Source organism: Pseudomonas sp. IT-232MI5 (assembly GCF_949767845.1).
GTDB lineage: Bacteria > Pseudomonadota > Gammaproteobacteria > Pseudomonadales > Pseudomonadaceae > Aquipseudomonas.
On sequence record NZ_CATKQE010000061.1, the window covers coordinates 284,259 to 337,326 of the forward strand.

Annotated in this window: 62 protein-coding genes and 4 tRNA genes (1 of these 66 running past the window's edge); 11 read left to right on the forward strand and 55 right to left on the reverse strand. The window is 56.2% G+C overall.

What is annotated here, in order from left to right:
* The 3 genes in view from ACM6JQ_RS29220 to ACM6JQ_RS29230 are tightly spaced (each overlapping or abutting the next) and all read left to right on the forward strand, a layout consistent with a single transcriptional unit that may run on beyond the window.
* Positions 1–419 carry the 3' portion of an endonuclease/exonuclease/phosphatase family protein gene (locus ACM6JQ_RS29220; protein WP_007917196.1) on the forward strand. Its footprint begins 379 nt before the window's first position, so 419 of the gene's 798 nt are visible here — the last part of the coding sequence; its start codon lies off the left edge, out of view; it ends in the stop codon at positions 417–419.
* Positions 416–1,690, forward strand: coding sequence for a cardiolipin synthase ClsB (clsB, locus tag ACM6JQ_RS29225; protein ID WP_414895104.1), 1,275 nt, complete (start codon positions 416–418; stop codon positions 1,688–1,690). Before ACM6JQ_RS29220 ends, clsB begins: the two co-directional genes overlap by 4 nt.
* The gene (locus tag ACM6JQ_RS29230) at positions 1,687–2,673 is read left to right on the forward strand and encodes a lysylphosphatidylglycerol synthase domain-containing protein (RefSeq protein WP_007917199.1); all 987 of its coding nucleotides are present in this window, start codon (positions 1,687–1,689) and stop codon (positions 2,671–2,673) included. Before clsB ends, ACM6JQ_RS29230 begins: the two co-directional genes overlap by 4 nt.
* 115 nt (positions 2,674–2,788) lie before the next feature.
* On the opposite strand, the gene ACM6JQ_RS29235 is transcribed toward ACM6JQ_RS29230, so the two are convergent.
* The 3 genes from ACM6JQ_RS29235 to ACM6JQ_RS29245 form a co-directional block, all read right to left on the reverse strand.
* A complete protein-coding gene (locus ACM6JQ_RS29235) occupies positions 2,789–3,547 on the reverse strand; it encodes an alpha/beta hydrolase family protein (RefSeq protein ID WP_007917206.1) in 759 nt (252 codons plus the stop codon).
* Positions 3,537–4,646 carry a DUF3182 family protein gene (locus tag ACM6JQ_RS29240; protein ID WP_007917207.1) on the reverse strand — a complete coding sequence of 370 codons (1,110 nt, stop codon included), beginning with the start codon at positions 4,644–4,646 and terminating at the stop codon, positions 3,537–3,539. Before ACM6JQ_RS29240 ends, ACM6JQ_RS29235 begins: the two co-directional genes overlap by 11 nt.
* A 281-nt stretch (positions 4,647–4,927) precedes the next feature.
* On the reverse strand, positions 4,928–5,929 hold the full coding sequence (locus tag ACM6JQ_RS29245; protein ID WP_414895105.1) for a GlxA family transcriptional regulator: 1,002 nt from the start codon (positions 5,927–5,929) through the stop codon (positions 4,928–4,930).
* A gap of 101 nt (positions 5,930–6,030) precedes the next feature.
* Here ACM6JQ_RS29245 and ACM6JQ_RS29250 point away from each other — a divergent pair, with 101 nt between their 5' ends.
* The 7 genes from ACM6JQ_RS29250 (at position 6,031) to ACM6JQ_RS29280 (ending at position 11,282) form a co-directional block, all read left to right on the forward strand.
* Positions 6,031–6,585 (forward strand): cysteine hydrolase family protein, encoded by a 555-nt coding sequence (locus tag ACM6JQ_RS29250; RefSeq protein WP_123375841.1) that lies wholly within the window; start codon positions 6,031–6,033, stop codon positions 6,583–6,585.
* Positions 6,586–6,730: 145 nt separating this feature from the next.
* Positions 6,731–7,399 (forward strand): YjfI family protein, encoded by a 669-nt coding sequence (locus tag ACM6JQ_RS29255; protein ID WP_007917215.1) that lies wholly within the window; start codon positions 6,731–6,733, stop codon positions 7,397–7,399.
* Positions 7,400–7,416: 17 nt separating this feature from the next.
* Positions 7,417–8,115 (forward strand): PspA/IM30 family protein, encoded by a 699-nt coding sequence (locus ACM6JQ_RS29260; RefSeq protein ID WP_123375840.1) that lies wholly within the window; start codon positions 7,417–7,419, stop codon positions 8,113–8,115.
* Between the two features lie 199 nt (positions 8,116–8,314).
* Positions 8,315–8,965, forward strand: coding sequence for a DUF2491 family protein (locus ACM6JQ_RS29265; RefSeq protein ID WP_007917219.1), 651 nt, complete (start codon positions 8,315–8,317; stop codon positions 8,963–8,965).
* Positions 8,966–8,980: 15 nt separating this feature from the next.
* Positions 8,981–9,406 (forward strand): DUF350 domain-containing protein, encoded by a 426-nt coding sequence (locus ACM6JQ_RS29270; protein ID WP_007917221.1) that lies wholly within the window; start codon positions 8,981–8,983, stop codon positions 9,404–9,406.
* A gap of 17 nt (positions 9,407–9,423) precedes the next feature.
* Positions 9,424–10,122 (forward strand): DUF1190 domain-containing protein, encoded by a 699-nt coding sequence (locus tag ACM6JQ_RS29275; protein ID WP_095114417.1) that lies wholly within the window; start codon positions 9,424–9,426, stop codon positions 10,120–10,122.
* A gap of 2 nt (positions 10,123–10,124) precedes the next feature.
* Entirely contained in the window at positions 10,125–11,282 is a 1,158-nt protein-coding gene (locus ACM6JQ_RS29280) for a glutathionylspermidine synthase family protein (protein ID WP_007917223.1), read from the forward strand.
* Between the two features lie 113 nt (positions 11,283–11,395).
* Here the strand turns inward: ACM6JQ_RS29280 and ACM6JQ_RS29285 are convergent, their stop codons facing one another.
* Both ACM6JQ_RS29285 and ACM6JQ_RS29290 read right to left on the reverse strand, forming a co-directional pair.
* Complete coding sequence (locus ACM6JQ_RS29285) at positions 11,396–11,920, reverse strand: single-stranded DNA-binding protein (protein WP_008081898.1); 525 nt, start codon at positions 11,918–11,920, stop codon at positions 11,396–11,398.
* A 9-nt stretch (positions 11,921–11,929) separates the two neighbouring features.
* Positions 11,930–13,327: an MFS transporter gene (locus ACM6JQ_RS29290; RefSeq protein ID WP_007950096.1), complete on the reverse strand. Its 1,398-nt coding sequence runs from the start codon at positions 13,325–13,327 to the stop codon at positions 11,930–11,932.
* Between the two features lie 191 nt (positions 13,328–13,518).
* Here ACM6JQ_RS29290 and uvrA point away from each other — a divergent pair, with 191 nt between their 5' ends.
* On the forward strand, positions 13,519–16,353 hold the full coding sequence (uvrA, locus tag ACM6JQ_RS29295) for an excinuclease ABC subunit UvrA (RefSeq protein ID WP_007918441.1): 2,835 nt from the start codon (positions 13,519–13,521) through the stop codon (positions 16,351–16,353).
* Between the two features lie 65 nt (positions 16,354–16,418).
* On the opposite strand, the gene bfr is transcribed toward uvrA, so the two are convergent.
* The 50 genes from bfr to birA all read right to left on the reverse strand — a co-directional run bounded on the left by bfr (position 16,419) and on the right by birA (position 52,994).
* Complete coding sequence (bfr, locus tag ACM6JQ_RS29300; protein ID WP_007918444.1) at positions 16,419–16,886, reverse strand: bacterioferritin; 468 nt, start codon at positions 16,884–16,886, stop codon at positions 16,419–16,421.
* A 149-nt stretch (positions 16,887–17,035) separates the two neighbouring features.
* Positions 17,036–18,490, reverse strand: a complete 1,455-nt coding sequence (locus ACM6JQ_RS29305) for a catalase (RefSeq protein ID WP_007918446.1) — start codon at positions 18,488–18,490, stop codon at positions 17,036–17,038.
* 240 nt (positions 18,491–18,730) lie between these two features.
* Complete coding sequence (gene rplQ / locus ACM6JQ_RS29310; protein WP_007918448.1) at positions 18,731–19,117, reverse strand: 50S ribosomal protein L17; 387 nt, start codon at positions 19,115–19,117, stop codon at positions 18,731–18,733.
* Positions 19,118–19,159: 42 nt separating this feature from the next.
* Complete coding sequence (locus ACM6JQ_RS29315) at positions 19,160–20,161, reverse strand: DNA-directed RNA polymerase subunit alpha (protein WP_003186012.1); 1,002 nt, start codon at positions 20,159–20,161, stop codon at positions 19,160–19,162.
* Between the two features lie 22 nt (positions 20,162–20,183).
* Positions 20,184–20,804 (reverse strand): 30S ribosomal protein S4, encoded by a 621-nt coding sequence (rpsD, locus tag ACM6JQ_RS29320; protein ID WP_003176404.1) that lies wholly within the window; start codon positions 20,802–20,804, stop codon positions 20,184–20,186.
* A gap of 18 nt (positions 20,805–20,822) precedes the next feature.
* A complete protein-coding gene (rpsK, locus tag ACM6JQ_RS29325; RefSeq protein WP_002555466.1) occupies positions 20,823–21,212 on the reverse strand; it encodes a 30S ribosomal protein S11 in 390 nt (129 codons plus the stop codon).
* A 30-nt stretch (positions 21,213–21,242) separates the two neighbouring features.
* Complete coding sequence (gene rpsM, locus ACM6JQ_RS29330; RefSeq protein WP_009045849.1) at positions 21,243–21,599, reverse strand: 30S ribosomal protein S13; 357 nt, start codon at positions 21,597–21,599, stop codon at positions 21,243–21,245.
* 129 nt (positions 21,600–21,728) lie between these two features.
* Positions 21,729–21,845: a 50S ribosomal protein L36 gene (gene rpmJ / locus ACM6JQ_RS29335; RefSeq protein ID WP_002555468.1), complete on the reverse strand. Its 117-nt coding sequence runs from the start codon at positions 21,843–21,845 to the stop codon at positions 21,729–21,731.
* Between the two features lie 27 nt (positions 21,846–21,872).
* Complete coding sequence (secY, locus tag ACM6JQ_RS29340; protein ID WP_003228718.1) at positions 21,873–23,201, reverse strand: preprotein translocase subunit SecY; 1,329 nt, start codon at positions 23,199–23,201, stop codon at positions 21,873–21,875.
* Positions 23,202–23,639: a 50S ribosomal protein L15 gene (gene rplO, locus ACM6JQ_RS29345; protein ID WP_003228720.1), complete on the reverse strand. Its 438-nt coding sequence runs from the start codon at positions 23,637–23,639 to the stop codon at positions 23,202–23,204. It abuts the gene before it with no gap.
* Between the two features lie 3 nt (positions 23,640–23,642).
* Entirely contained in the window at positions 23,643–23,819 is a 177-nt protein-coding gene (gene rpmD, locus ACM6JQ_RS29350) for a 50S ribosomal protein L30 (RefSeq protein WP_003176408.1), read from the reverse strand.
* 2 nt (positions 23,820–23,821) lie between these two features.
* Entirely contained in the window at positions 23,822–24,322 is a 501-nt protein-coding gene (rpsE, locus tag ACM6JQ_RS29355; protein ID WP_003186035.1) for a 30S ribosomal protein S5, read from the reverse strand.
* Between the two features lie 3 nt (positions 24,323–24,325).
* Positions 24,326–24,676 carry a 50S ribosomal protein L18 gene (gene rplR, locus ACM6JQ_RS29360; protein WP_003186037.1) on the reverse strand — a complete coding sequence of 117 codons (351 nt, stop codon included), beginning with the start codon at positions 24,674–24,676 and terminating at the stop codon, positions 24,326–24,328.
* A gap of 10 nt (positions 24,677–24,686) precedes the next feature.
* Positions 24,687–25,220 carry a 50S ribosomal protein L6 gene (rplF, locus tag ACM6JQ_RS29365; RefSeq protein WP_003176412.1) on the reverse strand — a complete coding sequence of 178 codons (534 nt, stop codon included), beginning with the start codon at positions 25,218–25,220 and terminating at the stop codon, positions 24,687–24,689.
* Positions 25,221–25,232: 12 nt separating this feature from the next.
* On the reverse strand, positions 25,233–25,625 hold the full coding sequence (gene rpsH / locus ACM6JQ_RS29370; protein WP_007918458.1) for a 30S ribosomal protein S8: 393 nt from the start codon (positions 25,623–25,625) through the stop codon (positions 25,233–25,235).
* A 209-nt stretch (positions 25,626–25,834) separates the two neighbouring features.
* Complete coding sequence (gene rpsN / locus ACM6JQ_RS29375) at positions 25,835–26,140, reverse strand: 30S ribosomal protein S14 (RefSeq protein WP_007918460.1); 306 nt, start codon at positions 26,138–26,140, stop codon at positions 25,835–25,837.
* Between the two features lie 13 nt (positions 26,141–26,153).
* The gene (rplE, locus tag ACM6JQ_RS29380) at positions 26,154–26,693 is read right to left on the reverse strand and encodes a 50S ribosomal protein L5 (protein WP_003176415.1); all 540 of its coding nucleotides are present in this window, start codon (positions 26,691–26,693) and stop codon (positions 26,154–26,156) included.
* 20 nt (positions 26,694–26,713) lie between these two features.
* Positions 26,714–27,028 (reverse strand): 50S ribosomal protein L24, encoded by a 315-nt coding sequence (gene rplX, locus ACM6JQ_RS29385; protein ID WP_003176416.1) that lies wholly within the window; start codon positions 27,026–27,028, stop codon positions 26,714–26,716.
* A gap of 11 nt (positions 27,029–27,039) precedes the next feature.
* The gene (rplN, locus tag ACM6JQ_RS29390) at positions 27,040–27,408 is read right to left on the reverse strand and encodes a 50S ribosomal protein L14 (RefSeq protein ID WP_002555479.1); all 369 of its coding nucleotides are present in this window, start codon (positions 27,406–27,408) and stop codon (positions 27,040–27,042) included.
* 23 nt (positions 27,409–27,431) lie between these two features.
* The gene (gene rpsQ / locus ACM6JQ_RS29395; RefSeq protein ID WP_003176419.1) at positions 27,432–27,698 is read right to left on the reverse strand and encodes a 30S ribosomal protein S17; all 267 of its coding nucleotides are present in this window, start codon (positions 27,696–27,698) and stop codon (positions 27,432–27,434) included.
* 2 nt (positions 27,699–27,700) lie between these two features.
* Positions 27,701–27,892: a 50S ribosomal protein L29 gene (gene rpmC / locus ACM6JQ_RS29400; RefSeq protein ID WP_002555481.1), complete on the reverse strand. Its 192-nt coding sequence runs from the start codon at positions 27,890–27,892 to the stop codon at positions 27,701–27,703.
* On the reverse strand, positions 27,892–28,305 hold the full coding sequence (gene rplP / locus ACM6JQ_RS29405; RefSeq protein WP_007896757.1) for a 50S ribosomal protein L16: 414 nt from the start codon (positions 28,303–28,305) through the stop codon (positions 27,892–27,894). Before rplP ends, rpmC begins: the two co-directional genes overlap by 1 nt.
* Positions 28,306–28,317: 12 nt before the next feature.
* Complete coding sequence (rpsC, locus tag ACM6JQ_RS29410) at positions 28,318–29,004, reverse strand: 30S ribosomal protein S3 (RefSeq protein WP_003176422.1); 687 nt, start codon at positions 29,002–29,004, stop codon at positions 28,318–28,320.
* Positions 29,005–29,017: 13 nt separating this feature from the next.
* Positions 29,018–29,350, reverse strand: coding sequence for a 50S ribosomal protein L22 (gene rplV / locus ACM6JQ_RS29415; RefSeq protein ID WP_003103908.1), 333 nt, complete (start codon positions 29,348–29,350; stop codon positions 29,018–29,020).
* Between the two features lie 11 nt (positions 29,351–29,361).
* Positions 29,362–29,637 carry a 30S ribosomal protein S19 gene (gene rpsS, locus ACM6JQ_RS29420; RefSeq protein ID WP_003228731.1) on the reverse strand — a complete coding sequence of 92 codons (276 nt, stop codon included), beginning with the start codon at positions 29,635–29,637 and terminating at the stop codon, positions 29,362–29,364.
* A gap of 16 nt (positions 29,638–29,653) precedes the next feature.
* Complete coding sequence (gene rplB, locus ACM6JQ_RS29425; protein WP_003228734.1) at positions 29,654–30,478, reverse strand: 50S ribosomal protein L2; 825 nt, start codon at positions 30,476–30,478, stop codon at positions 29,654–29,656.
* A 14-nt stretch (positions 30,479–30,492) separates the two neighbouring features.
* On the reverse strand, positions 30,493–30,792 hold the full coding sequence (gene rplW, locus ACM6JQ_RS29430; RefSeq protein ID WP_002555488.1) for a 50S ribosomal protein L23: 300 nt from the start codon (positions 30,790–30,792) through the stop codon (positions 30,493–30,495).
* Positions 30,789–31,391: a 50S ribosomal protein L4 gene (gene rplD / locus ACM6JQ_RS29435; protein ID WP_007918468.1), complete on the reverse strand. Its 603-nt coding sequence runs from the start codon at positions 31,389–31,391 to the stop codon at positions 30,789–30,791. Before rplD ends, rplW begins: the two co-directional genes overlap by 4 nt.
* A 12-nt stretch (positions 31,392–31,403) precedes the next feature.
* Positions 31,404–32,039 (reverse strand): 50S ribosomal protein L3, encoded by a 636-nt coding sequence (rplC, locus tag ACM6JQ_RS29440; protein WP_003228738.1) that lies wholly within the window; start codon positions 32,037–32,039, stop codon positions 31,404–31,406.
* Positions 32,040–32,119: 80 nt separating this feature from the next.
* Positions 32,120–32,431: a 30S ribosomal protein S10 gene (gene rpsJ / locus ACM6JQ_RS29445; protein WP_003186070.1), complete on the reverse strand. Its 312-nt coding sequence runs from the start codon at positions 32,429–32,431 to the stop codon at positions 32,120–32,122.
* 158 nt (positions 32,432–32,589) lie between these two features.
* On the reverse strand, positions 32,590–33,783 hold the full coding sequence (gene tuf / locus ACM6JQ_RS29450) for an elongation factor Tu (protein ID WP_007918472.1): 1,194 nt from the start codon (positions 33,781–33,783) through the stop codon (positions 32,590–32,592).
* Between the two features lie 31 nt (positions 33,784–33,814).
* The gene (gene fusA / locus ACM6JQ_RS29455) at positions 33,815–35,920 is read right to left on the reverse strand and encodes an elongation factor G (protein ID WP_007950179.1); all 2,106 of its coding nucleotides are present in this window, start codon (positions 35,918–35,920) and stop codon (positions 33,815–33,817) included.
* Positions 35,921–35,950: 30 nt separating this feature from the next.
* Positions 35,951–36,424 carry a 30S ribosomal protein S7 gene (gene rpsG / locus ACM6JQ_RS29460; RefSeq protein ID WP_007916467.1) on the reverse strand — a complete coding sequence of 158 codons (474 nt, stop codon included), beginning with the start codon at positions 36,422–36,424 and terminating at the stop codon, positions 35,951–35,953.
* 107 nt (positions 36,425–36,531) lie between these two features.
* Positions 36,532–36,903, reverse strand: coding sequence for a 30S ribosomal protein S12 (gene rpsL, locus ACM6JQ_RS29465; protein WP_003186084.1), 372 nt, complete (start codon positions 36,901–36,903; stop codon positions 36,532–36,534).
* Between the two features lie 216 nt (positions 36,904–37,119).
* Positions 37,120–41,319 (reverse strand): DNA-directed RNA polymerase subunit beta', encoded by a 4,200-nt coding sequence (gene rpoC, locus ACM6JQ_RS29470; RefSeq protein ID WP_007916472.1) that lies wholly within the window; start codon positions 41,317–41,319, stop codon positions 37,120–37,122.
* Between the two features lie 64 nt (positions 41,320–41,383).
* On the reverse strand, positions 41,384–45,457 hold the full coding sequence (gene rpoB / locus ACM6JQ_RS29475) for a DNA-directed RNA polymerase subunit beta (protein ID WP_007950180.1): 4,074 nt from the start codon (positions 45,455–45,457) through the stop codon (positions 41,384–41,386).
* 221 nt (positions 45,458–45,678) lie between these two features.
* The gene (gene rplL, locus ACM6JQ_RS29480; RefSeq protein ID WP_007916477.1) at positions 45,679–46,044 is read right to left on the reverse strand and encodes a 50S ribosomal protein L7/L12; all 366 of its coding nucleotides are present in this window, start codon (positions 46,042–46,044) and stop codon (positions 45,679–45,681) included.
* 78 nt (positions 46,045–46,122) lie between these two features.
* Positions 46,123–46,623 (reverse strand): 50S ribosomal protein L10, encoded by a 501-nt coding sequence (gene rplJ / locus ACM6JQ_RS29485; protein ID WP_007916479.1) that lies wholly within the window; start codon positions 46,621–46,623, stop codon positions 46,123–46,125.
* Between the two features lie 198 nt (positions 46,624–46,821).
* A complete protein-coding gene (rplA, locus tag ACM6JQ_RS29490) occupies positions 46,822–47,517 on the reverse strand; it encodes a 50S ribosomal protein L1 (protein ID WP_007916481.1) in 696 nt (231 codons plus the stop codon).
* The gene (gene rplK / locus ACM6JQ_RS29495) at positions 47,517–47,948 is read right to left on the reverse strand and encodes a 50S ribosomal protein L11 (protein ID WP_003228756.1); all 432 of its coding nucleotides are present in this window, start codon (positions 47,946–47,948) and stop codon (positions 47,517–47,519) included. Before rplK ends, rplA begins: the two co-directional genes overlap by 1 nt.
* A 117-nt stretch (positions 47,949–48,065) precedes the next feature.
* Positions 48,066–48,599, reverse strand: coding sequence for a transcription termination/antitermination protein NusG (gene nusG, locus ACM6JQ_RS29500; RefSeq protein ID WP_007916492.1), 534 nt, complete (start codon positions 48,597–48,599; stop codon positions 48,066–48,068).
* Between the two features lie 9 nt (positions 48,600–48,608).
* Complete coding sequence (gene secE / locus ACM6JQ_RS29505; protein ID WP_007916493.1) at positions 48,609–48,977, reverse strand: preprotein translocase subunit SecE; 369 nt, start codon at positions 48,975–48,977, stop codon at positions 48,609–48,611.
* A 45-nt stretch (positions 48,978–49,022) separates the two neighbouring features.
* A tRNA-Trp gene (locus ACM6JQ_RS29510) sits at positions 49,023–49,098 on the reverse strand.
* A 53-nt stretch (positions 49,099–49,151) separates the two neighbouring features.
* Positions 49,152–50,345, reverse strand: coding sequence for an elongation factor Tu (tuf, locus tag ACM6JQ_RS29515; RefSeq protein WP_053124324.1), 1,194 nt, complete (start codon positions 50,343–50,345; stop codon positions 49,152–49,154).
* An 85-nt stretch (positions 50,346–50,430) separates the two neighbouring features.
* Positions 50,431–50,506: transfer RNA gene (locus ACM6JQ_RS29520), tRNA-Thr, on the reverse strand.
* 26 nt (positions 50,507–50,532) lie between these two features.
* A tRNA-Gly gene (locus ACM6JQ_RS29525) sits at positions 50,533–50,606 on the reverse strand.
* Positions 50,607–50,631: 25 nt separating this feature from the next.
* Positions 50,632–50,716, reverse strand: a tRNA-Tyr gene (locus ACM6JQ_RS29530).
* A gap of 143 nt (positions 50,717–50,859) precedes the next feature.
* Positions 50,860–51,291: a hypothetical protein gene (locus tag ACM6JQ_RS29535; RefSeq protein WP_007918473.1), complete on the reverse strand. Its 432-nt coding sequence runs from the start codon at positions 51,289–51,291 to the stop codon at positions 50,860–50,862.
* Between the two features lie 7 nt (positions 51,292–51,298).
* The gene (locus ACM6JQ_RS29540; protein ID WP_095114414.1) at positions 51,299–52,051 is read right to left on the reverse strand and encodes a pantothenate kinase; all 753 of its coding nucleotides are present in this window, start codon (positions 52,049–52,051) and stop codon (positions 51,299–51,301) included.
* Positions 52,041–52,994 carry a bifunctional biotin--[acetyl-CoA-carboxylase] ligase/biotin operon repressor BirA gene (birA, locus tag ACM6JQ_RS29545; RefSeq protein ID WP_123375836.1) on the reverse strand — a complete coding sequence of 318 codons (954 nt, stop codon included), beginning with the start codon at positions 52,992–52,994 and terminating at the stop codon, positions 52,041–52,043. Before birA ends, ACM6JQ_RS29540 begins: the two co-directional genes overlap by 11 nt.
* Between the last annotated feature and the right edge of the window lie 74 nt (positions 52,995–53,068).

Below are 53,068 nucleotides of genomic sequence, written 5' to 3' on the forward strand. Positions count from 1 at the left end.
TCAGCGGCCACGAAAACCGTGGACTGCTGCATTGCGTGTTGCGCCTGCCCGGTGATGGCACCGAAGTGCATGCGATCTGCGTGCATCTGGGCCTGCGCGAAAGTCATCGCAACGCGCAACTGGATTTGCTCATGCAACGCCTGGCGGAGTTGCCCAACGACGCGCCAGTAATCGTCGCCGGCGACTTCAACGACTGGCGCCAGCGCGCCGATGCACAACTCAAACCCTGCGGCTTGCGCGAAGTATTCGCCGAGCACCAGGGCAAACCGGCGCGCAGTTTTCCGGCACGTTTGCCGGCGCTGCGGCTCGATCGTATTTACGTACGCAACCTCAAGGCCAGCCAACCGAAGGTCCTGGCCAACCGTCCCTGGTCGCACCTTTCCGACCATGTCCCGTTATCGGTGGAGATCGAACTATGAGCAGCGCGCCGCTGGAGAAATCCGCCGTGGAACCGATCGCCATCAACCCGCCGATCCGTGAGCCCGGCCATGTTGATGTCGAGTACAGCTGGCAGGGCAACAACCGTGTGCAATTACTGGAAAACGGCGAGGAGTATTTCCCTCGTGTGTTCGAGGCGATGCGCGCGGCGAAGAGTGAAATCCTCCTCGAGACCTTTATCGTTTTCGAAGACAAGGTCGGTGCCGAGTTACAGGAGATTCTGATCGACGCTGCCCGGCGTGGCGTGCGCACCACGGTCAGCCTCGACGGCTTTGGTTGCGGCGAGTTGAGCACCGGTTATCTGACCGCGCTGAGCGAGGCCGGCGTGCATCTGCAAATCTTCGATCCGGCACCGAAACGCCTGGGCATTCGCACCAACTGGTTCCGGCGTTTGCACCGCAAGATTGTGGTGGTCGACGGCCTGATCGCGTTTATTGGCGGGATCAACTTTTCCGGCGATCACCTGGCCGATTTCGGCCCCGAAGCCAAGCAGGATTATTCGGTGGAAATTCAGGGCCCGGCGGTCGCCGACATCCATCATTTCGCCCTGCTGCAAAGTGGTCGGCCGGGCCGTGCGCGGTTCTGGTGGCAACGTCGGCGTCAACGTCGCGCGGAGATGGCTTTCGATGACCACAACGGTCAGGTGCGCCTGGTATTCCGCGACAACGACCAGCACCACTCCGATATCGAAGATGTGTATTTGCAGGTACTGCGCCGGGCCAAGCGCCGCGTGGTGATCGCCAACGCCTACTTCTTCCCCGGTTACCGTTTGCTGCGGGAAATCCGCAACGCGGCACGTCGCGGGGTCGAGGTGCGCCTGATTCTGCAGGGTCAACCGGACATGCTGGTGGCCAAACTGGCGGCGCGCATGACCTACGACTACTTGCTCAAGGCCGGCGTGCAAATCCACGAATATTGCCAGCGCCCGCTGCACGGCAAAGTGGCGCTGGTCGACGAAGAATGGAGCACGGTCGGCTCGAGCAATCTCGACCCGCTGAGCCTGTCGCTGAATCTGGAAGCCAATGTGCTGATCCGCGACCGCGCTTTCAATCAGCATTTGTTCGAACGCCTCGACGACCTCAGCCAGAACCACTGCAAAGCCATGGACGCCAGCAAGTCCCCGCGTGGGCGCATCTGGCACATGACCGTAGGGTTTCTGGTGTTCCACTTTCTGCGGCATTTCCCGGCGATGGCCGGATGGTTGCCAGCACATAAACCACGGCTCAAGCCATTTCGAGGGAACACGCCATGAGCCACTCCGAAGCGCACCCGAGCGGCCATGCGGCGCCAGCCACCCATTCGAAATGGAGTCGCTGGAAGCGCCCGTTGACCCTGCTGTTTTTCCTCGCGCTGATTGTCTTGCTGACGATGTTCGCCACGCGCATCGAATGGGCCGAAGTCCTGCAAACCCTGGCCGACTTCAAGGTGCGCACGTTGATCATCGCCGCTGGCGTGACTTTGCTGAGCTTTCTCACCTACGCCAGTTTTGACCTGATCGGCCGCACTTACATTCGTCAGGACCTGACCTGGAAACAGATTCTGCCGGTGGGGATCATCAGCTATGCGTTCAACTTGAATCTGAGCGCGTGGGTGGGCGGCATCGCCATGCGTTATCGGCTGTATTCGCGTCTTGGCGTGAGCAAAAGCAACATCGCCAAGATCCTCGGTTTGAGCCTGGCGACCAATTGGTTTGGCTACATGACCATTGCCGGCGTGGTGTTCAGCAGTGGATTGGTGACAATGCCACCGGGCTGGAAAATCAGCAGCAGTGCGCTGCAAGGCATCGGCGTTCTGCTGCTGTTGATCAGCGTCGGCTATCTGGCCGCTTGTCAGTTTTCCAAACGCCGCGAGTGGTCGATCCGCGGCGTGGAAATCAACCTGCCGTCATTGCGCATGGCGGTCTTGCAACTACTGCTGGGCGCGTTGAACTGGTCGCTGATGGCGGCGGTGATTTTCACCTTGCTGCCGAGCAAACTGGATTATCCGTTGGTGCTGGGCGTGTTGTTGATCAGCGCGATTGCCGGGGTCATTACGCATATTCCGGCGGGCCTTGGGGTGCTGGAGGCGGTGTTTGTGGCGTTGCTGCAACACGAGGCTTCACGCGGCAGTCTGGTGGCGGGATTGCTGGCGTATCGGGCAATTTATTTTCTGTTGCCGTTGTTGATCACGGTGGTGATGTATCTGGTGGTTGAGGCCAAGGCGAAGGCGCTTCGGATCGAGAAAAACCCCTCTTGAGTTAGTTTTTGAATTCGAAATCGCTATCGCGAGCAGGCTCACTCCTACAAGTGAACGCATTCCAAAATGTAGGAGTGAGCCTGCTCGCGATAGCGTTCGAAAGAACACTAAAAAATCATGCTGATTGAATAATGCTCAACCGCTCGCCCACAACCATCTCGGTAATCCAGTCCACCAGAATCGAGGTGTAAGCCTGCTGCGACACCGGCTCGCTCAACGCATGATCGGCGCCGTCGATAATCCGGTGCGTCAACGAATGCGTCTGCTGGCACGCCGCGCGGTAACTCATGATCGCCGCGTGGGGCACGTAGTCATCGGTTTCCGACTCCACCAGCAACACATCCCCGGTGAATTGCGAACACGCATGCAGCGCCCGATTGGTGTCCGCGCGCACCAGCGTGCTGCGGTAATCACGCAAATCGGCCTTGTCCAGCTCACGCTTGGGCGTATGCCATTGCTCGTCGCGATACAGCGCCGGAACGCGCAACGCCAGCCAGCGCACCGGGCGCAGCGAGGTGAGGATCGCCGCCAGGTAACCGCCATAACTGGTGCCGACCACGGCGATCGCCGAGGTATCGAGTGCTGGATGCGCGAGCAAGCGGTCATAGGCCGCGAGCAAATCACGCAGGTTATCTTCGCGGGTAACGCGGGTCAGCGGAATCCCGGTGCCGCCGGTATGCCCGCGCAAGTCGAAGGTCAGGCACACACAACCTAGACCGGCAATGCCTTTGGCGCGCTCAAGGTCGCGCTCCTGACTACCGCCCCAACCATGTACAAACAACACCCCCGGCACTTTCGATTTGGGACTGAGAAAGGTCCCGCTCATCTGTTCATCATCAATGTCGATTTGAATGCTTTCGCTTCTAGCCGTCATAGGATTTGACCGTTACGTATTTGAGGAGAAATTCGCTGTTCTCAGCCGGGCCGCGATAGACCTCGATGGCGTCCGCCGGCAGCGGCTGATCGATATAGGTTTCCACCGATGACACGCGAATCGCACGCATCCCCGGATCGTTGACGAAGCTTTGCAACGCCGCGACTTCAGCACTGCTGGCGCCGCCCATGCGCCAGGATTGTTCGAGCACGCCGCTGCGGGATTTACCGTTGCTGTCCAGGCCCTGGGCGATGTCATAGTTGCGTCGTGAGGCGTAGAAACGCGGGTAAGCCTCATCGGCGGCAGCGTCGAAAACCTGCGCCTGCTCAATGGCCAGACGCACATCGTCGGGCAGGTTCAACTTCAGCAGTTCGTCATAATCACCCTGCACCACCAGCAGATTCGAGCCGCCGTAGACCTCTTCGCCGTGGGCATCCTTGGTCAAGTATTGATCACCGCAGTAACTCAGCACCTTATCGCCGATGAATGACTGGCCGACGCTGTGGGTGACCACGTCGCTCAAGTCCTGTTCCAGCACCACACCCTCACTGAACTGTTTTTCAATGTCAGGGCGGGCAAGAATGTCGTCGAAGGCATCAAGGCTCTTGATCACTTCCTGGCCACGACCGGCGCAGGCGTGAACCGGCTTCAAGCGGATCGGGCCGTTGTACAGTAAGTGCTCGGCAGCGGGCCGCGCGTCTTCCAGCGCAAAAACGCTGAGGCCATCAAGGACCACGTTACGCACGCGCTCGGAAAACAATGGCGACCAGCCTTGCGGCGCGTGCGCCAGATGACTGCGCAGGCCGTGGCTGATGGCTTTGGTGCAGATGAAGTCGTGCTCGACGAACCCGCCCCACAGATCCTCCGGTCCCTTGATACCGAGTGCGTGAGCGCTGGCCGGGCCGACAATGGTTTGCGTCGGCAGTAAATACAGATCACGACCCTGGTGTTTTTCAGCGTCATAGCTGCCGCCGAACTTGCACCCGAGAATCTGCGCCAGCCAGCGGGCCAGCGCTTTGTTGGTCTGTACTTCATGTTGTGGCGCGTCGGGGCGCACCGAGTGGGCGACGACGATTTTCCTGCGGGGTGTCGGGGTCATGCGTTCCCCTTCCATCGGTTCGATGACTGTAGCGGTGAGAGGTGCAGAGATCAGGCCAATGACCGATCTCCGAAAATTCTAGGCCAATCAGAAACTTGCCAGAATCGTGCTGGCACCACGCCTGTTTCAATCTGCACGACCGCGCGCAAAACCCCGGCAATTTGCACGATCTATAGTCCTGTGGAGTTCAATGTGGGAGCTAGCCTGCTCGCGAAGGCGTCGTGTCAGTCGACATCAAACTTACAGCCCCCACCGCTTGCGCGAGCAGGCTCGCTCCCACATTAGGTGTTCGCCGGTTTAGGGTTTGGGGTCACACCAAACCGCGCCCGGTAATCACTTGGCGCCAGTCCGGTAATCTTCTTGAATATCGCGCGAAACGCCCCCGGATCCTGATACCCGACTGTCCAGGCAATGTGATCGATCGTGCCATTGCTGAACTCGAGCATTTCCCGTGCCTTGCCCACCCGCAAATGCTGGCAGTACTCGGTCGGTTTCAACCCGCTCGCCGCGCGGAACCGCCGTAGAAATGTGCGCTCTTCCAACCCCGCCCGCTCCGCCATTGCCGCCAGGGAAACATCCGTCGCACCGGTGCTTTGCAGCCAATGTTGAACCTTGAGAATCGCCGCATCGCCATGACCGAGAATCGGCGCGAAATTGCTGCCGCATTCACTGGCGCTGTCACTGTGTTCCACCACCAGAAAGCGCGCGGTGCTGGTGGCGATGCTCGGTCCGAGCAACCTGTCGACCAGGCGTAATCCCAGTTCCGACCAAGCCATCAATCCGGCCGTGGTGATCAGGTCGCCGTCATCGACAATCGGCGTATCAGCCTTGAGCTTGATTTTCGGGTAACACTCGGCGAAAGCCTTGGCAGAGGTCCAGTGAGTGGTGGCGCTACGGCCGTCGAGCAAGCCGCTTTCGGCGAGCAGCAGCGAGCCTACGCAAACTCCGCCAAGCGTCGCACCGCGGGCATGCTGATCACGCAACCATTGCGTCAGACCGACCGGCATTTGCGCCGCCGAAAAACCGCCGATCGATGGCGGAATCAGCACCGCCAGCAAAGCGCTGTCGTGCCCTGGATGGCTGGCGTAAATCCGCGTTGGCGACTGATCACCTTCGACCTGCCAATGACTGACCCGCAGCACTGGCAATTGCGCAGCCTGATGTTCGGCGGCAATCCGGTTGGCCACCGTAAACAGATCGGTCAATCCATGCACCGCCGCCATCTGCGCGCCGGGATAGATCAGCACGCCCAATTCAGCGACGGCGGCCCTTTCTGCGCCCATTGTCAGTTTTCCCCTGTCTATTGTCGGTGCGGCCAATCCTCGAAGCGCTGACCAGGGCCAATACTGAAGCCACTTCCAGCCAATACATCGAGGACACCCCCATGGCCAAGCAAGCGCTCATCGTAGTCGATATCCAGAACGACTACTTCCCCCAAGGCAAGTGGCCGCTGGCCGGTGCTGATGCCGCCGCCGACAACGCCGCCCGGCTGATAGCCGCGTTCCGCGAGGCCGGCGATTCGGTGGTACACATTCGCCACGAATTCACCTCAGCGGACGCGCCGTTTTTCACCCCGGGCTCCGAGGGCGCCAAGCTGCATCCAAAGGTACTCAACCGTGCCGATGAACCGGTGGTGCTAAAGCACTTCGTCAACTCGTTCCGCGAAACCGAACTGCAAGCGATCCTCAACCAACAAGGCATCAAGGAACTGGTGGTGGTCGGCAGCATGAGCCACATGTGCGTTGACGGCATCACCCGTGCGGCGGCGGATCTGGGTTATGCCGTCACGGTGATTCACGACGCCTGCGCCAGCCGCGATCTGGAGTTCAATGGCCTGACGGTGCCGGCCGCCCACGTCCACGCCGCGTTCATGTCAGCGCTGGGTTTTGCCTACGCCAGCGTGGTATCCACTGACGAATTCCTCGCCGCCACGCGCTGAGTAATATCCTGCAAGAAATCCGGGCCCGCGCTGCAGCGGGCCTTTTTTCGTCTGTCATAAAAATCTCACGCGTGAGCCATTGATGGCACTTTGAATTGGTTGTAGTGTGGCTCACGCGTGAGATGTCCATAACCGAGCTACTGCCATGAAAAGCCGTTCCCCCACCGCGAAGTCAGAGAGCCCCAAGGGAGAGCGCGCGAAACCGTCGGCGAAAAAACCGTCGAGCTTCTATATGAAGCAGATGCGCGCAGGCCTGGCCGCTGCCGGTTATGTGAAACACGAAACTTGGGTGCTTCCCGAAAACCGAAGCTTGCTCAAGCAAATGGAGCAACAGCTACGCCAACCGATTCTGGCTGGCTCTTTCATGTCGGAGAATTACATGAGCGCAGGCAACAACTGGACCATCGATAGCCTCTTCAACGCCCTCAAGGCACTGGACGAGGTGGCTTCGCAAGAGATCACGCTGTCGCTGATCCAGAGCTCCGAACCCAGCATCAAGCTGGAAATGAACGAATTCGGCGGTCTGCCGATTCACATCGCTCTGGCCGGCCAGCAGATCATCGTCGACACCGTGCTGGTGGACATCGATTCGATCAGCGACGTGCACGCCTTCAACGATGCCGTGTTGCGCAGCCGGGAAATGTTCCCGCTGTCGTCGATCGGTATCGAGTCGATGCCGAATGGGCAGACCGTTTACAACATGTTTGGCGCCCTCAGCGCCGACTCGAGCCTGACCAACGTCGTCACCGAGGTGAAAACTCTGGTCGACAACGTGCAGCGCGCGAGCGAAGCCTTCGAACACTTCTTCAAGTAATCAACAGGGAATATCCAATGACTCAGTCCATCTGGAGCAAGTTGTTCACCGCACTGCGCGGCGGCGCCAATGAAGTCGGCGAAGCGATTGCCGACCAACAGGCCCTGCGCATCCTCGATCAGGAAATCCGTGACGCCGACAGCGCACTGTCGAACGCCCGTCGCGAATTGGTCACCATCATGGCCAAACACAAACTGGCCGCCGACCGCGTAAGCGAGTACGACGCCAAGATCAGGGATCTGGAAGCCAAAGCCGTCTCGGCGCTGAACGCCGGCCGTGAAGACCTGGCAATGGAAGTGGCCGAAGCGATTTCGACCCTGACCAACGAGCTGGATGTCGAGAAAAAGCAGAGCGACGAGTTCGGCACTTACGCCGAAAACATGCGCAAAGACATCAGCAAAGCCGAGTCGCGCATCAAGAGCCTGCGCCAACAAGTGGACATGGCCAAGGCCCGCGAAAGCGTGCAGAAAGCCCAGGTCAGCGCCTCCATCGCCAGCGGCGGCGCCAATGGCAAACTGGAAACCGCCGTCGGTACGTTGAACCGTCTGCAGGCCAAGCAGCAGCAACGCGCGGCTGAACTGAGCGCTGCCGACGAACTGGCCGACGCTTCGACCGGCAACGATCTGGAACGCAAACTGCGCGACGCCGGCATCACGCCGAACGAAGGCAGCGCCAATGCGATTCTTGAGCGTCTGAAGCAAAAGTCCGCTCAGTAAGCACTGCGCAAAAAAACCGTGGGAGCGAGCTTGCTCGCGAAAGCGGCGTATCAGTCGACATCGTTGTTGACTGATACGCCCTCTTCGCGAGCAAGCTCGCTCCCACATGGTTTGCGGCGTGTCGTTCGCCGCTGAGCCCGGTACACTAGCGACGCTTTTTCGCCGACGAACACTTCCACCCGCTTCAAGGAACGTACCCATGGGATGGTTTAAAGACTTGCTGGGCACCAGCAACTGGCAGACCGCTGCGCCAACACCGACCGTTGCCAGTGGCCCACTCGGCATGGCCCAAGGCAAGGCTGTCAGGTTCGATACGACGCTGGCGCTGTTGCTCGATGGCTCGACCACAGTGCGAGTACCCTTCGATCAGGCGATCTGGAGCCACGGCTGGGTCGACCTCGGCCAGTCCAATAAACTGCACCGCTATTACATGAACGACGAGGATTTCTGGCTGCAGATCCACGTCACCGGTGACGATCAGATCGAATCCGTCACCCTGTTCAACTACCTCAGTTACGTGACCGTCAACAGTGACGCCGAACTGCAGCGCCTGGCCGGCCCCGACAGCCAGATCGGCTTGCCCGGTTACAACCACGACGGTGTCGAATACAGCCGTGAGTGGGGCACCGAACAAGGCCAGACCGAACTTGTGCCGATGACCGAACAGGTGGTCAATCCGGACGAGAGCTACACCATCGAACATCACTCAATGCTTTATGCGCGCGAGACCGGCCTGACCGATCGCCGCGAATTGCTGCTGTTCTCCGTCGAACAGGACGAAGAAGGCACCGTCAGCCTGAGCACCTCGCTGGGCATTTCGCTGTACACGACAGATCTGAGCACCATTTAAAAAAGGAAGTTTTTCATGCTGGAAGTGCTGGCCGTTTCCCTGAACAAAACCGCACTGGTCGGTTTCGTCGTCTATCTCATCGGCGCCGTACTGCTGTTCATGCTGTTTCAATTCGTCTACACGCGCATCACCCCGCACAAGGAATTCGAGCTGATTCGCTCCGGCAACGTTGCCGCTGCCATCGCCCTGTCCGGCGCGATCATCGGCTTCGCGATTCCGGCCAGTAACGTGATTGCGTTTTCGGTCAACGTCCTCGACTTCGTACTCTGGGCAGTGATTGCCGCCGTGGTGCAACTGCTGGCATTCCTCGCCACGGGTCTAGTGCTCAAAGGCACCTCCCAGCGCATCGCCAACGGTGAAGTGGCTTCGGGTATCTATGTTGCTGCGGTCGCGATCAGCGTCGGCATGCTCAACGCCGCGTGCATGACACCGTCCAACTGATCGGCAGGAAGCCTTAGATGAAACGCAGCAAATACGTTCAGTTGTCCCTCGCCGCCTCGGTGGCCATGGCCATTTCCGGCCAGGCGGCAGCCGCAGATCAACCACGCAGTTTCCAGAATGTGGAACAGTGCGTCGACGCCGAAGTGGCCGCCGATGTCTGCTCCAACGCCTACGTCGCCGCCCTGACCGAACACCGGCGCATTGCCCCGGCGTACGACGACAAGGCCAAGTGCGACGCGGACTTTGCCGCTGACTGGTGCCAAAAGAATTCTGACGGCCGCTTCGTGCCGAAACTCGGCGGCTTCAAAGTGCCTGCGAGCGGTGAGCCGGCGCAGAACCTCGACGCCATCGCCGATGCTCAAATGCCTGCCGGTGACACGACAGCGCAGCATGTGCAAAGCACTTCGCATGTCTCCAGCGGTGGTGGCGGCGGAGGCGGAAATGGCTGGCTGACCGGTTGGCTGATCGGCAACGCGATGAGCAACAACGCCGAGCGCACGGTTTACCGCGATCGCGAAACGCGCCAGCCGTACAACACCTCGACGCAGTACCGCAGAGCCGAAACCACGACGCGCAGCCAAACGGATTACGAAAGCAGCAAAAGCAAACCGGTCAATGTGGCCTCATCGACGTCACGCGGCGGCTTCGGCAGCCAGTCCAGTGCCCGCAGCGGCTGGGGTGGTTGGGGCAGCAGTTCTGGTCGTTCGAGCAGCTGACGATGAAGAAGATCCTCTGCGCCGAGCGGCCTGACTGGAAACAGACTGCCGAAAGCCTCGGCTTCATGTTCCACACCATCGACGACGAGCCGTACTGGGACGAAAGCGCGTACTACCAGTTCACGCTCGCGCAAATCGAAAACGATCTTGAGGACCCGACCACCGAACTGCACGAGATGTGCATGGACCTGGTCGACCGCGTGGTCAACAGCGAAGAGCTGCTGGATCGCCTGAGCATCCCGACGCCGTACTACGACATGATCCGCACGTCCTGGCGGGAAGGTCATCCGCATCTGTACGGGCGCATGGACTTTTCCTACAGCGGCGACGGCCCGGCGAAATTGCTGGAACTCAACTACGACACGCCGACCAGCCTCTACGAAGCGGCGGCTTTTCAGTGGGGCTGGCTGGAACAATGCATCGAGCGCGGCACGCTGCCGCGCCATGCCGACCAGTTCAACAGCATCGACACCCAGTTGCATAAGGCCTTCGCCGAGCTGCAACTGAAGCGGCCGTTCTACTTCGCTTCGATGAGAGACTCGGTCGAGGACAAGGGCACCACGGATTACCTGCGCTTGATCGCCGAAAAGGTCGGCATCGAATCACGGCACATCGATATCGAAGACATCGGTTTGACCGCTGAAGGGCGTTTCGTCGACCTGGAAGATCGCTGGATCCCGCACCTGTTCAAGCTGCACGCCTGGGAATTCATCTTCCACGAGCCGTTCGGCGCGGCGATTGCCGAGTGCGATACGCAGTTTTTCGAACCGGCGTGGAAGGCGATCCTGTCGAACAAGGGCGCGTTGCCGCTACTGTGGGAGCTGCACCAGGGCCATCCGAATCTGCTGGCGGCGCATCTCGATCCGAATCCGGCCAGCGCCGTGCCCAAGGGATGGGTACGCAAGCCGTACTTCTCCCGCGAAGGCGCCAACATTGAGCTGCAAACGGCAGACGGTCTGATCGTCAAAGAGGATGGGCCCTACACGGATGCGCCATTTATCCTGCAGGAATTTGCACCGCTGCCGAAATTCGGCGACAGCTACACGCTGATCGGTTCCTGGGTGATTGGCGATCAGGCTGCGGGGATTGGTGTACGGGAAGACAACAGCCTGATCACCAAAGATTCCAGCCGCTTTCTGCCGCACCTGATCCTCGACTGAACCACTGATATCCCTGTGGGATTTGGGATAACCGCAGACGAAAAAAAGCCCCACAAAAAAGGCCCGTCGCTTCAGCGACGGGCCTTTTTACTTAGAACGGGTGCAGCGACAAATCAGAACGGGATATCGTCATCAAAGCTGTCGAAATCCGGAGCCGGTTGCGGTGCGGCCTGCTGTGGAGCCGGGGCCGAACGCTGCTGTGGAGCCGACTGCTGCGGACGCGGTGCCTGCTGACGTGGAGCTGGAGCCGACTGCTGGTAGTTGTTGCCACCGCCTTGTTGGTCGCCCTGTTGTGGACGGCCGCCGAGCAGTTGCATGGTGCCTTGCATGTCGACCACGATTTCGGTGGTGTAACGCTTGATACCGTCTTTTTCCCACTCGCGGGTCTGCAGCTTGCCTTCGATGTAGACCTGCGAACCTTTACGCAGGTATTCGCCAGCGATTTCAGCAACCTTGCCGAACATCGAAACACGGTGCCATTCGGTCTTCTCGACCTTCTGACCGGTTTGCTTGTCGGTCCATTGTTCGCTGGTGGCCAGACTCAGGTTGGTCACGGCGTTACCGTTAGGCAGGTAGCGAACTTCGGGATCCTGGCCGCAAGTGCCGACCAATATGACTTTGTTAACCCCACGGGCCATAACGTTCTCCTAGGCTTCGCAAGCAGCCCCGGCCGGGTTGTTCACCAGGCGTTCGAGGGTGTCGCGATCCACTAATTCTTTGTCCAGTTTGATGTAAACAGCCGCTTCGTCAGCAACTATCACTGCATCGGTTACCCCTACGAGGGCCTTGAGGCGCTCGACCAGACCCGCTTCGCGGATCGCCTCGGGCGACAACGGCAAGCGCAGGCTCGTCACGTAGGGAGGTTCACGCATGGTAACAGCAAAGGCCAACCAAAGTGCAGCCAGCCCGGCACATCCAAGGAACACAACCGACAGACCGCCATGCTGAAACAGCCAGCCGCCGAGTATCCCGCCGAGTGCCGAACCAAGGAACTGGCTGGTGGAATACACGCCCATGGCCGTGCCCTTTCCGCCCGCCGGTGAAACCTTGCTGATCAGCGACGGCAATGAAGCCTCCAGCAGATTGAACGCGGTGAAGAACACCACCGTACCAATCACCAGAGCCCGCAGGCTGTCGCCGAACTGCCAGAAGAATAGCTCAGTCAGCATCAGCGTCAGGACGGCGCCGAGCAAAACTCGTTTCATTTTGCGTTTCTTCTCGCCATAGATGATGAACGGGATCATGGCGAAGAACGAAATCAGCAGCGCGGTGAGATAGACCCACCAGTGCTGCTCCTTGGGCAAACCGGCTTTTTCGACCAGCGCCAGCGGCAGCGCGACGAAGCTCGACATCAGCATCGCATGCAACACAAAGATACCTAAATCGAGGCGCAGCAAGTCTGGATGCTTGAGCGTTGGCATCAAGGCCTGACGCGCCACGCCGGATTCACGATGCTGCAACGGCCCGGTGGAACGCGGCACCATGAACATGATGATGGCGATACCGACCAATGCCATGGCACCGGTGGCGAGGAACAGTCCGGACAGACCGAAAGCGCGGGTCAGCAAAGGCCCGACGACCATGGCCACGGCAAACGACAAACCGATGGTCATGCCGATCATCGCCATCGCTTTGGTGCGGTGCTGTTCGCGGGTCAGGTCGGAAAGCAGCGCCATGACCGCAGCGGAAATCGCCCCGGCACCTTGCAGGATCCGCCCGGCGATTACGCCCCAGATCGAATCGGCCTGAGAGGCCAGCACGCTGCCAAGCGCGAAGACGATCAGCCCGAGGTAAATCACCGGACGACGGCCAATGCGGTCGGAAATGATCCCGAACGGAATCTGGAAAATCGCTTGGGTCAGGCCGTAAGCGCCGATAGCCAAGCCGATCAGGGCCGGGGTCGCGCCCGCCAGGTCCATGCCATAGGTCGCCAGTACCGGCAACACCATGAACATGCCCAGCATACGGAAGGCGAACACCAGGGCCAGACCGCTCGCCGCGCGGGTCTCGCTGCCACTCATGCGTTCGCTGTGGGGATCGTGCATGGAAAAACCTCGTGTGAACCGGCGGCGATTCTACCAGTCCCATCGGTAGACGGGGTATATCGCGACGCTTTGACGCGTATAGATGAAACTCTCTTCATCCAGGGTAAAAAACCCTTCGTTTGATAGTGTGCATCCATCCAGTATTTGGCCGTATACTCCTACGTTTTCGACGCCCGCCGAGCGAGGCCACTTTGGACAAGATCCTGATACGTGGGGCCCGTACCCACAACCTGAAGAACATCGACCTGACCCTGCCACGGGACAAGCTGATCGTCATCACCGGCCTGTCCGGATCCGGCAAGTCGTCCCTGGCCTTCGACACACTGTACGCCGAAGGTCAGCGCCGCTATGTCGAATCGCTGTCGGCCTACGCCCGCCAGTTCCTGTCGATGATGGAAAAACCCGACGTCGACACCATCGAAGGCCTGTCGCCGGCGATCTCCATCGAACAGAAGTCGACCTCGCACAACCCGCGCTCCACGGTCGGCACCATCACTGAAATCTACGACTACCTGCGTTTGCTTTATGCGCGCGTGGGTACGCCGCGCTGCCCCGATCACGACATTCCGCTGGAAGCGCAGACCGTCAGCCAGATGGTCGACCTGGTGCTGGCGCAACCGGAAGGCAGCAAACTGATGCTACTGGCGCCGGTGATCCGCGAGCGTAAAGGTGAACACCTGTCGGTCTTCGAAGAGCTGCGCGCCCAAGGTTTCGTCCGCGCCAGGGTCAACGGCCGGATCTGCGAACTCGACGAGCTGCCGAAACTGGATAAACAGAAGAAGCACTCGATCGATGTGATCGTCGACCGCTTCAAAGTGCGCGCCGACCTGCAACAGCGTTTGGCGGAGTCCTTCGAAACCGCGCTGAAGCTGGCGGACGGTATCGCCCTGGTCGCGCCGATGGACGATGAGCCGGGCGAAGAAATGATCTTCTCCGCCCGCTTCGCTTGCCCGATCTGCGGGCATGCAATCAGCGAACTCGAACCCAAACTGTTCTCCTTCAACAACCCGGCCGGCGCCTGCCCGACGTGCGATGGTCTGGGGGTAAAGCAGTTCTTCGACATCAAGCGATTGGTCAACGGTGAGCTGACGCTGGCCGAAGGTGCGATTCGCGGCTGGGACCGGCGTAACGTCTATTACTTCCAGATGCTCGGCTCACTGGCCTCGCACTACGGCTTCAGCCTGGAAGTGCCGTTCAACGATCTGCCGGCCGATCAGCAGAAATCCATCCTGCACGGCAGCGGCTCGCAGAACGTCGACTTCAAATACCTCAACGACCGCGGCGATATCGTCAAACGTTCGCACCCGTTCGAAGGCATCGTGCCCAACCTCGAGCGTCGCTACCGCGAGACCGAGTCGGCGAGCGTGCGTGAAGAGTTGGCCAAGTTCCTCAGCACTCAGTCGTGCCCGGACTGCCGTGGCACGCGCCTGCGTCGCGAAGCGCGCCACGTGTGGGTTGGCGAGAAGACATTGCCGGCAGTGACCAATCTGCCGATCGGCGATGCTTGCGAATACTTCGGCCAACTGAAGATGACCGGCCGCCGTGGCGAGATCGCGGACAAGATTCTCAAGGAAATCCGTGAGCGTCTGCAGTTCCTCGTCAACGTCGGTCTCGATTATCTGTCGCTGGATCGCAGCGCTGACACCCTTTCCGGTGGTGAAGCACAACGTATTCGTCTGGCCAGCCAGATCGGCGCAGGCCTGGTGGGTGTTTTGTACATCCTCGACGAACCGTCCATTGGCTTGCACCAGCGTGACAATGATCGACTGCTCGGCACTCTCAAGCACCTGCGCGACATCGGTAACACGGTAATCGTGGTCGAGCACGACGAAGATGCGATTCGCTTGGCTGACTATGTCGTCGATATCGGCCCCGGCGCTGGCGTACACGGTGGGCAGATCGTTGCCGAAGGTACGCCGGCTGAAGTCATGGCGCATCCGGATTCCCTGACCGGTAAATACCTGTCGGGCCGGGTGAAGATTGAAGTGCCGGCCAAACGTACGCCACGTAACAAGAAGCTCAATCTGTCGCTGAAAGGCGCGCGCGGCAACAACCTGCGTAATGTCGACCTCGACATCCCGATTGGCTTGCTGACGTGCGTCACCGGCGTGTCCGGCTCGGGCAAATCGACGCTGATCAACAACACGCTGTTCCCGCTGAGCGCCACGGCGCTCAATGGTGCGACCACACTGGAAGCGGCTGCGCACGACAGTATCAAAGGCCTGGAGCATCTCGACAAAGTCGTCGATATCGACCAGAGCCCGATTGGCCGGACGCCGCGCTCCAACCCAGCGACGTACACGGGGCTGTTCACGCCGATCCGTGAACTGTTCGCCGGCGTGCCCGAGTCGCGCTCCCGTGGTTACGGCCCGGGACGTTTCTCGTTCAACGTCAAGGGCGGTCGTTGCGAAGCGTGCCAGGGCGATGGCCTGATCAAGGTGGAAATGCACTTTCTGCCGGACATCTACGTACCGTGCGACGTGTGCAAGAGCAAGCGTTACAACCGCGAAACCCTTGAAATCAAATACAAGGGCAAGAGCATCCACGAAACCCTCGAAATGACCATCGAGGAAGCCCGGGAGTTCTTCGACGCGGTGCCGGCACTGGCGCGCAAGCTGCAAACGTTGATGGATGTCGGCCTGTCGTACATCAAGCTCGGACAGTCGGCGACCACGTTATCCGGCGGCGAGGCACAGCGGGTCAAGCTGTCTCGCGAGCTGTCCAAGCGCGACACAGGCAAGACCCTGTATATCCTCGATGAGCCGACTACCGGTTTGCACTTCGCAGATATTCAGCAGTTGCTCGACGTCCTGCATCGCCTGCGCGACCACGGCAATACGGTGGTGGTGATCGAACACAACCTCGACGTGATCAAGACGGCCGACTGGCTGGTCGATCTCGGACCCGAGGGTGGTTCCAAAGGTGGGCAGATCATTGCCACCGGTACACCGGAAGAAGTGGCCGAGATGAAGCAATCTCATACTGGTCATTACCTCAAACCGCTGCTGATCCGCGATCGGGCGTAAACGCCAGACATGAAAAAGCCCCTGTCACTTCATCAGTGACAGGGGCTTTTTTGTATCGATTGCAATCAGGAAGTGTGAGATTGCAGGTAGTTCTCAAGGCCGATCAGCTTGATCAGGCCCAACTGCTTTTCCAGCCAGTAGGTGTGATCTTCTTCGGTGTCATTGAGCTGAACCCGCAGGATCTCGCGGCTGACATAGTCTTTGTGCTGCTCGCACAACTCGATGCCTTTACACAGGGCAGCGCGGACCTTGTACTCAAGACGCAGATCGGCTTCGAGCATCTCCGGCACCGTGGTGCCAACGTCCAAGTCATCCGGACGCATGCGCGGCGTACCTTCGAGCATCAGAATGCGGCGCATCAACGCATCAGCGTGACCTGCTTCTTCTTCCATCTCGTGATTGATTCGCTCGTAGAGCTTGGTGAACCCCCAGTCCTCATACATCCGCGAATGAACGAAATATTGGTCACGCGCGGCCAGTTCGCCGGTCAGCAACGTGTTGAGGTAATCGATAACGTCTGGGTGGCCTTGCATCGCCCTACATCTCCCTACTTGAAAGTCTGTAGTTTGAACCAAGCTGACCGGAAGGTCACCCGATTAGCGCAATAAAAGCGAAGATATTCTTAGAAAAGCAGCCTAAATAACGCAAAAACCGCCCAAATGAGGGCGGTTCTGCTTCTCGTTTAGACTTCGTTAAGCTGTACGTTGAGCAGCGTTGCGATTGCTTCTCCATACGCCGGATCGGCTTTGTAGAAATGCTGCAACTGACGATCAACGACGTCACTGGAAACACCCGACATCGCGCCAGCGATGTTGCTGACCAGCAATGCTTTCTGCTCATCGCTCATCAGACGGAACAGCGCACCGGCGTGGCTGTAGTAATCAGTGTCTTCGCGGTGATCGTAGCGATCAGCGGCACCGCTCAAGGCCAGCGCAGGTTCTGCGTAACGCGGAGCTTGTTTCGGTGCTTCGGTGTAGCTGTTCGGCTCGTAGTTAGGTGCTGCACCACCGTTACTGCCGAATGCCATCGAGCCGTCACGCTGGTAAGTGTTAACCGGGCTGCGTGGAGCATTCACCGGCAGTTGCTGGTGGTTGGTACCGACACGGTAGCGGTGCGCGTCGGCGTAAGCGAATACACGACCTTGCAGCATGCGATCTGGCGACAGACCAACACCCGGCACCATGTTGCTTGGGCCAAACGCCGCTTGCTCGACTTCAGCGAAGTAGTTCTGCGGGTTGCGATTCAGTTCCAGCTCACCGACTTCGATCAGCGGGAACTCTTTCTGCGACCAGGTTTTGGTCACGTCGAATGGGTTCTCGTAATGCGCCGCTGCTTGAGCTTCGGTCATGATCTGGATGCACACACGCCATTTCGGGAAGTCACCGCGCTCGATGGCTTCAAACAAATCACGCTGCGCGTAATCTGGATCAGTGCCTGCCAAGCGCGCTGCATCGGCCGGCGCCAGGTTCTTGATGCCTTGCTTGGTCTTGTAGTGCCATTTTACCCAGTGACGCTCGCCTTCAGCGCTGATCAGGCTGTAGGTGTGGCTGCCGAAGCCGTGCATGTGACGGTAGCCGTCCGGGATGCCTCGATCGGAGAACAGAATGGTGACCTGGTGCAGCGCTTCAGGCGAATGCGACCAGAAGTCCCACATCATCTGCGCGCTTTTGAGATTGCTTTGCGGCAGACGTTTTTGCGTATGGATAAAGTCAGGAAATTTCAGTGGATCGCGAATGAAGAACACTGGCGTGTTGTTGCCAACGATGTCCCAATTGCCTTCTTCGGTGTAGAACTTCAGCGCGAAGCCGCGTGGGTCACGCTCGGTATCCGCCGAACCACGTTCGCCGCCCACTGTGGAGAAGCGCAGGAAAGTCGGAGTTTGCTTGCCGACGGATTCGAACAGCTTGGCGCTGGTGTATTCAGTGATATCACGAGTAACGGTGAACGTGCCATAAGCACCCGAGCCCTTCGCATGTACGCGGCGTTCAGGGATGTTTTCACGGTTGAAGTGCGCGAGCTTCTCGATCAGGTGGAAATCGTCGAGCAGCAAAGGGCCACGCGGGCCGGCGGAGCGGGAATTCTGGTTATCGGCGACAGGTGCGCCACTGGCGGTCGTAAGCGTTTTGATCTGGCTCATACGGTCTTCTTCCTCTGTCAGTCTTGAAACTGCCGGCTAATCGGCTTGCTGGGAAGTATTGATCATCCATGTGACAGCCACAAATTCATTAACTTGCAGGCATCGATAGATAATTACTAATCATGTATCCCGGCACATAGTGACAACAGAACAGTGTCAGAAGCTTGTACGAACGGCGCGTTTTTCTGCGGACACAAAAAACCGGGCGCTAGGCCCGGTTCTTCGTTTCAGACTGACGTCTTACTCGGCGGATACAGCTTCGCCAGCAGTAGCACGATCAACCAACTCGACGTACGCCATAGGCGCGTTGTCGCCAGTGCGGAAACCGCACTTGAGGATGCGCAGGTAGCCACCCTCACGGGTAGCGTAACGCTTGCCCAGGTCGTTGAAGAGCTTACCAACGATAGCTTTCGAACGAGTACGGTCGAAAGCCAGACGGCGGTTAGCCAGGCTGTCTGTCTTGGCCAGAGTGATCAGCGGCTCAGCAACGCGGCGCAGTTCTTTGGCTTTTGGCAGAGTAGTTTTGATCAGCTCGTGCTCGAACAGCGACACCGCCATGTTTTGAAACATGGCCTTGCGGTGCGAGCTGGTGCGGCTCAGGTGACGACCACTTTTACGATGACGCATGGTTCATTCCTTACCAAACACTACGTTCGGTGATTACGACGATCAGGCAGTCGCCTTGTCGTCCTTCTTAAGACTTGCAGGCGGCCAGTTGTCGAGGCGCATGCCGAGGGACAGACCGCGGGAGGCCAGAACGTCCTTGATTTCAGTCAAGGATTTCTTGCCCAGGTTCGGAGTCTTCAACAGCTCCACTTCGGTGCGCTGAATCAGGTCACCGATGTAGTAGATGTTTTCCGCCTTAAGGCAGTTAGCCGAACGTACAGTCAGTTCCAGATCGTCAACCGGGCGAAGCAGGATCGGATCGATCTCGTCTTCCTGCTCGACAACCACTGGCTCACTGTCACCTTTGAGGTCGACGAACGCAGCCAACTGCTGTTGCAGAATGGTTGCAGCGCGGCGGATAGCCTCTTCAGGATCCAGAGTACCGTTGGTTTCCAGATCAATAACCAGCTTGTCCAGGTTAGTACGCTGTTCGACACGGGCGTTTTCCACCACGTATGCGATACGGCGAACCGGGCTGAACGAAGAGTCGAGCTGCAAGCGACCGATGCTGCGGCTTTCGTCTTCATCGCTCTGACGCGAGTCTGCTGGTTCATAACCACGACCACGAGCTACGGTGAGCTTCATGTTCAGGGCGCCGTTAGACGCCAGGTTAGCGATTACGTGATCGGGATTAACGATCTCGACATCATGATCCAGCTGAATATCGGCAGCGGTAACCACCCCCGAACCCTTCTTCGACAAGGTCAGCGTAACTTCGTCACGACCGTGCAGCTTGATGGCCAGACCTTTAAGGTTCAACAGGATTTCAATTACGTCTTCCTGTACACCTTCGATGGCGCTGTACTCGTGGAGCACACCGTCAATCTCGGCCTCGACTACTGCGCAGCCGGGCATTGAGGACAACAGGATGCGTCGCAGCGCGTTGCCCAGGGTGTGGCCAAAACCACGCTCGAGAGGCTCGAGAGTGATCTTGGCGCGGGTTGGACTGACAACCTGCACATCAATATGGCGGGGTGTCAGGAACTCATTTACCGAAATCTGCATGGATGCACCTATTTTCTAGCCCTTACTTGGAGTAGAGCTCGACAATCAGGCTTTCGTTGATGTCGGCGGACAGATCACTGCGAGCAGGAACGTTCTTGAAAACGCCCGACTTCTTCTCAGTGTCTACTTCTACCCATTCTACGCGGCCACGTTGGGCACACAGATCGAGAGCTTGGACAATGCGAAGTTGGTTTTTTGCTTTCTCGCGAACTGCAACCACGTCACCAGCACGAACCTGATACGACGGAACGTTTACGGTCTGACCGTTAACGCTGATCGACTTGTGCGATACCAGTTGACGGGATTCGGCACGAGTCGAACCAAAGCCCATACGGTATACAACGTTGTCCAGACGGCATTCGAGCAGTTGCAGCAGGTTTTCACCGGTTGCACCTTTCTTGCCAGCAGCTTCTTTGTAGTAGCCGCTGAACTGACGCTCGAGAACGCCGTAGATACGACGGACCTTCTGCTTTTCACGCAGTTGGGTGCCGTAGTCGGACTGGCGACCGCGGCGTTGGCCGTGGATACCAGGTGCTGCTTCAATGTTGCACTTCGATTCGATCGCGCGCACGCCGCTCTTCAGGAAGAGATCGGTGCCTTCGCGACGAGCGAGTTTGCATTTTGGACCAATGTAACGAGCCATTCTTTACAATCTCCTGGATTACACGCGGCGCTTCTTCGGCGGACGGCACCCGTTGTGCGGGATTGGCGTCACGTCGGTGATGCTGGCGATCTTGTAGCCACAGCCGTTCAAAGCGCGGACTGCGGATTCACGACCTGGACCTGGACCTTTGACGTTGACGTCGAGGTTTTTCAGGCCATATTCCAGCGCAGCTTGACCAGCACGTTCAGCAGCTACTTGAGCAGCAAACGGGGTGGACTTGCGGGAACCGCGGAAACCCGAACCACCAGAGGTAGCCCAAGAAAGCGCGTTACCTTGACGGTCGGTGATGGTCACGATTGTGTTGTTAAAAGAAGCATGGATGTGGGCGATGCCATCAACCACTGTCTTTTTAACTTTTTTACGAGGACGAGCAGCAGGTTTTGCCATGATTAATTTCCTGTCGATTCGCGTGGGCGATTACTTGCGGATCGGCTTACGCGGACCTTTACGGGTACGCGCGTTAGTCTTGGTACGCTGACCGCGTACTGGAAGACCACGACGATGACGCAGACCACGGTAGCAACCGAGGTCCATCAAACGCTTGATTTTCATGTTGATTTCGCGACGCAGGTCACCTTCAGTGGTGAACTTCGCCACTTCGCCACGCAATTGCTCAATCTGCTCGTCGCTCAGATCTTTGATCTTTGCGGCTGGGTTTACCCCAGTCTCTGCGCAAATTTTCTGCGCAGTAGTGCGACCAACACCATAGATGTAGGTCAGCGAGATAACAGTGTGCTTGTTATCTGGAATGTTAACGCCTGCAATACGGGCCATTCAGTGGGACTCCAATTGACAGCTACCTACGCCCCGGAAGCCAAGAAATAGGGCGCGAGATAATATCGCTGTAATAACAAATAATCAACCCGGCAGCGCACTAGCTGCCGGGCTTCAAGCGGATCACACTCAGCCTTGGCGCTGTTTGTGACGCGGTTCCGCGCTGCAAATTACTCGAACAACACCTTCGCGGCGAATAATCTTGCAGTTACGGCACAGCTTTTTCACCGATGCACGAACTTTCATCACCAACTCCTCGAACCTTATGGGTACTCAGCGCAACATGCCGCTGCCGTAACCCTTCAGGTTGGCTTTCTTCATCAGGGATTCGTACTGGTGCGAAACGAGGTGCGATTGTACTTGGGACATGAAGTCCATCACAACCACGACCACGATCAGCAACGAGGTCCCGCCAAGGTAGAACGGAACGTTTGCTGCAACCACCAGGAACTGGGGCAACAGGCACACGGCCGTCATGTAAAGAGCACCGAACATGGTCAAGCGGGTCAGAACGCCATCAATGTAGCGCGCAGACTGCTCACCTGGACGGATGCCCGGAATAAAGGCACCGGACTTCTTCAGGTTTTCCGCTACGTCTTTCGGATTGAACATCAACGCCGTATAGAAGAAGCAGAAGAAAATAATCCCTGCACTAAACAGCAGAATATTCAACGGCTGACCAGGAGCGATCGACTGCGAGATGTCCTGCAACCAGCCCATACCTTCAGACTGACCAAACCAGGCACCCAGCGAAGCCGGGAACAGCAAAATGCTGCTCGCGAAAATAGCCGGAATAACACCGGCCATGTTCACCTTCAGCGGCAAGTGGCTTGTCTGCGCAGCAAAAACCTTGCGGCCCTGCTGACGCTTGGCGTAGTGAACAGCGATACGACGCTGACCACGCTCAATGAACACCACAAAACCGATAATCGCTACTGCCAGCAAACCGATGGCAACCAAGGCGAAGATGTTGATATCACCCTGACGCGCAGACTCGAAAGACTGCCCGATTGCTCTCGGAAGACCGGCGACGATACCCGAAAAAATCAACATCGAGATACCGTTACCTACACCACGCTCAGTAATCTGCTCACCCAGCCACATCATGAACATCGCACCAGCCACAAAAGTGGATACCGCGACGAAATGGAAGCCAAAGTCACCAGTGAACGCAACGCCCTGCCCCGCCAGACCAATGGACATGCCAATAGCCTGAACGAGAGCGAGGACGACGGTGCCGTAGCGGGTGTACTGGCTGATCTTGCGACGGCCAGCTTCACCTTCCTTCTTCAACTGCTCCAGCTGCGGGCTGACGGCGGTCATCAGTTGCATGATGATCGATGCCGAAATGTACGGCATGATCCCCAGTGCAAAGATGCTCATCCGTTCCAGCGCGCCGCCGGAGAACATGTTGAACAAGCTAAGAATGGTCCCCTCATTCTGTCGAAACAGGTCTGCGAGTCGGTCCGGGTTGATACCTGGAACCGGGATGTGTGCGCCTATTCGGTAGACGATAATCGCCAGGAACAGAAAACGCAGACGAGCCCAGAGTTCAGACATACCGCCTTTGCCGAGCGCAGAGAGAGCACCTTGCTTAGCCATTTATTCCTCGAACTTGCCGCCAGCTGCTTCGATAGCCGCACGCGCACCTTTGGTGGCGCCGATTCCCTTGCCGATAGTGACAGCGCGAGTCACTTCACCGGACAGCATGATTTTCACACGCTGTACGTTGACGTTGATCACGTTGGCATCTTTCAGGGACTGCACGGTGACGATGTCGCCTTCCACTTTAGCCAACTCGGACAAACGCACTTCTGCGCGATCCATGGCTTTCAGGGAAACGAAACCGAACTTCGGCAGGCGACGATGCAGCGGCTGTTGACCGCCTTCAAAGCCTGGAGCGATGGTGCCACCGGAGCGGGAGGTCTGACCTTTGTGACCACGGCCACCAGTCTTACCCAAACCGCTACCGATACCACGGCCCGGACGATGCTTTTCGCGACGGGAACCCGGCGCTGGACTCAGATCATTGAGTTTCATCGATTAACCCTCGACACGCAGCATGTAGTAAGCCTTGTTGATCATCCCGCGATTCTCGGGAGTATCCTGGACTTCTACAGTGTGACCGATGCGACGCAGACCCAGACCCTTAACGCACAGTTTGTGGTTAGGGATGCGGCCGGTCATGCTTTTGATCAGCGTTACTTTAACGGTAGCCATGATCAGAAGATCTCCTTGACGCTTTTGCCACGCTTGGCGGCAATGGATTCAGGAGACTGCATAGCTTTCAAACCTTTGAAAGTGGCGTGAACCACGTTTACCGGGTTAGTCGAGCCGTAGCACTTGGCCAGAACGTTCTGAACACCAGCAACCTCGAGGACAGCACGCATAGCGCCGCCAGCGATGATACCGGTACCTTCAGAAGCAGGCTGCATGTACACCTTCGAAGCGCCGTGAGCGGACTTCATTGCGTACTGCAGAGTGGTGCCGTTCAGATCAACTTGGATCATGTTGCGGCGAGCAGCTTCCATTGCCTTCTGGATCGCAGCAGGCACTTCACGCGACTTGCCACGGCCGAAGCCAACACGCCCTTTACCATCACCAACCACGGTCAACGCGGTGAAAGTGAAGATACGGCCGCCTTTAACGGTTTTGGCTACGCGGTTAACTTGAACCAGCTTCTCAATGTAGCCTTCGTCGCGCTTTTGGTCGTTATTTGACATAACTTAGAACTCCAGCCCAGCTTCACGAGCAGCATCAGCCAGCGCTTTAACGCGGCCGTGGTACTTGAAGCCAGAGCGGTCGAAAGCCACTTGCGAGACGCCAGCGGCCTTAGCACGCGTAGCGACCAGCTGGCCAACCTTTGTGGCCGCGTCGATGTTGCCAGTGGCGCCATCACGCAGTTCTTTATCCAAAGTCGAGGCGCTTGCCAGGACTTTGTTGCCGTCGGCCGAGATGACCTGGGCGTAGATGTGCTGCGACGAGCGGAACACGCAGAGACGCACGACTTCGAGTTCGTGCATTTTCAGGCGTGCTTTGCGAGCGCGACGCAGTCGAGTAACTTTTTTGTCGGTCATTTGCTATGCCCTACTTCTTCTTGGCTTCTTTACGACGGACGACTTCGTCCGCGTAGCGCACACCTTTGCCTTTGTACGGCTCTGGTGGACGGAAGTCGCGGATCTCAGCGGCCACTTGACCTACCAGCTGCTTATCGATGCCCTTGATCAGGATATCGGTCTGGCTAGGAGTCTCAGCGGTGATGCCTTCCGGCAGTTCGTAATCCACTGGGTGCGAGAAGCCAAGGGCCAGGTTCAAAACCGTGCCTTTTGCTTGCGCCTTGTAACCAACACCGACCAGCTGGAGCTTGCGCTCGAAGCCTTGGCTTACGCCTTGGACCATGTTGTTTACCAACGCACGCGTGGTACCGGCCATTGCGCGAGTTTGTTGATCGCCATTGCGAGCAGCGAAACGCAGCTCACCAGCTTCTTCAACGATCTCAACGGACGAATGGATGTTCAGTTCAAGAGTACCCTTGGCACCCTTCACCGAAAGCTGTTGGCCTGCGAATTTTACTTCGACACCGGCTGGCAGCTTAACGGGGTTCTTAGCGACGCGAGACATGCTTATCCCCCCTTAGAACACAGTGCAAAGAACTTCGCCGCCGACACCGGCAGCGCGCGCAGCACGATCCGTCATCACACCTTTGTTGGTGGAGACGATAGACACGCCAAGACCGCCACGAACTTTCGGCAGATCTTCAACGGACTTGTACTGACGCAGGCCTGGACGACTAACGCGCTTCACTTCTTCGATAACCGGACGGCCTTCGAAGTACTTCAGCTCGATGGACAACGACGGCTTAGCGTCGGTGGTGATCTGAAAATCCGCGATGTAACCTTCGTCCTTCAGGACTTTTGCTACAGCCACCTTCAGCGTGGAAGACGGCATGCTTACGACAGACTTTTCAGCCATCTGGGCATTACGGATTCGAGTTAGCATGTCCGCTAACGGGTCCTGCATACTCATGGGCTAGACGCTCCTAATACAGAAAAATTAGCCTTGCGGCTACTACTTGTCGCCGAGAACTTCCGGGCATGAAAAACACGGGCTCAGGCGAGCCGGTCATTCTAGACACACCCCAGAAATGAATCAAGCCCCAAAAGGGGCTTGATTCAGATTCAAGGCCACCGATGGTCAGGTTCTTGCGAACCCGAACATCGAGACTTTGACAACAATTACCAGCTGGCTTTAACCAGACCTGGTACGTCACCACGCATTGCAGCTTCACGCAGCTTGTTACGGCCGAGGCCGAACTTGCGGTAAACGCCGTGCGGACGACCAGTCAGGCGGCAACGGTTACGCATGCGCGCAGCGCTTGCGTCACGTGGTTGCTTCTGCAGAGCTACGGTAGCTTCCCAACGCGCTTCTGGACTTGCGTTCAGATCGACGATGATAGCTTTCAGCGCTGCACGCTTGGTGGCGTACTTGGCAACAGTGAGCTGACGCTTCAGCTCACGGTTCTTCATGCTCTTCTTGGCCATTTTCCTACTCCAATCAGTTGCGGAACGGGAATTTGAAAGCACGCAGCAGAGCGCGGCCTTCATCATCGTTCTTGGCAGTGGTGGTCAGGGTAATGTCCAGACCGCGGAGAGCATCGATCTTGTCGTAGTCGATTTCCGGGAAAATGATCTGCTCTTTTACGCCCATGCTGTAGTTACCACGACCATCAAAGGACTTGGCATTCAGGCCGCGGAAGTCGCGAACCCGAGGCAGGGAGATCGACAGCAGACGATCCAGGAACTCATACATACGCTCACGGCGCAGGGTCACCTTGACGCCGATCGGCCATCCTTCACGGACTTTAAAGCCAGCGATGGATTTACGAGCGTAGGTCACAACGACTTTTTGGCCGGTGATCTTTTCCAGGTCAGCAACAGCATGCTCGATGACTTTCTTGTCACCAACAGCTTCGCCCAGACCCATGTTCAGGGTGATTTTTGTAACGCGTGGAACTTCCATCACGTTCGAAAGCTTAAGTTCTTCCTTAAGCTTCGGTGCGATTTCCTTCCAGTAAATCTCTTTTAGTCGTGCCATGGTCTTCTACCTAGCAGTGTTCAAGCATCAACCGCTTTTTGGGTCGACTTGAAGACACGAATTTTCTTGCCGTCTTCTACTTTGAAACCAACGCGGTCAGCCTTGTTGGTTTCGCCGTTGAAAATGGCGACGTTAGAAGCGTCCAGTGGAGCTTCTTTTTCGACGATACCGCCTTGCACGCCCGACATCGGGTTAGGCTTGGTATGACGCTTAACCAGGTTCAGACCACCAATAACCAGACGGTTATTAGCAAGAACCTTAAGCACCTTACCGCGCTTACCTTTGTCTTTGCCGGCGATCACGATGATCTCGTCGTCACGACGAATCTTTTGCATGTCGGATCTCCTTACAGCACTTCTGGGGCGAGCGAGACGATCTTCATGAACTTCTCAGTACGAAGTTCACGGGTCACTGGCCCAAAGATACGGGTGCCGATCGGCTCTTGCTTGTTGTTCAGAAGAACAGCAGCGTTGCCATCAAAGCGGATAATGGAGCCATCAGCACGACGTACGCCGTGACGAGTGCGGACTACAACAGCAGTCATCACTTGGCCTTTTTTCACTTTACCGCGAGGAATTGCTTCCTTCACGGTAACTTTGATGATGTCACCGATACCAGCGTAACGACGATGGGAGCCACCCAGCACCTTGATGCACATAACGCGGCGAGCGCCGCTGTTATCGGCCACATCGAGCATGGATTGAGTCTGAATCATATAATTTCTCCGACCCCTAGTCCTTAGACTTCCACAGCGCGTTCGAGAACATCAACCAGCGCCCAAGACTTGGTCTTGGCCAAAGGACGAGTTTCACGAATAGTGACTTTGTCGCCGATGTGGCACTGATTGGTTTCGTCGTGCGCGTGCAGCTTAGTCGAACGCTTAACGTATTTACCGTAGATCGGGTGCTTAACGCGACGCTCGATCAGTACGGTGATGGTTTTGTCCATCTTGTCGCTGACAACACGGCCAGTCAGCGTACGGACAGTTTTTTCGGCTTCAGCCATGATTACTTACCTGCCTGCTGGTTGAGCACAGTCTTCACGCGAGCGATGTCACGCTTAACTTGCGAGAGCAGATGAGACTGCCCCAACTGGCCAGTTGCTTTCTGCATACGCAGATTGAACTGGTCGCGCAGCAAGCCGAGCAGTTGCTCGTTCAGCTGCTGTGCGGATTTTTCACGAAGTTCATTCGCTTTCATCACATCACCGTCCGTTTAACAAAGGCGGTGGCGAGCGGCAGCTTTGCAGCAGCCAGGGCAAAAGCCTCACGCGCCAGCTCTTCAGAAACACCCTCGATTTCATACAGGACTTTGCCTGGCTGAATCTGGGCAACCCAGTACTCCACACTACCCTTACCTTTACCCATCCGAACTTCGAGTGGCTTCTTGGAAATAGGCTTGTCCGGGAATACACGGATCCAGATCTTGCCGCCACGTTTAACGTGACGGGTCAGAGCACGACGCGCTGACTCGATCTGACGAGCGGTGAGACGACCACGAGCTACAGACTTCAGCGCGAACTCGCCGAAGCTGACTTTGCTACCGCGCTGAGCCAGACCACGGTTGTGGCCTGTCATCTGCTTGCGGAACTTCGTACGCTTAGGTTGCAACATTTGGCGTACCCCTTACTTAGCAGCTTTTTTACGAGGCGCTGGTGCTTGTGGTTTCAGCTCTTCTTGGCGACCACCAATTACTTCGCCTTTGAAGATCCAAACCTTTACACCGATCACACCATAAGTGGTGTGAGCTTCGTAGTTGGCATAGTCGATGTCGGCACGCAGGGTGTGCAATGGCACACGACCTTCGCGATACCATTCAGTACGTGCGATTTCAGCACCGCCGAGACGACCGCTCACTTGGATTTTGATGCCTTTGGCACCAATGCGCATGGCGTTCTGAACGGCGCGCTTCATAGCGCGACGGAACATTACACGACGCTCCAGCTGCTGAGCTACGCTCTGCGCAACCAGCATACCGTCGAGTTCCGGCTTGCGGATCTCTTCGATATTGATGTGCACAGGCACACCCATTTGCTTGGTCAGGTCCTGACGCAGTTTCTCAACATCTTCACCTTTCTTCCCGATAACGATACCTGGGCGAGCGGTGTGGATGGTGATACGTGCAGTTTGGGCCGGACGATGGATATCGATACGGCTTACGGACGCGCTTTTTAGTTTGTCTTGGAGATACTCACGCACTTTCAGATCTGCGAACAAATAGTCCGCATAAGTCCGACCGTCTGCGTACCAGACGGAGGTGTGCTCCTTGACGATTCCCAGGCGAATGCCAATGGGATGTACTTTCTGACCCATCTCTTCGACTCCGTTACTTGTCAGCAACCTTGACAGTGATATGGCAAGACCGCTTGACGATGCGATCAGCACGGCCTTTGGCACGTGGCATGATGCGCTTCAGCGAACGCCCTTCGTTGACGAAAACGGTGCTGACCTTCAGGTCATCAACGTCTGCGCCTTCGTTATGCTCGGCGTTGGCTACGGCCGACTCCAGCACTTTCTTCATGATCTCGGCGGCTTTCTTACTGCTGAAAGCCAACAAGTTGAGCGCTTCGCCCACCTTCTTCCCGCGGATCTGGTCGGCGACCAAGCGGGCTTTCTGGGCGGAGATTCGAGCGCCCGACAACTTAGCGGCTACTTCCATTTCCTAACCCCTTAACGCTTGGCTTTCTTGTCAGCCACGTGCCCACGATAAGTGCGGGTACCGGCGAACTCGCCCAGTTTATGGCCGACCATGTCTTCGTTCACGAGAACTGGGACGTGCTGACGACCGTTATGTACGGCGATGGTCAGACCGACCATCTGTGGCAGGATCATCGAACGACGCGACCAAGTCTTAATTGGTTTGCGATCGTTCTTTTCCGCCGCCACTTCGATCTTCTTCAGTAGGTGAAGATCAATAAAAGGACCTTTTTTCAGAGAACGTGGCACTGTCGTATCCCTCTATTTACTTGCGACGACGGACGATCATTTTGTCGGTACGCTTATTACCACGAGTCTTCGCGCCCTTAGTCGGGAAGCCCCATGGCGATACCGGATGACGACCACCAGAGGTACGACCTTCACCACCACCATGTGGGTGGTCAACCGGGTTCATGGCAACACCACGAACGGTTGGGCGAACGCCACGCCAGCGTTTGGCACCAGCTTTACCCAGCGAACGCAGGCTATGCTCGGAGTTCGAGACTTCGCCCAGGGTCGCACGGCATTCAGCCAGGACTTTACGCATTTCACCGGAACGCAGACGCAGGGTAACGTACACACCTTCACGAGCGATCAGCTGAGCCGAAGCACCAGCGGAACGAGCGATCTGTGCGCCTTTACCTGGCTTCAGTTCGATGCCGTGTACAGTAGAACCCACTGGAATGTTGCGCAGTTGCAGAGCGTTGCCTGGCTTGATTGGAGCCAGAGCGCCTGCGATCAGCTGGTCGCCAGCACTCACGCCTTTAGGGGCGATGATGTAGCGGCGCTCGCCGTCTGCGTAGCAGAGCAGTGCGATGTGAGCAGTACGGTTTGGATCGTATTCGATACGCTCAACAGTGGCGACGATGCCATCTTTGTCGTTGCGACGGAAATCGACCATACGATAATGCTGCTTATGACCACCACCGATGTGACGCGTGGTAATACGGCCATTGTTGTTACGACCACCAGTCTTCGATTTTTTCTCGAGCAGCGGTGCGTGAGGAGCGCCTTTATGCAGCTCCTGGTTGACCACCTTGACCACAAAACGGCGGCCAGGGGAAGTCGGTTTGCATTTAACGATTGCCATGATGCACCCCTTCCTTACTCAGCACTGCTGCTGAAATCGAGATCTTGGCCTGGCTGAAGGGAGATAACTGCCTTCTTCCAGTCATTACGCTTGCCCAGACCGCGAGCAGTGCGCTTGCTCTTACCCAGAACGTTCAGGGTAGTGACGCGCTCTACTTTCACGCTGAACAGGCTTTCGACGGCCTTCTTGATTTCCAGCTTGGTTGCATCAGTAGCAACCTTGAAAACGAACTGGCCTTTCTTGTCTGCCAGAACCGTAGCCTTCTCGGAAACGTGCGGGCCAAGCAGAACTTTAAATACGCGTTCCTGGTTCATCCCAGCAGCTCCTCGAATTTCTTCACGGCCGACACGGTGATCAACACCTTGTCGTATGCGATCAGACTAACTGGATCGGAACCTTGAACGTCACGTACATCTACGTGCGGCAGGTTACGAGCAGCCAGGTACAGGTTCTGATCAACAGCGTCCGACACGATCAAAACGTCGGTCAGGCTCATGTTGTTCAGCTTGCCCAGCAGGTCTTTGGTTTTCGGAGTTTCAACAGCGAAATCCTGAACCACGACCAGACGATCAGTACGCACCAGCTCAGCAAGGATGGAACGCATTGCTGCGCGATACATCTTCTTGTTCAGCTTCTGGGAGTGATCCTGTGGACGAGCTGCGAAAGTGGTACCGCCGCCACGCCAGATTGGGCTACGGATAGTACCGGCACGAGCACGACCAGTACCTTTCTGACGCCATGGGCGCTTGCCGCCACCACGAACGTCGGAACGGGTCTTTTGCTGCTTGGTACCTTGACGGCCGCCAGCCATGTAGGCCACGACTGCTTGGTGAACCAGCGTCTCATTGAACTCGCCGCCAAACGTCAGTTCGGAAACTTCGATCGCTTGAGCGTCATTTACATTTAATTGCATGTCAGCTTCCCCTTAACCGCGAGCCTTGGCTGCTGGACGTACAACCAGGTTGCCGCCAGTAGCGCCAGGAACAGCACCCTTGACCAACAACAGATTGCGTTCAGCGTCCACGCGCACTACTTCCAGGGACTGCACGGTCACGCGCTCAGCGCCCATATGACCGGACATTTTTTTGCCCTTGAATACACGACCAGGAGTCTGGCACTGGCCGATAGAGCCTGGGACGCGGTGGGATACGGAGTTACCGTGGGTGTTATCTTGCCCGCGGAAATTCCAACGCTTGATCGTACCCTGGAAGCCTTTACCCTTGGACTGACCGGTTACATCAACCAGTTGACCAGCGGCGAAGATTTCAGCGTTGATCAGATCGCCAGCCTGGTACTCGCCTTCTTCAAGACGGAATTCCATGGTGGTGCGACCAGCGGCAACGTTCGCCTTGGCGAAGTGGCCAGCCTGAGCTGCTGTTACACGCGAAGCACGACGCTCGCCGACAGTGACTTGCACTGCACGATAGCCATCGGTCTCTTCAGTTTTGAACTGGGTGACGCGATTCGGTTCGATCTCAATGACCGTGACCGGAATGGAGACACCTTCTTCGGTGAAAATACGGGTCATACCGCATTTACGACCGACTACACCAATAGTCATGTTGTAAACCTCATGAGTGTACGGGGCTTTCACCCGCTATGGCCGCCCATTTCAGAGCGTTACACGACTAAGACCGAGTCTTAGCCGAGGCTGATCTGCACTTCCACACCGGCCGCAAGATCAAGCTTCATAAGTGCATCAACGGTTTTATCCGTTGGCTGGACGATGTCCAGAACGCGCTTATGAGTGCGGATTTCGTACTGGTCGCGCGCGTCTTTGTTGACGTGCGGAGAAACCAGAACGGTAAACCGCTCTTTACGGGTAGGCAGTGGAATTGGACCACGCACTTGAGCACCAGTACGTTTCGCGGTTTCCACGATTTCCTGGGTTGATTGGTCGATCAGGCGATGGTCAAAAGCCTTCAACCTGATACGGATTTGCTGATTTTGCATTGGATTTCAGACTCCGGCTGCTATTCCCACCGAGCGCAATACGCCCGTTAAAAGGAGGCGCAATTCTATAGACGCCCCAGATAGGTGTCAACCCAATAAAAAAGCCCCCGCTGAGCGGGGGCTTTTTCACATCATCAAGCAATCTCTATAAAAGAGAATTACGCGATGATTTTGGCTACGACACCGGCGCCGACGGTACGACCGCCTTCACGGATAGCGAAGCGCAGACCATCTTCCATTGCGATGGTTTTGATCAGGGTAACAGTCATCTGAATGTTGTCACCTGGCATTACCATTTCAACGCCTTCTGGCAGCTCGCAGTTACCAGTCACGTCAGTAGTACGGAAGTAGAACTGTGGACGGTAGCCTTTGAAGAACGGAGTATGACGGCCGCCTTCTTCCTTGCTCAGAACGTAAACTTCTGCGGTGAAAGTGGTGTGCGGCTTAACCGAACCTGGCTTAACCAGAACCTGACCACGCTCAACGTCGTCACGCTTGGTGCCACGCAGCAGAACGCCGCAGTTCTCGCCAGCACGACCTTCGTCGAGCAGCTTGCGGAACATTTCAACACCGGTGCAAGTAGTAACGGTGGTGTCACGCAGACCAACGATTTCCAGCGGATCTTGAACGCGAACGATACCGCGCTCGATACGACCGGTCACAACAGTACCGCGACCCGAGATCGAGAATACGTCTTCGATTGGCATCAGGAACGGCTTGTCGGTTACACGCACTGGTTCTGGGATGTAGCTGTCCAGAGTTTCAACCAGCTTCTTGACGGCAGTGGTGCCCATCTCGTTGTCGTCTTTGCCTTCCAGAGCCATACGAGCCGAACCGATGATGATCGGAGTATCGTCGCCTGGGAAGTCATAGGTGGACAGCAGGTCGCGAACTTCCATCTCAACCAGTTCCAGCAGCTCAGCGTCGTCTACCAGGTCAGCCTTGTTCAGGAAAACCACGATGTACGGAACGCCAACCTGACGGGACAGCAGGATGTGCTCACGGGTTTGTGGCATCGGACCATCAGCGGCCGAGCAAACCAGAATAGCGCCGTCCATTTGAGCAGCACCGGTGATCATGTTCTTCACATAGTCAGCGTGACCTGGGCAGTCAACGTGAGCGTAGTGACGGATCTTCGAGTTGTACTCAACGTGTGCGGTGTTGATGGTGATACCGCGAGCCTTCTCTTCCGGTGCGCTGTCGATCTTGTCGAAGTCAACGATTGCGGAACCGAAAACTTCGGAGCAAACGCGAGTCAGAGCAGCAGTCAGAGTGGTTTTACCGTGGTCAACGTGACCGATGGTGCCAACGTTGACGTGCGGTAGGGAACGATCAAATTTTTCTTTAGCCACGACAATTAACTCCTAGCCTAAAGGGGCTGAATCAGCCTTGTTTTTTGGTTACGGATTCGACGATGTGCGACGGAGCCGTATCGTATTTTTTGAATTCCATAGAGTAGCTTGCGCGACCCTGGGACATGGAACGAACGTCGGTCGCATAACCGAACATCTCACCCAGTGGAACCTCGGCACGGATAACCTTGCCGGACACTGTGTCTTCCATACCCTGGATCATGCCGCGACGACGGTTAAGGTCGCCCATCACATCACCCATATAGTCTTCAGGCGTAACAACCTCTACAGCCATGATCGGCTCAAGCAACTCACCACCGCCCTTCTGGGCCAGTTGCTTGGTCGCCATGGAGGCAGCCACTTTAAACGCCATCTCGTTGGAGTCGACGTCGTGGTAAGAACCATCGAACACGGTAGCCTTCAGGCCGATCAGCGGATAGCCGGCAACAACGCCGTTCTTCATCTGCTCTTCGATACCTTTCTGGATAGCCGGGATGTATTCCTTAGGAACCACACCACCTACAACTTCGTTCACGAATTGCAGACCTTCCTGACCTTCGTCAGCAGGAGCAAAACGAATCCAGCAGTGACCAAACTGGCCGCGACCACCGGATTGACGAACGAACTTGCCTTCGATTTCACAGTTCTTCGTGATGCGCTCACGATACGAAACCTGAGGCTTGCCGATGTTGGCTTCGACGTTGAACTCACGGCGCATCCGGTCAACCAGGATGTCCAGGTGCAGCTCGCCCATGCCGGAGATGATCGTTTGACCAGTCTCTTCATCAGTTTTAACGCGGAAAGACGGGTCTTCCTGAGCAAGTTTGCCCAGAGCGATACCCATTTTTTCCTGGTCATCCTTGGTCTTAGGCTCTACGGCAACCGAAATAACCGGCTCCGGGAAGTCCATGCGAACCAGAATGATTGGCTTGTCAGCGTTGCAGAGGGTTTCACCAGTGGTGACGTCCTTCATGCCGATCAGGGCCGCGATGTCACCAGCGCGCACTTCCTTGATCTCTTCACGGGCGTTTGCGTGCATTTGCACCATACGACCCACGCGCTCTTTTTTGCCTTTAACCGAGTTGATCACGCCGTCGCCGGAGTTCAACACGCCCGAGTAAACGCGGACGAAGGTCAAGGTACCCACGAATGGGTCGGTAGCGATCTTGAACGCCAGAGCCGAGAACGGCTCCGCATCGTCTGCATGACGCTCCAGCTCGATTTCCTCGTTATCCGGGTCAGTACCCTTGATAGCAGGAATGTCGGTTGGCGCAGGCAGGAAGTCGATAACGGCGTCGAGAACCAGGGGAACACCCTTGTTCTTGAACGAAGAACCGCAAACAGCCAGTACGATTTCGCCGGCGATAGTACGCTGACGCAAAGCAGCTTTGATCTCTACGATCGACAGCTCTTCGCCTTCCAGGTACTTGTTCATCAGCTCTTCGTTGGCTTCGGCAGCAGCCTCAACCATGTTGTTGCGCCACTCTTCAGCCAGCTCTTGCAGCTCAGCAGGAATGTCCTTGCGAACAGGGACCATACCTTTGTCAGAGTCGTTCCAGTAGACAGCTTGCATGTTGATCAGATCGATCTGACCCTGGAAGTTGTCTTCGGAACCGATAGCCAACTGGATTGGCACCGGAGTGTGACCCAGACGCTGCTTGATCTGACCGATCACGCGCAGGAAGTTGGCGCCAGCACGGTCCATCTTGTTTACGTAAACAAGACGTGGAACACCGTACTTGTTGGCTTGACGCCATACGGTTTCCGACTGAGGCTCAACACCCGAAGTACCGCAGAACACAACGACAGCGCCGTCGAGTACGCGCAGGGAGCGTTCAACTTCAATAGTGAAGTCAACGTGGCCCGGGGTATCGATTACGTTAAAGCGATGCTCGTCTTTGTACTGCTTCTCGGAACCTTTCCAGAAGGCGGTAATAGCAGCAGAAGTAATGGTAATACCACGCTCCTGCTCCTGAACCATCCAGTCTGTGGTCGCGGCGCCGTCATGCACCTCGCCCATTTTGTGACTTTTGCCGGTGTAAAAAAGGACGCGCTCAGTGGTGGTGGTTTTACCAGCATCCACGTGAGCGACGATACCGATGTTACGGTAGCGGCTAATCGGAGTAGTACGAGCCATAAAGCCCTCGCAAAATTAGTGAAGCTAAAATTAGAAGCGGTAGTGCGAGAAAGCTTTGTTAGCTTCAGCCATACGGTGCACGTCTTCACGCTTCTTAACAGCAGCACCTTTACCTTCAGCAGCATCCAGCAGTTCGCCAGCCAAACGCAGAGCCATAGACTTCTCGCCACGCTTACGGGCGAAGTCTACCAACCAGCGCATTGCCAGAGCGTTACGACGGGAAGGACGAACCTCGACCGGAACCTGGTAAGTAGCACCACCAACGCGGCGCGACTTCACTTCGACCAGCGGAGCGATGGCGTCGAGTGCTTTTTCGAAGAGTTCCAGGGGATCGGTGCCAGCCTTACGGGTCGCAACGGTTTCCAGGGCACCATAAACGATACGCTCGGCAACGGCTTTCTTGCCGCTTTCCATAACGTGGTTCATGAATTTGGCGAGGATCTGGCTTCCGTATTTCGGATCGTCCAGAATCTCACGCTTTGCTGCTACGCGACGTCTTGGCATGATAAGCCCTCAAGCGGTCTTCAGGTTAGCTCGGGACAGATCCAATGGATGCGTGCCCGACCTTACTCTTATCGACTCAATAAAATGAAAATCTGCAAAACGGCCGATTACTTCGGACGTTTGGTACCGTACTTCGAACGACCCTGGTTACGACCTTTAACGCCGGAAGTATCCAAGGAGCCGCGAACGGTGTGGTAACGAACACCTGGCAAGTCTTTTACACGACCGCCGCGGATCAGTACCACGCTGTGCTCTTGCAGGTTGTGACCTTCACCACCGATGTACGAGGAAACCTCGAAACCGTTGGTCAGGCGCACACGGCATACTTTACGCAGTGCCGAGTTAGGTTTTTTCGGCGTAGTGGTGTACACACGGGTGCACACGCCACGACGTTGCGGGCAGTTCTGCAGCGCAGGTACGTCGGATTTCTCGACGATACGCTTACGCGGCTGACGTACCAGCTGGTTGATAGTTGCCATCTACTAGCTCCACTGTTGTCTTGCGACGCTATTGTCTTGCAAGAAAAGCAAAATGGCAGGAACGAATTCCCGCCAAATTTAGGGGATCAAGAGTCTAAAGAGGATCTTGTCCCCAGTCAAGGCAAGGCCCCGACCTCCCCGCCCCTCGAACCTCGACAAATTGTCTCGATTCGATGAACGGAGCGACCAGGGCCTTACGCTCATTTATCGCAGAACTCAGTTACCGCTCGAGTTCAGCGCTTCGGTCAGTGCAGCTTCCACTTCACTGGCGCTTACGCGCAGCGGCTTGTCTGCTTCACGACGACGCTTGCGCTCGCTGTGATATGCCAGGCCGGTACCTGCCGGGATCAGACGACCCACGACAACGTTTTCTTTCAGGCCGCGCAGGTAGTCGCGCTTGCCGGTGACTGCCGCTTCGGTCAGTACACGAGTGGTTTCCTGGAAGGAAGCCGCCGAGATGAACGATTCGGTGGACAACGACGCCTTGGTGATACCCAGCAGAACGCGAGTGTATTTGGAGACGAACTTGTCTTCGCCGCCCAAACGCTCGTTTTCTACCAGTACGTGAGTCAGTTCCATCTGGTCGCCCTTGATGAAACTCGAATCGCCGGATTCAGCGATTTCAACTTTACGCAGCATCTGACGCAGGATGGTCTCGATGTGCTTGTCGTTGATCTTCACGCCTTGCAGACGGTAAACGTCCTGGATCTCGTTGACGATGTACTTGGCCAACGCGCTCACACCCAGCAGACGCAGGATGTCGTGCGGATCGCTTGGACCGTCGGAGATAACTTCGCCGCGGTTTACCTGTTCGCCTTCGAAGACGTTCAGGTGACGCCACTTCGGAATCAGCTCTTCGTACGGATCGGTACCGTCGTTCGGGGTAATAACCAGACGGCGCTTGCCTTTGGTTTCTTTACCGAACGCGATGGTGCCGCTGACTTCAGCGAGAATCGACGCTTCTTTCGGACGACGAGCTTCGAACAAGTCGGCAACACGCGGCAGACCACCGGTGATGTCACGAGTCTTCGAAGTTTCTTGCGGGATACGCGCGATAACATCACCGATCGCGATCTTCGCACCGTCAGCCACACCGACCAGGGCGTTGGCTGGCAGGAAGTACTGAGCGATAACGTCAGTGCCTGGCAGCAACAGATCCTTGCCGTTGTCGTCGACCATCTTCACTGCCGGACGGATTTCTTTGCCCGCAGCTGGACGATCTTTCGCGTCAAGGACTTCAATGTTGGTCATACCGGTCAATTCGTCAGTCTGACGCTTGATCGTGATGCCTTCTTCCATGCCCACGTAGGTCACGGTACCTTTCATTTCGGTAACGATTGGGTGAGTGTGCGGATCCCACTTGGCCACGATTGCGCCAGCGTCGACCTTGTCACCTTCTTTAACCGAAATCACAGCACCGTACGGCAGCTTGTAACGCTCACGCTCACGACCGAAGTCATCAGCGATGGCCAGCTCACCGGAACGGGACACAGCAACCAGGTGACCATCCACTCGCTCAACGTGCTTCAGGTTGTGCAGACGGACGGTACCGCCATTCTTCACCTGAACGCTGTCGGCTGCGGAAGTACGGCTTGCCGCACCACCGATGTGGAACGTACGCATCGTCAGCTGGGTACCCGGCTCACCGATGGACTGGGCAGCGATAACGCCGACCGCTTCACCGATGTTCACCTGGTGACCACGAGCCAAGTCACGGCCATAGCACTTGGCGCAAATGCCATAGCGGGTTTCGCAACTGATCGGCGAACGCACGATCACTTCGTCGATGCTGTTCAGCTCGATGAACTCGACCCACTTCTCGTCTACCAGAGTACCGGCTGGAACGATAACGTCCTCGGTGCCTGGCTTGAATACGTCACGGGCAATAACACGACCCAATACGCGCTCACCCAACGGCTCTACAACGTCACCGCCTTCAATGTGCGGAGTCATCAGCAGACCGTGTTCGGTGCCGCAATCGATCTCGGTTACAACCAGATCCTGCGCCACGTCTACCAGACGACGAGTCAGGTAACCGGAGTTCGCAGTTTTCAACGCGGTATCCGCCAGACCTTTACGAGCACCGTGAGTCGAGATGAAGTACTGAAGTACGCTCAAACCTTCACGGAAGTTCGCAGTAATCGGCGTTTCAATGATGGAACCGTCCGGCTTGGCCATCAGACCACGCATACCGGCCAGCTGACGAATCTGTGCTGCGGAACCCCGCGCACCCGAGTCGGCCATCATGTACATCGAGTTGAACGACTCTTGATCAACTTCAACGCCGTGACGGTCGATAACCTTCTCTTTCGAGAGGTTGGCCATCATTGCCTTGGAAACTTCGTCGTTCGCTTTCGACCAAAGGTCGATCACTTTGTTGTACTTCTCGCCCTGGGTTACCAGGCCGGAGGCGTACTGGCTCTCGATCTCTTTCACTTCGTCGGTGGCAGCACCGATGATGCGGGCTTTCTCGTCCGGGATAACGAAGTCGTTAACACCGATGGAAACGCCGGAGATGGTCGAGTAAGCGAAACCGGTGTACATCAACTGGTCAGCGAAGATCACGGTCTCTTTCAGACCAACCACGCGGTAGCACTGGTTGATCAGCTTGGAGATCGCCTTTTTCTTCATCGGCAGGTTGACGACGTCGTACGACAGGCCTTTTGGCACAACCTGGAACAGCAGCGCACGGCCGACAGTGGTGTCGACGATACGGGTACCGCTCACGCTGTTGCCGTCACGGTCGTTGACGGTTTCGTTGATACGTACTTTAACCTTGGCGTGCAGTGCGGCTTCGCCGGCACGGAACACACGGTCAACTTCCTGCAGATCCGCGAACACACGACCTTCGCCCTTGGCGTTGATCGCTTCACGAGTCATGTAGTACAGACCCAATACAACGTCCTGCGACGGAACGATGATTGGCTCACCGTTGGCTGGCGACAGAATGTTGTTGGTCGACATCATCAACGCACGCGCTTCCAACTGGGCTTCCAGAGTCAGCGGTACGTGCACGGCCATTTGGTCGCCGTCGAAGTCGGCGTTGTACGCGGCGCAGACCAGAGGGTGCAGCTGGATAGCCTTACCTTCGATCAGTACCGGTTCAAACGCCTGGATACCCAGACGGTGAAGGGTCGGTGCACGGTTGAGAAGAACCGGGTGTTCGCGAATCACTTCAGCGAGAACGTCCCAAACCTCTGGCAGTTCGCGCTCGACCATTTTCTTGGCCGCTTTGATGGTGGTCGCGAGACCACGCATTTCGAGCTTGCCGAAAATGAACGGCTTGAACAGCTCGAGAGCCATCTTCTTCGGCAGACCGCACTGGTGCAGACGCAGGGTCGGGCCTACGGTAATTACCGAACGACCGGAGTAGTCAACACGCTTACCGAGCAAGTTCTGACGGAAACGACCTTGCTTACCCTTGATCATGTCAGCCAGGGATTTCAGAGGACGCTTGTTCGAACCGGTGATAGCGCGGCCACGACGACCGTTGTCGAGCAGAGCATCGACAGCTTCCTGCAACATACGCTTTTCGTTGCGCACGATGATGTCCGGAGCGGACAGATCCAGCAGGCGCTTCAAACGGTTGTTACGGTTGATCACTCGACGATACAGATCGTTGAGGTCGGAAGTCGCGAAACGACCGCCGTCCAGCGGGACCAGTGGACGCAGATCTGGCGGCAGAACCGGCAGAACGGTCAGCACCATCCACTCTGGCAAGTTGCCGGAACCCTGGAAGGCTTCCATCAACTTCAGACGCTTGGACAGCTTCTTGATCTTGGTTTCAGAGTTGGTTTGCGGAATTTCTTCGCGCAGACGGCCAATCTCGTGTTCCAGGTCGATAGCGTGCAGCAGTTCACGAACAGCTTCAGCACCCATACGGGCGTCGAAGTCGTCACCGAACTCTTCCAGCGCTTCGAAGTACTGCTCGTCATTCAGCAACTGACCTTTTTCAAGGGTGGTCATGCCTGGATCGATAACGACATAGCTCTCGAAGTAGAGAACGCGTTCGATATCACGCAGGGTCATGTCCATCAGCAAGCCGATACGGGACGGCAGCGATTTCAGGAACCAGATGTGGGCAACCGGCGAAGCCAGTTCGATGTGCGCCATGCGCTCACGACGAACCTTGGCCAGTGCAACTTCAACGCCGCACTTCTCGCAGATCACACCACGGTGCTTCAAGCGCTTGTACTTACCGCACAGGCACTCGTAATCCTTTACCGGGCCAAAGATCTTGGCGCAGAACAGGCCATCACGTTCAGGTTTGAACGTACGGTAGTTGATGGTTTCCGGCTTTTTAACTTCACCGAACGACCATGAGCGGATCATCTCAGGCGAGGCCAATCCGATACGGATGGCGTCGAACTCTTCGACTTGACCCTGGTTTTTCAGCAAATTCAGTAGGTCTTTCAAGGCCTTTCCTCCTGGCGGAGCAGAGAGCGGGCAATCCTGCCCCGCTCTCGATTCGCGTCACGTGTTATTCGGTTTCCAGATCGATATCGATGCCGAGGGAACGAATTTCCTTGATCAACACGTTGAAGGACTCGGGCATGCCCGGCTCCATACGGTGATCGCCATCCACGATGTTTTTGTACATCTTGGTACGGCCGTTCACATCGTCCGACTTCACTGTGAGCATTTCTTGCAGAGTGTAAGCAGCACCGTATGCTTCCAGTGCCCAGACCTCCATCTCCCCGAAACGCTGACCACCGAACTGTGCCTTACCACCCAGCGGCTGCTGGGTAACCAGGCTGTACGAACCGGTAGAACGCGCGTGCATCTTGTCGTCTACCAAGTGGTTCAGCTTCAGCATGTACATGTAGCCAACGGTAACTGGACGCTCGAACTTGTTGCCGGTACGGCCGTCAGTCAGCTGCATCTGGCCGCTTTCCGGCAGGTCTGCCAGTTTCAGCATGGCCTTGATTTCGCTTTCCTTGGCGCCGTCGAACACTGGAGTGGCCATTGGAACACCGCCACGCAGGTTCTTCGCCAGATCCAGGATTTCCTGATCGGAGAAGCTGTCCAGATCTTCGTTACGACCGCCGATCTGGTTGTAGATCTCGTCCAGGAAGGTACGCAGTTCAGCGACTTTACGCTGCTCTTCGATCATCCGGTTGATCTTCTCGCCCAGACCCTTGGCGGCGAGGCCCAGGTGGGTTTCAAGGATCTGACCAACGTTCATACGCGAAGGTACGCCCAGTGGGTTGAGGACGACGTCGACCGGGGTGCCATTGGCATCGTGCGGCATGTCTTCAACCGGCATGATCACGGAGACCACACCTTTGTTACCGTGACGACCGGCCATCTTGTCGCCCGGCTGGATGCGACGACGGATTGCCAGGTAAACCTTGACGATTTTCAGCACGCCTGGAGCCAGGTCATCGCCCTGCTGCAGTTTGCGCTTCTTGTCTTCGAACTTGTCGTCCAGCAGACGGCGGCGATCAACGATGTAGGCCTGAGCCTTCTCGAGCTGCTCGTTCAGAGCATCTTCAGCCATGCGCAGTTTGAACCACTGACCATGCTCAAGACCGTCGAGCACTTCGTCGGTGATGTCCTGACCTTTCTTCAGACCTGCGCCGCCTTCAGCCTTGTGGCCTACCAGAGCGGAACGCAGACGTTCGAAGGTCGCGCCCTCAACGATACGGAACTCTTCGTTCAGATCCTTGCGGATCTCGTCGAGTTGAGTCTTCTCGATCGACAGTGCACGAGCATCACGCTCAACGCCGTCGCGGGTGAAGACCTGTACGTCGATAACAGTACCTTTGGTACCGGTAGGTACGCGCAGGGAAGTGTCTTTAACGTCGCTGGCTTTTTCACCGAAGATTGCACGCAGCAGTTTTTCTTCCGGAGTCAGTTGGGTCTCGCCTTTCGGAGTGACCTTACCGACCAGGATGTCGCCTGCGCCAACTTCAGCACCTACGTAAACGATACCGGCTTCGTCCAGTTTGTTCAGTGCAGCTTCACCCACGTTAGGGATGTCCGCAGTGATCTCTTCAGGCCCAAGCTTGGTGTCACGGGCCACACAGGTCAGTTCCTGAATGTGGATCGTGGTGAAGCGGTCTTCTTGAACAACACGTTCGGACAGGCAGATGGAGTCTTCGAAGTTGAAGCCGTTCCATGCCATGAACGCGATGCGCATGTTCTGACCCAGTGCCAGTTCACCCATGTCGGTGGACGGGCCGTCGGCCATGATGTCGCTACGCTGAACACGATCACCCTTGCTCACCAGCGGACGCTGGTTGATGCAGGTGTTCTGGTTCGAGCGGGTGTATTTGGTCAGGTTGTAGATGTCGACACCAGCTTCGCCGGTTTCAACTTCGTCATCAGCAACACGAACCACGATACGGCTGGCGTCGACGGAATCGATCACGCCGCCACGACGAGCCACGACGCAAACGCCGGAGTCACGGGCTACGTTACGCTCCATGCCAGTACCTACCAGCGGCTTGTCAGCGCGCAGGGTTGGTACAGCTTGACGCTGCATGTTCGAACCCATCAACGCACGGTTGGCGTCGTCGTGCTCGAGGAACGGAATCAGCGACGCTGCAACCGAAACTACCTGTTTCGGCGAAACGTCCATCAAGGTGACTTCTTCAGGCGCCTTAACGGTGAATTCGTTCAGGTGACGTACGGCTACCAGTTCGTCGATCAGGACTTTCTGGTCGTTCATGGTCGCCGAAGCCTGCGCGATCACGTGATCGGCTTCTTCAATAGCGGACAGGAACACGATCTCGTCGGTGACCACACCCTCTTTCACCACGCGGTACGGGCTTTCCAGGAAGCCGTACTGGTTGGTGCGAGCGTACGCAGCCAGGGAGTTGATCAGACCGATGTTCGGACCTTCCGGCGTTTCAATCGGGCAAACACGACCGTAGTGAGTCGGGTGTACGTCACGAACTTCAAAGCCTGCGCGCTCACGAGTCAGACCGCCAGGGCCGAGTGCAGAGACACGACGCTTGTGGGTGATCTCGGACAGCGGGTTGTTCTGGTCCATGAACTGCGAGAGCTGGCTGGAACCGAAGAACTCTTTCACCGCCGCAGCCACTGGCTTGGCATTGATCAGGTCTTGCGGCATCAGGCCTTCGCTTTCAGCCATCGACAGACGCTCTTTGACCGCACGCTCAACACGTACCAGGCCAACGCGGAACTGGTTCTCGGCCATTTCGCCTACGCAGCGAACACGACGGTTACCCAGGTGGTCGATGTCATCGACGATGCCTTTACCGTTACGGATGTCGACCAGAGTCTTCAGTACCGCGACGATGTCTTCCTTGCACAGCACGCCCGAACCTTCGATCTCGGTACGACCGATACGACGGTTGAACTTCATCCGGCCGACCGCAGACAGGTCATAGCGCTCAGGGCTGAAGAACAGGTTGTTGAACAGGGTTTCGGCAGCGTCTTTGGTTGGCGGCTCGCCTGGACGCATCATGCGATAGATCTCGACCAGCGCTTCCAATTGGTTGCTGGTGGAGTCAATCTTCAGCGTGTCAGAAACGAACGGACCGCAGTCGATGTCGTTGGTGTACAGAGTTTCGATGCGAACAACGCCGGATTTGGCAATTTTTGCCAGGACTTCGGTGTTCAGTTCGGTGTTGCACTCTGCCAGGATTTCGCCGGTAGCCGGGTGCACGATGACCTTGGCGGTAGTACGACCGAGGACGTAGTCCAGGGGTACTTCCAGAGTCTTGATGCCGGCTTTTTCGATCTGGTTGATGTGGCGCGCGGTAATACGGCGGCCCGCCTCAACAATCACCTTGCCCTTCTCGTCCTGAATGTCCAGAACCGCAATTTCACCACGCAGACGCGAAGCAATCAGTTCCAGGCTGAGGGTTTCGCCGCTCAGGTGGAAAACGTTGGTGGTGTAGAAAGCGTCCAGCACTTCTTCAGTGGTATAGCCGAGCGCGCGCAGCAGTACCGATGCCGGCAGCTTGCGGCGACGGTCGATACGCACGAACACGCAGTCTTTCGGGTCGAACTCGAAGTCCAGCCACGAACCGCGGTAAGGAATGATGCGCGCGGAGTACAGCAGTTTGCCGGAGCTATGCGTCTTGCCGCGGTCGTGGTCGAAGAACACGCCCGGGGAACGGTGCAGCTGGGAAACGATTACACGCTCGGTACCATTGATTACAAAGGTACCGTTCTCAGTCATCAGGGGGATTTCACCCATGTAGACTTCTTGCTCTTTGATGTCCTTGATCGCTTTGTTCGACGATTCTTTGTCGAAAATGATCAGGCGCACTTTTACCCGCAAAGGTACGGCGAAAGTTACACCGCGCAATACGCATTCTTTGACATCAAATGCCGGTTCGCCCAAGCGATAACCGACGTACTCCAGCGCAGCATTGCCGGAGTAGCTGATGATCGGGAAAACGGATTTGAAGGCCGCATGCAGGCCCACGTCGCGGAACTGATCTTTAGTCGCTCCCGCTTGCAAGAATTCACGATACGAATCCAGCTGGATGGCCAGGAGGTAAGGCACATCCATGACGTCCGGCAACTTGCTAAAGTCCTTGCGGATACGTTTTTTCTCAGTATATGAGTAAGCCATCAGCGTTCCCCAGCTTGGTCACCTGCTTGTTTGGCCCCTCCCGACGGGAGCAGCCAGAAAATCGTGCAAACCCCATGGTTTGCGCCACCGCATCGGGTGGTTACAGCGCCTTTATCAGCACCGACCCAGTCGGCTGCCAATAACGGAAAAAGGCCGGTGGCAAGAGCCACCAGCCATCAGCCTGTCGCTTGACGCTCGGGCTGGAGGAGCAAAGTCGATACTTATTTCAGCTCGACTTTAGCGCCTGCTTCTTCCAGCTTCTTCTTAGCGTCTTCAGCCGCTTCTTTCGAAACGCCTTCAGCTACAACCTGAGGAGCGCCGTCTACTTTCTCTTTGGCTTCTTTCAGGCCCAGACCAGTCAGTTCACGAACTGCCTTGATCACGTTAACCTTCTTCTCGCCAGCTTCCAGCAGAACAACGTTGAACTCGGTTTGCTCTTCAACAACAGCGGCAGCAGCAGCTGGACCAGCAGAAGCAGCGGCAGCGGATACGCCGAACTTCTCTTCCATTGCCTTGATCAGCTCAACGATTTCCAGAACCGATTTTTCGCCGATTGCGTCGATGATTTGTTCGTTAGTCAGAGACATGACTTATTTCCTGAATTGGGGGATAGCCTGGAGGCCATCGAAATAAACAAAAATACGCGAGAGAGGAAACGCTCAGCCTCAGGCTGCAGCAGCTTCTTTCTGGTCGCGAAGTGCCGCCAGAGTACGAGCCAATTTGCTGGTAGCGCCTTGAATCACGCTCATCAGCTGGGAAATTGCTTCGTCACGGGTCGGCAGGCTTGCCAGAACGTCGATCTGATTAGCTGCGAGGAACTTGCCCTCGAACGCAGCTGCCTTGATCTCGAACTTGTCCTGACCTTTAGCGAACTCTTTGAACAGACGAGCAGCAGCGCCCGGGTGTTCGTTGGAGAATGCGATCAAGGTCGGGCCGGTGAACACGTCGTTGAGAACACTGTATTCAGTGTCAGCAACAGCGCGCTTGAGCAGGGTGTTACGTACAACACGTACGTAAACGCCAGCTTCACGAGCCTCTTTACGGAGTCCGGTCATTGCGCCTACTGTTACGCCACGGGCATCAACCACGACAGCGGACAGAGCGACTTTGGCAGCCTCGTTGACTTCAGCGACGATGGCCTTCTTGTCTTCGAGATTAATTGCCACGGGTTTAACTCCTGCTTGTTACCGTTTCATTCGATCGAAACCGAATGTCGTTTTGGTGTCTGATTCGGTAAGGAACCGGGAGCACCATCTGCGTAGGCTGGTGGTTTAAGACTTGCGTCGCCTACGGTCTTGGATAGCCCCCGCCAGGCAGGGACCCCAATATTTCAACTGGCGCGAATAGTCGCGCCAATTTTTGTCTTAAGCGTCCAGCGAGCTCTGGTCGATAACCAGACCTGGGCCCATAGTGGTGCTCAGGGTAACGCGCTTGACGTAGATACCTTTCGAGGAAGCTGGCTTGATACGCTTCAGATCAGCGATCAGGGCTTCAACGTTTTCCTTCAGCTTGACGGCATCGAAGCCCATCTTGCCAACGGAAGTGTGAATGATGCCGTTTTTGTCGGTGCGATAACGAACCTGACCAGCTTTAGCATTCTTGACCGCAGTCGCTACATCTGGAGTTACGGTACCAACCTTAGGGTTAGGCATCAGACCGCGCGGACCAAGGATCTGGCCCAGTTGACCTACAACGCGCATGGCATCCGGGGATGCGATCACTACGTCATAGTTCAGGTCGCCGCCTTTCATTTCGGCAGCCAGGTCGTCCATACCTACACGGTCAGCGCCGGCAGCCAGAGCGGCCTCGGCAGCTGGACCCTGGGTGAACACAGCAACGCGAACAGTCTTGCCAGTGCCGTGTGGCAGCACAGTAGCGCTACGAACAACCTGGTCGGATTTACGCGGGTCTACACCCAGGTTCACAGCAACGTCAAACGACTCGCTGAACTTGACAGTCGACAGCTCGGCCAACAGGGCAGCGGCGTCTACAATGTTGTAGGCCTTGCCTGCTTCGATTTTGCCGGCGATAGCCTTTTGACGCTTGGTCAGCTTAGCCATTACACACCCTCCACGTTAAGGCCCATGCTACGAGCAGAACCGGCGATAGTACGCACGGCTGCATCCATATCAGCTGCAGTCAGATCCGCGTTTTTGGTTTTCGCGATTTCTTCCAGCTGAGCACGGGTAACAGTGCCAACCTTAACGGTGTTCGGACGAGCGGAACCGCTGGTCAGACCGGCCGCTTTCTTCAGCAGAACCGAAGCAGGGGTGGATTTTGTTTCAAAAGTGAAGCTACGGTCGCTGTAGACAGTGATGATCACTGGAGTCGGCAGACCTGCTTCAAGACCCTGAGTACGGGCATTGAAAGCCTTGCAGAATTCCATGATGTTCACGCCGTGTTGACCCAGAGCAGGACCAACAGGTGGGCTTGGGTTAGCCTGAGCGGCCTTCACTTGCAGCTTGATGTAAGCGGTAATTTTTTTGGCCATGAGGCACTCCAATTACGGGTTCGATCGCCTCGAAAGGCTCCCCGGTTACTTGCGCGTTTATCCCAGTGACGACAAAACCCCACAGCCTAGGGCTGCGGGGTTGGGATGCTTGTTCAGCTAGACCTTTTCGACCTGACTGAACTCCAACTCTACCGGGGTAGAGCGACCGAAAATAAGCACAGCCACTTGGATCCGGCTCTTTTCGTAGTTAACCTCTTCAACAACGCCATTGAAATCAGCAAATGGACCGTCATTGACTCGCACCGTTTCACCTGGCTCAAAGAGAGTCTTCGGCTTCGGCTTGTCGCTACCATCAGCAACACGACGCAGAATTGCTTCTGCCTCTTTATCGGTGATTGGCGCAGGCTTATCAGCGGTACCGCCAATGAAACCCATCACCCGAGGAGTATCCTTGACCAAGTGCCAAGTACCCTCGTTCATATCCATCTGAACCAGCACGTAGCCTGGAAAGAACTTACGCTCGCTTTTGCGCTTCTGGCCGTTACGCATTTCAACCACTTCTTCAGTGGGAACCAGAATCTCGCCGAAGCCATCTTCCATGCCAGCCAGCTTTACGCGCTCGACCAGCGAGCGCATCACATGCTTCTCGTAACCCGAGTAAGCATGCACAACATACCAACGCTTAGCCACGGGACACCCTTAGCCGACAATCAAGGAAACAAGCCAGCCGAGCAGGGAGTCAAGACCCCACAACAGCAACGCCATAACCAGAACAACAGCCACCACAATAAGGGTGGTCTGCGTGGTTTCTTGGCGAGTTGGCCAAACGACTTTACGAATCTCGGTGCGAGCTTCCTTAACCAGTACAAAGAAAGACTTGCCCTTCGCAGTCTGCAGGCCTACAAAGGCAGCTACAGCAGCAATGACAAGCAAGGCGAGTACACGGTACAGGATCGGCGAAGCAGAGTAATACTGATTGCCAACAACGCCAACAACCACCAAAGCGACAACTACAAGCCACTTGAGCAGATCGAAGCGAGAGCCTTGAGCTTCAGCTTTAGGAGTCATCTTTGAAGATCCTGTGAAAAGAAAGCCAGACACACCAAGTGAATCTGGCAGGTCAGGAGGGAATCGAACCCCCAACCTACGGTTTTGGAGACCGTCGCTCTGCCAATTGAGCTACTGACCTAAAACAAAATCAGGCCGACCATTATGCCGGCCCGAAAAATACATTACAACTACTTACTCGATGATTTTAGCTACGACACCGGCGCCGACGGTACGACCGCCTTCACGGATAGCGAAGCGCAGACCGTCTTCCATTGCGATGGTTTTGATCAGGGTAACAGTCATCTGAATGTTATCACCTGGCATTACCATTTCAACGCCTTCTGGCAACTCGCAGTTACCAGTCACGTCAGTAGTACGGAAGTAGAACTGTGGACGGTAGCCTTTGAAGAACGGAGTGTGACGACCGCCTTCTTCCTTGCTCAGAACATAAACCTCTGCAGTGAACTTGGTGTGCGGCTTAACCGAACCCGGCTTAACCAGAACCTGACCACGCTCAACGTCGTCACGCTTGGTGCCACGCAGCAGAACGCCGCAGTTCTCGCCAGCACGACCTTCGTCGAGCAGCTTGCGGAACATTTCAACACCGGTGCAAGTAGTAACGGTGGTGTCACGCAGACCAACGATTTCCAGCGGATCTTGAACGCGAACGATACCGCGCTCGATACGACCGGTCACAACAGTACCGCGACCCGAGATCGAGAATACGTCTTCGATTGGCATCAGGAACGGCTTGTCGGTTACACGCACTGGTTCTGGGATGTAGCTGTCCAGAGTTTCAACCAGTTTCTTGACGGCAGTGGTGCCCATCTCGTTGTCGTCTTTGCCTTCCAGAGCCATACGAGCCGAACCGATGATGATCGGAGTATCGTCGCCTGGGAAGTCATAGGTGGACAGCAGGTCGCGAACTTCCATCTCAACCAGTTCCAGCAGCTCAGCGTCGTCTACCAGGTCAGCCTTGTTCAGGAAAACCACGATGTACGGAACGCCAACCTGACGGGACAGCAGGATGTGCTCACGGGTTTGTGGCATCGGACCATCAGCAGCCGAGCAAACCAGAATAGCGCCGTCCATCTGAGCAGCACCGGTGATCATGTTCTTCACATAGTCAGCGTGACCTGGGCAGTCAACGTGAGCGTAGTGACGGATCTTCGAGTTGTACTCAACGTGTGCGGTGTTGATGGTGATACCGCGAGCCTTTTCTTCTGGCGCACTGTCGATCTTGTCGAAGTCAACGATTGCAGAACCGAAAACTTCGGAGCAAACGCGAGTCAGAGCAGCAGTCAGAGTGGTTTTACCGTGGTCAACGTGACCAATGGTCCCAACGTTGACGTGGGGCAGGGAACGATCAAATTTTTCCTTAGCCATCGATATCACCCTCAACAGAAGAAATTAGACAAACAATATCAACCATTAAAACAAAGGCAGATATTTTCATATCTGCCTTGTTATATGGAGCTCTTGAGCGGATTTGAACCGCTGACCTCACCCTTACCAAGGGTGTGCTCTACCAACTGAGCTACAAGAGCAAAACACTTTGCACAACCTGCAAACTTGGAGCGGGTAGCGGGAATCGAACCCGCATCATCAGCTTGGAAGGCTGAGGTTCTACCACTAAACTATACCCGCGGAGCCTGCAGCTCACGCTTAAATCTGGTGGAGGGAGAAGGATTCGAACCTTCGAAGTCGTAGACGTCAGATTTACAGTCTGATCCCTTTGGCCGCTCGGGAACCCCTCCTAATCAGGCCGGCATTCTATACTATGCCAAACCCCTGTCAAGCATTTTCTCATTTAAAAACCTGAGGTTAGCTGCGCTGACATCGCCTCACACTGAAAACCTGTTTGGGTCTTCGCTGTGGAGCGGGCGCCATTCTATGCAAACTACTCAGCAGGTGCAACCCCCTCACACAGCATTATTTTATGTTTTAACTCATTGAATTCGTTGGAAAGGTTCTGCAGCTGAGCATCACCCAACAAACGCTGGCCCTGAGGCGCGACAGACAACCAATAACCAGCCCCGGAAGCATCCTTCGATGAAGATTGCGCGTCGACCCCCATTTCGGCCAAACGCTGCTGAAGGGCTGAAAGCGAGTCCTGCCGGGAAAAACCACCGAGAAACAGACATTCCTGCCGTCGCCCTCCCCGCCCCTCCCGAACATCACCTGTCGTTTCACTAAGCAAGCGAATGTCTTGCTGGGGACCTCGATACAAACTGAGAGGCGTTACGTCCTTCGCCCGCAAAGGTGCTTCCTGCTGGTGCCAGACATAATAGAAGCCATTAAGAACGATAAGCAGGAGGAACAACCAACGCATACAAACCTCAGGAAAAAGGACATGCCATAGCCAGCCCCACAAATACCAGGTCAGGAACAACCTTGGCCCTGGGCGCGACATCTGCAACCAATACAGCATCACCACCAGTTATAAAGACTGCAAAATCTTCCCCCCAGTAGGCGCTCGCCATTTCCAGCTGCGTCAGCACAAAACCTCGCAACATTAACGAACACCCACGTTCCACCGCCTCAACGGTGGTGCGCCCAGGTGCATTGCTGGACAGCGCGCGCTCAGCCGCCAGATCTCCATAGCGAATCTTACGGGTATGTGTACGTAACTGATTGCGCATCAATGGCATACCAGGACAAATGAAACCTCCCAGATGCTCACCATCAGCAGCAATAAAGTCAGCCGTTACCGCCGTACCGAAATCGAGTACCAGGCAAGCGCTGCCCGATGCAAGATGAAACCCGCCTAGCATGGCCAACCACCTATCAAGCCCTAGACGCTCATAGTCTTCATAACCATTTTTGACACCAGACATTTCACGGGCGGACTTCGCACACACCACCGAAATACCGAACTCCCGCTTGATCGCATCGATTAATACATCAGTTTCTTCCGCAGTCCTGACACTGACCACGCGGCACTTGCGCAGCACAAGCCCGTCCAGGGATCTCAAACTTTCAAGTAACGCTAGATCAGAGTCGACAACCCCTTCAGAAAAGAGAACCCCGGGCGCAGCTTTCAGCACTCGCCACTTAATAAAGCTGTTCCCGCAGTCGAGCTCAAGAATCATCACGCAACCTCAGGCTGAGCTCACCACCACTAAAGACTTTTTCCACGCCATCCACCTTCAGGCGCAGCGCACCCTGACTATCTATTCCGAGCACAACGCCGTCTATCTGACTGGAGCCCGCAATCAACGATACAGGCCGACCCTGCCACAAGTGATTGGCCTCCCATTCTGACTGGAGAACCGAGAAACCATCCGCCTGATGGCGCTTGATGTGAGCACTTAACTGTTTACTCAGCTCAACCACCAAGGCATTACGATCACTGCTTTTGCCTGACTCAAGACGGATAGAGGTCCATTCCTGATCGACCTCATCCGATAGCTGCATATTCACGTTAATGCCAATGCCCAGCACAACATGGCAAACGTCGGCGGGGTCTCCGACGAGCTCAAGGAGAATGCCAGCGATTTTCTTGTTACCTACCAAGACATCGTTGGGCCACTTCAATCCGGTACTTTGCACTCCAAAATTTCGCAGAGCCTGCAAAACAGCCAACCCCACGACAAGACTCAACCCCTCGAGTTGCCGCATTCCGCCATCAATACGCAGGACAAGACTGTAATAGAGATTCTCAGCAAACGGACTCACCCACTTGCGACCTCTTCGCCCACGTCCAGAGACTTGTCGCTCCGCGAGTACCAAAAAGGGGGCCAAACTACCTTGGCCGATCGCACGCAAGGCCTCAGCATTTGTCGAGTCGACTGAATCCAGAACGGTCACCGGCCAACCTGGCGCCATTGCCGATATCGCCCGAGAGTCGAGAAGCGTTAATGGCGCAGCCAATTGATAACCCCGCCCACGAACTTTATGAATGGACAAGCCAAGCTCAGCCTCTAGATGCTGAAGCTGTTTCCATACAGCACTTCGACTTATTCCCAGGGCAGCCCCCAGATCCTGACCAGAATGGAATCGACCATCCTTCAGAAGGTTCAACAACGTCAGCATGCAGGTCTCGCCTCACAATGAGGCCCGAATAATAGCCATGCTCCGGGCCGTTGCATAGAAATCAAGCAGACGCT

Excerpts from the sequence above, each read along its gene's own strand:
- clsB (WP_414895104.1), top strand. The coding sequence starts at position 416 with ATGAGCAGCGCGCCGCTGGAGAAATCCGCCGTGGAACCGATCGCCATC.
- ACM6JQ_RS29230 (WP_007917199.1), top strand. The coding sequence starts at position 1,687 with ATGAGCCACTCCGAAGCGCACCCGAGCGGCCATGCGGCGCCAGCCACC.
- ACM6JQ_RS29235 (WP_007917206.1), bottom strand. The coding sequence starts at position 3,547 with ATGACGGCTAGAAGCGAAAGCATTCAAATCGACATTGATGATGAACAG.
- ACM6JQ_RS29240 (WP_007917207.1), bottom strand. The coding sequence starts at position 4,646 with ATGACCCCGACACCCCGCAGGAAAATCGTCGTCGCCCACTCGGTGCGC.
- ACM6JQ_RS29245 (WP_414895105.1), bottom strand. The coding sequence starts at position 5,929 with ATGGGCGCAGAAAGGGCCGCCGTCGCTGAATTGGGCGTGCTGATCTAT.
- ACM6JQ_RS29250 (WP_123375841.1), top strand. The coding sequence starts at position 6,031 with ATGGCCAAGCAAGCGCTCATCGTAGTCGATATCCAGAACGACTACTTC.
- ACM6JQ_RS29255 (WP_007917215.1), top strand. The coding sequence starts at position 6,731 with ATGAAAAGCCGTTCCCCCACCGCGAAGTCAGAGAGCCCCAAGGGAGAG.
- ACM6JQ_RS29260 (WP_123375840.1), top strand. The coding sequence starts at position 7,417 with ATGACTCAGTCCATCTGGAGCAAGTTGTTCACCGCACTGCGCGGCGGC.
- ACM6JQ_RS29265 (WP_007917219.1), top strand. The coding sequence starts at position 8,315 with ATGGGATGGTTTAAAGACTTGCTGGGCACCAGCAACTGGCAGACCGCT.
- ACM6JQ_RS29270 (WP_007917221.1), top strand. The coding sequence starts at position 8,981 with ATGCTGGAAGTGCTGGCCGTTTCCCTGAACAAAACCGCACTGGTCGGT.
- ACM6JQ_RS29275 (WP_095114417.1), top strand. The coding sequence starts at position 9,424 with ATGAAACGCAGCAAATACGTTCAGTTGTCCCTCGCCGCCTCGGTGGCC.
- ACM6JQ_RS29280 (WP_007917223.1), top strand. The coding sequence starts at position 10,125 with ATGAAGAAGATCCTCTGCGCCGAGCGGCCTGACTGGAAACAGACTGCC.
- ACM6JQ_RS29285 (WP_008081898.1), bottom strand. The coding sequence starts at position 11,920 with ATGGCCCGTGGGGTTAACAAAGTCATATTGGTCGGCACTTGCGGCCAG.
- ACM6JQ_RS29290 (WP_007950096.1), bottom strand. The coding sequence starts at position 13,327 with ATGCACGATCCCCACAGCGAACGCATGAGTGGCAGCGAGACCCGCGCG.
- bfr (WP_007918444.1), bottom strand. The coding sequence starts at position 16,886 with ATGCAAGGCCACCCAGACGTTATCGATTACCTCAACACGTTGCTGACC.
- ACM6JQ_RS29305 (WP_007918446.1), bottom strand. The coding sequence starts at position 18,490 with ATGAGCCAGATCAAAACGCTTACGACCGCCAGTGGCGCACCTGTCGCC.
- rplQ (WP_007918448.1), bottom strand. The coding sequence starts at position 19,117 with ATGCGTCATCGTAAAAGTGGTCGTCACCTGAGCCGCACCAGCTCGCAC.
- ACM6JQ_RS29315 (WP_003186012.1), bottom strand. The coding sequence starts at position 20,161 with ATGCAGATTTCGGTAAATGAGTTCCTGACACCCCGCCATATTGATGTG.
- rpsD (WP_003176404.1), bottom strand. The coding sequence starts at position 20,804 with ATGGCTCGTTACATTGGTCCAAAATGCAAACTCGCTCGTCGCGAAGGC.
- rpsK (WP_002555466.1), bottom strand. The coding sequence starts at position 21,212 with ATGGCAAAACCTGCTGCTCGTCCTCGTAAAAAAGTTAAAAAGACAGTG.
- rpsM (WP_009045849.1), bottom strand. The coding sequence starts at position 21,599 with ATGGCCCGTATTGCAGGCGTTAACATTCCAGATAACAAGCACACTGTT.
- rpmJ (WP_002555468.1), bottom strand. The coding sequence starts at position 21,845 with ATGAAAGTTCGTGCATCGGTGAAAAAGCTGTGCCGTAACTGCAAGATT.
- secY (WP_003228718.1), bottom strand. The coding sequence starts at position 23,201 with ATGGCTAAGCAAGGTGCTCTCTCTGCGCTCGGCAAAGGCGGTATGTCT.
- rplO (WP_003228720.1), bottom strand. The coding sequence starts at position 23,639 with ATGAAACTCAATGATCTGAGTCCAGCGCCGGGTTCCCGTCGCGAAAAG.
- rpmD (WP_003176408.1), bottom strand. The coding sequence starts at position 23,819 with ATGGCTACCGTTAAAGTAACGCTGATCAAAAGCATGACCGGCCGCATC.
- rpsE (WP_003186035.1), bottom strand. The coding sequence starts at position 24,322 with ATGTCAAATAACGACCAAAAGCGCGACGAAGGCTACATTGAGAAGCTG.
- rplR (WP_003186037.1), bottom strand. The coding sequence starts at position 24,676 with ATGACCGACAAAAAAGTTACTCGACTGCGTCGCGCTCGCAAAGCACGC.
- rplF (WP_003176412.1), bottom strand. The coding sequence starts at position 25,220 with ATGTCTCGCGTCGCTAAGAACCCCGTTAAGCTGCCAGCCGGTGTCGAA.
- rpsH (WP_007918458.1), bottom strand. The coding sequence starts at position 25,625 with ATGAGTATGCAGGACCCGTTAGCGGACATGCTAACTCGAATCCGTAAT.
- rpsN (WP_007918460.1), bottom strand. The coding sequence starts at position 26,140 with ATGGCCAAGAAGAGCATGAAGAACCGTGAGCTGAAGCGTCAGCTCACT.
- rplE (WP_003176415.1), bottom strand. The coding sequence starts at position 26,693 with ATGGCACGACTAAAAGAGATTTACTGGAAGGAAATCGCACCGAAGCTT.
- rplX (WP_003176416.1), bottom strand. The coding sequence starts at position 27,028 with ATGCAAAAGATTCGTCGTGACGACGAGATCATCGTGATCGCCGGCAAA.
- rplN (WP_002555479.1), bottom strand. The coding sequence starts at position 27,408 with ATGATTCAGACTCAATCCATGCTCGATGTGGCCGATAACAGCGGCGCT.
- rpsQ (WP_003176419.1), bottom strand. The coding sequence starts at position 27,698 with ATGGCTGAAGCCGAAAAAACTGTCCGTACGCTGACTGGCCGTGTTGTC.
- rpmC (WP_002555481.1), bottom strand. The coding sequence starts at position 27,892 with ATGAAAGCGAATGAACTTCGTGAAAAATCCGCACAGCAGCTGAACGAG.
- rplP (WP_007896757.1), bottom strand. The coding sequence starts at position 28,305 with ATGTTGCAACCTAAGCGTACGAAGTTCCGCAAGCAGATGACAGGCCAC.
- rpsC (WP_003176422.1), bottom strand. The coding sequence starts at position 29,004 with ATGGGTCAGAAAGTACATCCCATTGGCATTCGCCTGGGAATCGTCAAG.
- rplV (WP_003103908.1), bottom strand. The coding sequence starts at position 29,350 with ATGGAAGTAGCCGCTAAGTTGTCGGGCGCTCGAATCTCCGCCCAGAAA.
- rplB (WP_003228734.1), bottom strand. The coding sequence starts at position 30,478 with ATGGCAATCGTTAAATGCAAACCGACTTCCCCTGGCCGCCGTTTTGTG.
- rplW (WP_002555488.1), bottom strand. The coding sequence starts at position 30,792 with ATGAACCAGGAACGCGTATTTAAAGTTCTGCTTGGCCCGCACGTTTCC.
- rplD (WP_007918468.1), bottom strand. The coding sequence starts at position 31,391 with ATGCAATTAAATGTAAATGACGCTCAAGCGATCGAAGTTTCCGAACTG.
- rplC (WP_003228738.1), bottom strand. The coding sequence starts at position 32,039 with ATGACTATTGGTGTAGTCGGTCGTAAATGCGGTATGACCCGTATTTTC.
- rpsJ (WP_003186070.1), bottom strand. The coding sequence starts at position 32,431 with ATGCAAAATCAGCAAATCCGTATCAGGTTGAAGGCTTTTGACCATCGC.
- fusA (WP_007950179.1), bottom strand. The coding sequence starts at position 35,920 with ATGGCTCGTACTACTCCGATTAGCCGCTACCGTAACATCGGTATCGTC.
- rpsG (WP_007916467.1), bottom strand. The coding sequence starts at position 36,424 with ATGCCAAGACGTCGCGTAGCAGCAAAGCGTGAGATTCTGGACGATCCG.
- rpsL (WP_003186084.1), bottom strand. The coding sequence starts at position 36,903 with ATGGCAACTATCAACCAGCTGGTACGTCAGCCGCGTAAGCGTATCGTC.
- rpoB (WP_007950180.1), bottom strand. The coding sequence starts at position 45,457 with ATGGCTTACTCATATACTGAGAAAAAACGTATCCGCAAGGACTTTAGC.
- rplL (WP_007916477.1), bottom strand. The coding sequence starts at position 46,044 with ATGTCTCTGACTAACGAACAAATCATCGACGCAATCGGCGAAAAATCG.
- rplA (WP_007916481.1), bottom strand. The coding sequence starts at position 47,517 with ATGGCTAAGCTGACCAAGCGTCAAAAGGCTATCGCCGGCAAAATCGAA.
- rplK (WP_003228756.1), bottom strand. The coding sequence starts at position 47,948 with ATGGCCAAAAAAATTACCGCTTACATCAAGCTGCAAGTGAAGGCCGCT.
- secE (WP_007916493.1), bottom strand. The coding sequence starts at position 48,977 with ATGACTCCTAAAGCTGAAGCTCAAGGCTCTCGCTTCGATCTGCTCAAG.
- tuf (WP_053124324.1), bottom strand. The coding sequence starts at position 50,345 with ATGGCTAAGGAAAAATTTGATCGTTCCCTGCCCCACGTCAACGTTGGG.
- ACM6JQ_RS29535 (WP_007918473.1), bottom strand. The coding sequence starts at position 51,291 with ATGCGTTGGTTGTTCCTCCTGCTTATCGTTCTTAATGGCTTCTATTAT.
- ACM6JQ_RS29540 (WP_095114414.1), bottom strand. The coding sequence starts at position 52,051 with ATGATTCTTGAGCTCGACTGCGGGAACAGCTTTATTAAGTGGCGAGTG.
- birA (WP_123375836.1), bottom strand. The coding sequence starts at position 52,994 with ATGCTGACGTTGTTGAACCTTCTGAAGGATGGTCGATTCCATTCTGGT.